This window comes from Pyxidicoccus caerfyrddinensis (genome assembly GCF_010894405.1).
Lineage (GTDB): Bacteria > Myxococcota > Myxococcia > Myxococcales > Myxococcaceae > Myxococcus > Myxococcus caerfyrddinensis.
On the sequence record NZ_JAAIYA010000003.1, the window covers coordinates 561244 to 618914 of the forward strand.

43 protein-coding genes (2 of these 43 only partly in view) are annotated in these 57671 nt (G+C 71.6%); 25 read left to right on the forward strand and 18 right to left on the reverse strand.

Annotation, left to right across the window (positions count from 1 at the left end; translation table 11 throughout):
- On the forward strand, positions 1–659 hold the final stretch of the coding sequence (locus G4D86_RS09460) for a PAS domain S-box protein (RefSeq protein WP_163991781.1). The gene continues 1789 nt to the left of window position 1, outside the view; 659 of the gene's 2448 nt are visible here — the last part of the coding sequence; its start codon lies beyond the left edge, outside the window; its stop codon occupies positions 657–659.
- A 24-nt stretch (positions 660–683) separates the two neighbouring features.
- Here the strand turns inward: G4D86_RS09460 and G4D86_RS09465 are convergent, their stop codons facing one another.
- Both G4D86_RS09465 and G4D86_RS09470 read right to left on the reverse strand, forming a co-directional pair.
- Positions 684–1052 (reverse strand): response regulator, encoded by a 369-nt coding sequence (locus tag G4D86_RS09465; RefSeq protein WP_163991783.1) that lies wholly within the window; start codon positions 1050–1052, stop codon positions 684–686.
- A gap of 109 nt (positions 1053–1161) precedes the next feature.
- Complete coding sequence (locus G4D86_RS09470) at positions 1162–2307, reverse strand: serine/threonine-protein kinase (protein ID WP_163991784.1); 1146 nt, start codon at positions 2305–2307, stop codon at positions 1162–1164.
- Between the two features lie 592 nt (positions 2308–2899).
- Here G4D86_RS09470 and G4D86_RS09475 point away from each other — a divergent pair.
- Positions 2900–3304, forward strand: coding sequence for a helix-turn-helix domain-containing protein (locus G4D86_RS09475; RefSeq protein ID WP_324289983.1), 405 nt, complete (start codon positions 2900–2902; stop codon positions 3302–3304).
- Between the two features lie 57 nt (positions 3305–3361).
- Here G4D86_RS09475 and G4D86_RS09480 read toward each other — a convergent pair whose 3' ends face one another.
- Complete coding sequence (locus G4D86_RS09480) at positions 3362–3976, reverse strand: TIGR02265 family protein (protein ID WP_163991789.1); 615 nt, start codon at positions 3974–3976, stop codon at positions 3362–3364.
- 456 nt (positions 3977–4432) lie between these two features.
- On the opposite strand from G4D86_RS09480, the gene G4D86_RS09485 reads away from it, so the two are divergent.
- Positions 4433–4822 carry a response regulator gene (locus G4D86_RS09485; protein WP_163991790.1) on the forward strand — a complete coding sequence of 130 codons (390 nt, stop codon included), beginning with the start codon at positions 4433–4435 and terminating at the stop codon, positions 4820–4822.
- 120 nt (positions 4823–4942) lie between these two features.
- Here G4D86_RS09485 and G4D86_RS09490 read toward each other — a convergent pair whose 3' ends face one another.
- Together G4D86_RS09490 and G4D86_RS09495 are read right to left on the reverse strand one after the other, a co-directional pair.
- Complete coding sequence (locus tag G4D86_RS09490; protein WP_163991792.1) at positions 4943–5836, reverse strand: hypothetical protein; 894 nt, start codon at positions 5834–5836, stop codon at positions 4943–4945.
- Positions 5833–7392: an OmpA family protein gene (locus tag G4D86_RS09495; RefSeq protein WP_163991795.1), complete on the reverse strand. Its 1560-nt coding sequence runs from the start codon at positions 7390–7392 to the stop codon at positions 5833–5835. The genes G4D86_RS09490 and G4D86_RS09495 overlap by 4 nt, the downstream gene beginning before the upstream one ends.
- 250 nt (positions 7393–7642) lie before the next feature.
- Here G4D86_RS09495 and G4D86_RS09500 point away from each other — a divergent pair, with 250 nt between their 5' ends.
- From G4D86_RS09500 to G4D86_RS09530, 7 genes are all read left to right on the forward strand, one after another.
- Complete coding sequence (locus G4D86_RS09500; RefSeq protein WP_163991797.1) at positions 7643–10576, forward strand: TonB family protein; 2934 nt, start codon at positions 7643–7645, stop codon at positions 10574–10576.
- A gap of 172 nt (positions 10577–10748) precedes the next feature.
- Positions 10749–13127 carry a hybrid sensor histidine kinase/response regulator gene (locus tag G4D86_RS09505; protein ID WP_240360140.1) on the forward strand — a complete coding sequence of 793 codons (2379 nt, stop codon included), beginning with the start codon at positions 10749–10751 and terminating at the stop codon, positions 13125–13127.
- Positions 13128–13460: 333 nt separating this feature from the next.
- Entirely contained in the window at positions 13461–14870 is a 1410-nt protein-coding gene (locus tag G4D86_RS09510; protein WP_420821850.1) for a DUF2380 domain-containing protein, read from the forward strand.
- Entirely contained in the window at positions 14867–15337 is a 471-nt protein-coding gene (locus G4D86_RS09515; RefSeq protein WP_163991799.1) for an NUDIX hydrolase, read from the forward strand. Before G4D86_RS09510 ends, G4D86_RS09515 begins: the two co-directional genes overlap by 4 nt.
- A 140-nt stretch (positions 15338–15477) precedes the next feature.
- Positions 15478–17700, forward strand: coding sequence for a S9 family peptidase (locus G4D86_RS09520; RefSeq protein WP_163991801.1), 2223 nt, complete (start codon positions 15478–15480; stop codon positions 17698–17700).
- A 228-nt stretch (positions 17701–17928) separates the two neighbouring features.
- Entirely contained in the window at positions 17929–19800 is a 1872-nt protein-coding gene (locus G4D86_RS52700) for a sensor histidine kinase (protein ID WP_240360141.1), read from the forward strand.
- A gap of 203 nt (positions 19801–20003) precedes the next feature.
- The gene (locus G4D86_RS09530; protein ID WP_163991803.1) at positions 20004–21002 is read left to right on the forward strand and encodes a hypothetical protein; all 999 of its coding nucleotides are present in this window, start codon (positions 20004–20006) and stop codon (positions 21000–21002) included.
- A 95-nt stretch (positions 21003–21097) separates the two neighbouring features.
- Here the strand turns inward: G4D86_RS09530 and G4D86_RS09535 are convergent, their stop codons facing one another.
- Positions 21098–21559 carry a hypothetical protein gene (locus tag G4D86_RS09535; protein WP_163991805.1) on the reverse strand — a complete coding sequence of 154 codons (462 nt, stop codon included), beginning with the start codon at positions 21557–21559 and terminating at the stop codon, positions 21098–21100.
- Positions 21560–21866: 307 nt separating this feature from the next.
- On the opposite strand from G4D86_RS09535, the gene G4D86_RS09540 reads away from it, so the two are divergent.
- The 5 genes from G4D86_RS09540 to G4D86_RS09560 all read left to right on the forward strand — a co-directional run bounded on the left by G4D86_RS09540 (position 21867) and on the right by G4D86_RS09560 (position 32341).
- The gene (locus tag G4D86_RS09540; RefSeq protein ID WP_163991808.1) at positions 21867–22715 is read left to right on the forward strand and encodes an MbnP family copper-binding protein; all 849 of its coding nucleotides are present in this window, start codon (positions 21867–21869) and stop codon (positions 22713–22715) included.
- An 18-nt stretch (positions 22716–22733) separates the two neighbouring features.
- Entirely contained in the window at positions 22734–23237 is a 504-nt protein-coding gene (locus G4D86_RS09545; protein WP_163991810.1) for a hypothetical protein, read from the forward strand.
- Positions 23238–23250: 13 nt separating this feature from the next.
- Positions 23251–24399, forward strand: a complete 1149-nt coding sequence (locus G4D86_RS09550) for a methanobactin export MATE transporter MbnM (protein ID WP_163991812.1) — start codon at positions 23251–23253, stop codon at positions 24397–24399.
- Positions 24400–24857: 458 nt separating this feature from the next.
- Positions 24858–28940 carry a M4 family metallopeptidase gene (locus G4D86_RS09555; RefSeq protein WP_163991814.1) on the forward strand — a complete coding sequence of 1361 codons (4083 nt, stop codon included), beginning with the start codon at positions 24858–24860 and terminating at the stop codon, positions 28938–28940.
- A 17-nt stretch (positions 28941–28957) separates the two neighbouring features.
- On the forward strand, positions 28958–32341 hold the full coding sequence (locus tag G4D86_RS09560; RefSeq protein ID WP_163991816.1) for a hypothetical protein: 3384 nt from the start codon (positions 28958–28960) through the stop codon (positions 32339–32341).
- A gap of 68 nt (positions 32342–32409) precedes the next feature.
- Here G4D86_RS09560 and G4D86_RS09565 read toward each other — a convergent pair whose 3' ends face one another.
- From G4D86_RS09565 to G4D86_RS09585, 5 genes are all read right to left on the reverse strand, one after another.
- The gene (locus G4D86_RS09565; RefSeq protein WP_163991818.1) at positions 32410–33033 is read right to left on the reverse strand and encodes an LURP-one-related family protein; all 624 of its coding nucleotides are present in this window, start codon (positions 33031–33033) and stop codon (positions 32410–32412) included.
- Positions 33034–33097: 64 nt separating this feature from the next.
- On the reverse strand, positions 33098–33652 hold the full coding sequence (locus G4D86_RS09570) for a response regulator transcription factor (RefSeq protein WP_163991820.1): 555 nt from the start codon (positions 33650–33652) through the stop codon (positions 33098–33100).
- A complete protein-coding gene (locus G4D86_RS09575) occupies positions 33649–34962 on the reverse strand; it encodes an ATP-binding protein (RefSeq protein ID WP_163991822.1) in 1314 nt (437 codons plus the stop codon). The genes G4D86_RS09570 and G4D86_RS09575 overlap by 4 nt, the downstream gene beginning before the upstream one ends.
- 486 nt (positions 34963–35448) lie before the next feature.
- A complete protein-coding gene (locus tag G4D86_RS09580) occupies positions 35449–36222 on the reverse strand; it encodes a hypothetical protein (RefSeq protein WP_163991824.1) in 774 nt (257 codons plus the stop codon).
- Complete coding sequence (locus tag G4D86_RS09585) at positions 36212–37111, reverse strand: transporter (RefSeq protein ID WP_338050597.1); 900 nt, start codon at positions 37109–37111, stop codon at positions 36212–36214. Before G4D86_RS09585 ends, G4D86_RS09580 begins: the two co-directional genes overlap by 11 nt.
- Before the next feature lie 207 nt (positions 37112–37318).
- Between G4D86_RS09585 and G4D86_RS09590 the strand changes: the two genes are divergently transcribed.
- Positions 37319–37759: a DoxX family protein gene (locus tag G4D86_RS09590; RefSeq protein ID WP_163991827.1), complete on the forward strand. Its 441-nt coding sequence runs from the start codon at positions 37319–37321 to the stop codon at positions 37757–37759.
- Positions 37760–37778: 19 nt separating this feature from the next.
- Here the strand turns inward: G4D86_RS09590 and G4D86_RS09595 are convergent, their stop codons facing one another.
- Both G4D86_RS09595 and G4D86_RS09600 read right to left on the reverse strand, forming a co-directional pair.
- The gene (locus G4D86_RS09595) at positions 37779–38087 is read right to left on the reverse strand and encodes a hypothetical protein (RefSeq protein WP_163991829.1); all 309 of its coding nucleotides are present in this window, start codon (positions 38085–38087) and stop codon (positions 37779–37781) included.
- A 41-nt stretch (positions 38088–38128) separates the two neighbouring features.
- Positions 38129–39034 (reverse strand): metallophosphoesterase, encoded by a 906-nt coding sequence (locus G4D86_RS09600; RefSeq protein ID WP_163991833.1) that lies wholly within the window; start codon positions 39032–39034, stop codon positions 38129–38131.
- A gap of 289 nt (positions 39035–39323) precedes the next feature.
- On the opposite strand from G4D86_RS09600, the gene G4D86_RS09605 reads away from it, so the two are divergent.
- Positions 39324–40544, forward strand: a complete 1221-nt coding sequence (locus G4D86_RS09605; RefSeq protein WP_240360142.1) for a sensor histidine kinase — start codon at positions 39324–39326, stop codon at positions 40542–40544.
- A gap of 71 nt (positions 40545–40615) precedes the next feature.
- Here G4D86_RS09605 and G4D86_RS09610 read toward each other — a convergent pair whose 3' ends face one another.
- The 3 genes from G4D86_RS09610 to G4D86_RS09620 form a co-directional block, all read right to left on the reverse strand.
- Complete coding sequence (locus tag G4D86_RS09610) at positions 40616–42220, reverse strand: ligand-binding sensor domain-containing protein (protein ID WP_240360143.1); 1605 nt, start codon at positions 42218–42220, stop codon at positions 40616–40618.
- A 205-nt stretch (positions 42221–42425) separates the two neighbouring features.
- Positions 42426–43055 carry a hypothetical protein gene (locus G4D86_RS09615; RefSeq protein ID WP_240360144.1) on the reverse strand — a complete coding sequence of 210 codons (630 nt, stop codon included), beginning with the start codon at positions 43053–43055 and terminating at the stop codon, positions 42426–42428.
- A 133-nt stretch (positions 43056–43188) separates the two neighbouring features.
- A complete protein-coding gene (locus G4D86_RS09620) occupies positions 43189–43566 on the reverse strand; it encodes a response regulator (RefSeq protein ID WP_163991837.1) in 378 nt (125 codons plus the stop codon).
- 345 nt (positions 43567–43911) lie between these two features.
- Here G4D86_RS09620 and G4D86_RS09625 point away from each other — a divergent pair, with 345 nt between their 5' ends.
- Positions 43912–45213: a trypsin-like serine peptidase gene (locus G4D86_RS09625; protein WP_163991839.1), complete on the forward strand. Its 1302-nt coding sequence runs from the start codon at positions 43912–43914 to the stop codon at positions 45211–45213.
- 193 nt (positions 45214–45406) lie between these two features.
- Here G4D86_RS09625 and G4D86_RS09630 read toward each other — a convergent pair whose 3' ends face one another.
- Positions 45407–45856 (reverse strand): Fur family transcriptional regulator, encoded by a 450-nt coding sequence (locus G4D86_RS09630; protein WP_163991841.1) that lies wholly within the window; start codon positions 45854–45856, stop codon positions 45407–45409.
- 573 nt (positions 45857–46429) lie between these two features.
- Between G4D86_RS09630 and G4D86_RS09635 the strand changes: the two genes are divergently transcribed.
- Positions 46430–48397: a sensor histidine kinase gene (locus G4D86_RS09635; protein WP_205519510.1), complete on the forward strand. Its 1968-nt coding sequence runs from the start codon at positions 46430–46432 to the stop codon at positions 48395–48397.
- Positions 48398–48474: 77 nt separating this feature from the next.
- Here G4D86_RS09635 and G4D86_RS09640 read toward each other — a convergent pair whose 3' ends face one another.
- Positions 48475–48975, reverse strand: a complete 501-nt coding sequence (locus tag G4D86_RS09640; RefSeq protein WP_163991845.1) for an Hsp20/alpha crystallin family protein — start codon at positions 48973–48975, stop codon at positions 48475–48477.
- Positions 48976–49326: 351 nt separating this feature from the next.
- Here G4D86_RS09640 and G4D86_RS09645 point away from each other — a divergent pair, with 351 nt between their 5' ends.
- The 6 genes in view from G4D86_RS09645 to G4D86_RS09670 are tightly spaced (at most 9 nt apart) and all read left to right on the forward strand, a layout consistent with a single transcriptional unit that may run on beyond the window.
- Positions 49327–49704 (forward strand): response regulator, encoded by a 378-nt coding sequence (locus G4D86_RS09645; protein ID WP_163991847.1) that lies wholly within the window; start codon positions 49327–49329, stop codon positions 49702–49704.
- The gene (locus G4D86_RS09650) at positions 49701–51752 is read left to right on the forward strand and encodes a chemotaxis protein CheA (RefSeq protein ID WP_163991849.1); all 2052 of its coding nucleotides are present in this window, start codon (positions 49701–49703) and stop codon (positions 51750–51752) included. Before G4D86_RS09645 ends, G4D86_RS09650 begins: the two co-directional genes overlap by 4 nt.
- On the forward strand, positions 51749–52195 hold the full coding sequence (locus tag G4D86_RS09655) for a chemotaxis protein CheW (protein WP_163991851.1): 447 nt from the start codon (positions 51749–51751) through the stop codon (positions 52193–52195). The genes G4D86_RS09650 and G4D86_RS09655 overlap by 4 nt, the downstream gene beginning before the upstream one ends.
- Positions 52176–54725, forward strand: a complete 2550-nt coding sequence (locus G4D86_RS09660; protein ID WP_163991853.1) for a methyl-accepting chemotaxis protein — start codon at positions 52176–52178, stop codon at positions 54723–54725. The genes G4D86_RS09655 and G4D86_RS09660 overlap by 20 nt, the downstream gene beginning before the upstream one ends.
- The gene (locus G4D86_RS09665; protein WP_163991855.1) at positions 54722–57091 is read left to right on the forward strand and encodes a HEAT repeat domain-containing protein; all 2370 of its coding nucleotides are present in this window, start codon (positions 54722–54724) and stop codon (positions 57089–57091) included. The genes G4D86_RS09660 and G4D86_RS09665 overlap by 4 nt, the downstream gene beginning before the upstream one ends.
- A 9-nt stretch (positions 57092–57100) precedes the next feature.
- Positions 57101–57671: the 5' portion of a CheR family methyltransferase gene (locus G4D86_RS09670; RefSeq protein WP_163991857.1), read on the forward strand. The gene runs 251 nt beyond the window's last position; the window shows 571 of its 822 coding nt (coding positions 1–571); it begins with the start codon at positions 57101–57103; its stop codon lies beyond the right edge, outside the window.

Here is a 57671-nt window from a genome sequence, read left to right on the forward strand (position 1 = left end):
GTCACGATTTGCGCAACCCTCTCAACGCGATTCAACTCTCCGCCACGCAGCTCTTGCACAGCGAGGTGCTGGCCGAGCGCGAGCGGCGGCTCGTCACCCGGCTGGCCCGCTCGGCGGACCGGATGCGGCGCATGATTTCGGAGCTGCTGGACTTCACCCGGGGGCGGCTGGGCGGCGGCATCCCGATTCAGCGCGTGGCCGGGGACGTGCGCGCGGTGGTGCGGCAGGGCGTGGAGGAATTGGAGGCGGCCTGGCCGGAGCGGAGCCTGCGCGTGCAGGTGGGGCCGGGCCGCTACGAGGGCCAGTGGGACGCGGACCGGCTGCTGCAGGTGGTGAGCAACCTGGGCGGCAACGCGCTCCAGTACGGCCCGCCCGAGCTCCCCGTCACCTTCCGCCTGTCGGACGCGGGCGACGCGGTGGTGCTGGAGGTCCACAACGGGGGCGAGCCCATTCCCCCGGAGATGCTGCCGCGCCTGTTCGACCCGTTCCGCCGCGGCACCTCCGCCGGCCACGCGGGCGGGGCGGGCGCCGGCCTGGGGCTGGGGCTCTACATCGTCGAGCAGGTGGTGAAGGGCCACGGCGGACGCATCGAGGCGCAGTCCGCCGCCGAGGCGGGCACCACCTTCCGCGTGACGCTGCCGCGCGCGCCGCCGGACTGAACTGACTGAACGGGCAGTCCTCCCTCAGTGCATGCCCACCACGCGCGTCAGCGTGTCGCGCAGCTCGCCCAGGTCCACCGGCTTGGGCACGGTGGCGCGCACGCCCTCGGGTAAGGGCTGCGCGTTGCCCGCGCCGGACACCACCACCACCGGCACGGCGCGCAGCCGCGAGTCCTCGCGCACGTGGCGCATCAGCTCCCAGCCGCTCATCACCGGCATCATCAGGTCGAGCAGCACCGCGTCCGGCATCGGCGGGCGGCGCAGGCGCTCCCACGCGGAGAGGCCATTGCCCGCGGTCTCCACCTGGAAGCCCTCCAGGGTGAGGAACTCCTCCAGCAGCTCACGGCTGTCGGCGTGGTCTTCCACCAGGAGGACGAGGTTGGGCGTGGACATGGGCCCCAGCGTCGTACCGAGGTCCAATGGCCGCCAGGGCCACACTGTGAAGGCGTCCTCCCGTCGACGCCCGGAGTGTCCGGGATGACACGCTGCGGGTGTGCGGGTGTCAGGAGGTGGCGTCGTCTTCCGGGAGGAGCCGGTCTTCCGTGGCTTCCTCCGGGGACTCGCCGCCCTGCACTCGCAGCGCGGCGTAGCGCAGGCCGGCCAGCTCGGCGAGGGCCTCGGCGCGGCCGAAGGGCTGGCTGGTGCGGCGCAGGTGCTCGCGCAGGGCGCGGGCCAGCTCCGCGCCGGTGGTGAAGCGCTCCGCGCGGTCCGGGGCGAGCGCCTTCTGGACGATGGGCACGAGGGCGGCGGGCACCGCGCGCGTGGCGTCCTCCAGGTCCGCGCGGGAGTAGGCGAGGATGCGGCCCTTCAGCTCGTTCGAGGCGGCGAGGCTGACGGCCTCGTGCATGGCGGCGTCCAGCGCCAGCTCGTGGGTGGCGGAGTCCTGCACGCGCACGCGCTCGCGGCGGCGGCGGGCCTCCGCGTCGAAGCGGTCCGCGCCCTCGAAGAGGTGGCGGCCGGTGAGCAGCTGGAGCAGGACGATGCCCAGGGCGAACAGGTCCGCGCGCGCGTCCAGGCCAATCTGGGCCACGTGCTCGGGGGCCGCGTAGGCGAGGCTGCCCGGCAGGTCCGGCCCGATGGTGGCCACGCGCCCCGGCAGCCGGGACCAGGCGGCGCCGAAGTCCAGCAGCTTCACCGCGCCGTGCTCGGTGATGAGGACGTTGTGGGGGCCCACGTCGCGGTGCACCACCTGGAGCGCGCGGCCGTGCTCGTCCGTGAGGCCGTGGGCGTGGTGGAGCGCGTCCGCGACTTCCGCGGTGACGTAGAGGGCGAAGCCCTCCGAGAAGGGGAGCTGCGCGCGGGTGGAGGCCTCCACCAGCGCGTCCAGGCGGTGGCCGGGCGTGTGCTCGAAGACGAGCACCGGCGCGTCGTCGGGGCCCTTGAGGTGGTGCACGGCGACGAGGTTGGGATGGTGGAGCTGCGCGCTGAGGCGCCCCTCCTCGATGAGCCGGCGCGGGGCCTCTTCCACCAGGCGCAGCGGACGCTTGAGGACGGCATAGCCGCCGAAGCCCCAGTCATACAGGCGCCGGGTGAGGACCAGCTCTCCGTGGTGGGCGGTGCCCAGCTTGCGGACAAACTCGTAGGTCGTGCGGCCGGAGCGCAGCAGCACCTGTGGCGGCGGGGGGACTTCGGACGGCAGGGACGACATGGCGGCTCTCCTGGGGCCGGCGGACCTCCCACGTCGGCCGGCTCACCTTCCGAGTATGGTCGTCCTGTTCCCGGAAGTCACCCTGTGGGTAGTGCTCCACCCGGCGTCGCGCGCGGGCTCCTTTCGGCCTCGCGCACAGAGGGGGATTCGGGAGCCAATCATTGTCAATCCAGACAGCCGGCGGGCGGGGCAGGGCGTGAATTCCTTTCGCTGTCCGTGTTGGCAATGGCTGCCTTTCCCCCACGCGGCCCGCCGCTACCGCCGCCGGCCACCGGACGGAGCGGGCAGGGCGCTTCGGGGCGAAATCGGACATGTGGTTGTGGGTGGGATACACGCCCTGTCCCAGGCCCGGGTGACGCGGTGGGTGGGGCGCGCGCGCCCGGGTTCCGGAGGGCTTCCCGGGGCGGATACACTACCCGCCATATCGGTATATCGCCTGCTGACTTGCTGGGTTATAAGTCGGGAAGCCCGCGACCGGGGGCGGCTTGTTCCTGCTCAGGCCGTGGCTCCGGTCCGAACTCAGAAGGTTGACGTGGTGAAGACCCACCCTGAAGGTTCCGCTACCCCCCGCAGGCGGCCCCGGCTCCGCAGTGTGACGGACCGCGCGAGGAAGTCGCGTCAGCAACTGGAGCGGCGCCTGGCGGCGAGTGTTGGCGAGGAGGCCCGGATTGCGCGGCTGCGCGCGGGGCTGACGCAGGCGGACGTCGCGGAGCGCATCGGCATCGCGGCGGAGGTGTACGGGCGGATGGAGCGCGGGAAGATGATGCCCAGCGTGCCCACCCTGTTCCGGCTGTGCCTCGCCCTGAGGCTGTCCGCGGATGTGGGGATGGGGCTCGTCACGGCGGCGTCGGTCGGCGCCGCGCTGTGGGAGGACGAGTCCCGGGACAAGGACCACCTGCCGGAGATGCGCCGGCTGCTGCGGACGCTGCGGCGCATGTCGCGCGGCCAGCTCAAGCTGATGAACCAGGTCGCCGCCGCCATCCTGCCCCAGCGGTGAGCCCGGCCCCAGCGGTGAGCCCGGCCCCGGCGGTGCGCTTCCCGCGCCTGGAGCCCTTCAGCGCCAGGACACCGCGTACTCCGCGCCGAGCACGCCGGTGTCGCGCCCGTGGACCTGGACGTCCCGCGCCCCCACCGCCTCCAGCACCGCGGCGAGGACACCCTCGTGGTAGGCGGGCGGCATGAAGTTGCGCTTCATGGTGAAGTGGCCGCTCGTCGGCCCCGTCCACGTCATGCCGCGCTCGCCGTAGCTCACCGCCAGGCGGAAGCCTGTCGGGAGCTGCTCGAGGAGCAGCCGGGGCTCGTCGCGGGCGAGCATCTGCAGCGTCTTCCCCGCGACGGACGTCAGGAAGTCGTGCGCGGCCTGCCGGCCCAGGCGGCGCTGGGCCTCGTCGAAGCCCCCGCACGCGTCCGCCAGCAGGTGCGCCGCCAGGAAGGACAGCTGCAGGAAGTGGGTGACGGGGTAGGAGTAGAAGTCGAGGTAGCGCTTCTCAGGCAGCAGCTTCCGGCACTCCGCCTCCAGCGCGGGGCCGCCCAGCCGCCGCACCGTCTCCAGGACGCCCCGGAAGAACATGCCGCGCGTGGTGTCCTCGGGGGTGGAGAGCGCGCACCGCTGCTTCAGGGACCGCTCCACCTCCGGCGCCATGGGGCTGCCCCGGAGGAGCGGGGTCATGACGTCGGGTTCCAGCTTCAATGAGAGGCGCGGTTGCATGGACGTTCGGGCGGACGGCTGGCGGAGGAGCCCCGGGGGGGAATGGACAGACAGGTGCCGCACGCGGGCTGCGCGTGTCTGCACTTGAGGTGGAGGGCCGAGTGGCTCCGCGTGTGACGGAGCGGCCTCGAATCGGGTTCCCGCGTAAGCTGCTCATCCGCGATTGAGGCGTTATCCAGGTAACAAATGATTTCCTGAAAGGCAAATGCGGTTTTGTGTGACGAGGCTGCATGCTTTTCGGATGGGGCTGGATGTAAGGGATTCCCACGAGGGAAGGCCGTCCGGCCTCCAGATTTCAGATCTGAAATCCAGACAGCGCCCGTGCCGTGCGCCTCTCCTCCAACGGCCGATGTGAGGAATTGCGGGCCCGACGCGAGGCGTTCACCCAGGGCACGTGACTTGCTCAGGTGTCCGGCCATGCGGAAGCGTGTGCTGATTGTCGATGACGAGCCGACCCTGCGCTGGGCGCTCAGCCGGTACTTCACGCTGCTCGGCTACGACGTCGCGTCCGCGGAGAACCTCCCGGAGGCCCTGGAGGCCGCCCGGGCCGCGCCCTTCCACGTGGTGATGACGGACCTGCTCTTCGGGCGCGGGCAGCGGGAGGACGGCCTGGAGGTGGTGGCCCGGCTCCGGCAGGTCATGCCCCGGGCGCGGTTCATCCTGCTGACGGCCTTCGCCAACGACGCCACCCGGGAGCGCGCGCACGAGGCTCGCGTGGACCTGGTCCTCGTCAAGCCGCAGCCCCTCTCCGTGCTGGGCCGCTACATCGCCGGCCTCGCCACGTTCGCCCGCCTCGAGCCGACCTGAGCCGTCGCCCCCGGGCTGTCGCACGAGGTGGCTTTTTTGCCCACGTACGTACCCGGAAGCCCCAGGCCTTCCCGGTGGAGGTGCGCACCGCGTGGCCACGCCCCACTCCCACCCGGGGCGTCAGCTCCCGCGCCGCCGGCGCAGCGCGAGCACCAACAGCAGCAGCCCCGCCACCGCGCCCGGAGCCGGCGCACCCGTGCAGCCCATGCCCGAGCCCAGGTAGTCCAGCGCCTCGTCGGTCGGCGTGTCGTCCGGCGGCACGGGGTCTGGTCGTCCCGCGTCGTCGCCCGTGCCGCCATCTTCGTCGGCCGTGCCCGCGTCCTCCGCTGGAGTGCCGCCGTCCCCGCCGCCACCCGGGGTCGTCCCCCCATCCCCGTTGCCGGAAGTGCCCCCGTCGCTGTCACCGGTGCCCGCGTCGCTCGGCGACGGGCCTCCATCCGCATGCGTCCCCGCGTCGCTTGACGACGGGCCCCCATCCGCATGCGTCCCCGCGTCCCCCGTTGGCGTGCCGCCGTCGGAGTCGCCCGTGCCCGCGTCGCCCTGCGATGGGCCCCCATCGGCGCCCGTCCCCGCGTCACCGCCGGGCACGCCGCCATCACCGTCCGGGCTGCCGGCGTCGAGCGGCGGAGGTAGCTCCTCCACCGTCCACTCCGAGCGGGCAGGCGACTCGTCCACCTTGCCCGTCCCCCGGTCGTACGCGTACACCCAGAAGGAGTGCGGACCCGGCGCGAGGCCCTCGCGGTGCCAGGTGCCGTCCTCGCAGGGCTCGTACGCCTGCTCTTCATCCAGCAGGCACCAGAACCCGGCATCGGCCACGTTGGAATCGAAGGTGAAGTCGGCCGTGGTGGACGTCGTGGTCGCTTCCGGGGCGCTGCGGATGTACGTCTCCACATCCCGCGAGTCACCGGCGAAGGCGGACGGCACGCACAGCAGCGTCAGTCCCAGCAGCACGAGCCAGCCGGCCACGCGCGCCATTCCGGCGCGCACCAGGTCGAACGTCGGCGGGGCAATCATGGCGTGGCCTCTTGGGCGTTGCCCGGCGTCGCGGTGGCGGGCGGGAGGATGTGGAACTCCACGCGGCGGTTGCGCTCGCGTCCGGCGGAGGTGTCGTTGGTGTCCGCGGGCTTGTCCGGGCCCTGGCCCACCGCGCGCAGCCGCTGCGCCTCCACGCCGCGCCGCTCCAGCTGCCGGCACACCGACTCCGCGCGAGCCTGCGACAAGCGCCGGTTGTACGAGGCCGGGCCGATGTTGTCCGTGTGCCCCTCCACCACCACGTGCTCCAATTCCGGGTGCTCGCGCAGCACCTTCGCCACCTGGTCCATCAGCGGGTAGGAGCGCGGCAGCACCTCCGCGCGGTCGAAGGCGAAGAAGATGCGCTCGGTAATCTCCAGCGTCTTCTCGGTGAGGTAGACCACCTGCCGCACCGACTCCGGGCAGCCCTGGTTGGACGGCGGGCCGGGCTCGCGCGGGCAGTTGTCCATGCCGTCCGCCACCGTGTCCGCGTCCATGTCCAACACCTCCGCGACGTCCGGCTCGGGCGGCGCCGCGCCGTCCTCCACCTCGGGCTCCACCATGGCCAGGGCGTCCTCACCGGGCAGCCCGTCGCGCACGCTGCCCTCCGGCTCGCGCGTCACCACGGGCAGCGGGACGGAAGGGGCTTCCTGCTTCAAGCGCAGCGGGTCGAAGCCCACGCCCATCAGCACGCGGAAGGCGGGTACGCCGGGCGCGACACCCAGGCCGGGGCCTCCCATGGCGAAGACCTCGAGGCGGTCGCTGAAGAGGTAGCGCGCGCCGGCCAGCACCTCGCCGGACCAGAGGGCACCGCCGGTGAGCGGCGCGGCGGCGCGCAGACTCAGCTCGCCTCGCAGCGAGCCGTCCACGTTCGTCACCCCCAGCGCGAAGGGCAGCTCCGAGCCCACCGCGTGCGTGCCCACCTGCACCCGCTCGCGCAGCCGTGTGCCCGCCTCCAGCGACACGCGCATCCGGTCGAACTTCCGGCCCACCGCGAGGCGCGGCGTCACGTTCCAGTGCCCGTCGCCCATCAGCGCCTCGCGACGCCCCAGCGGCAGGCCCGCGTCCACCTCCGCCGCCAGGTCCACCAGCGCGCCGTCCGCCTCGCGCAACAGGCCCACGCGCGCGCGCACCAGCGGCGTCCCGACGCCGGAGCGCCGCAGCTCACCCAGGCCCAGCCCCGCCAGCGACATGCCGCCCTGGCCCAACAGCACGGGCACCGCCGCGCCCAGCTCCAGCCGCGGGTGCGGCGCGACGGCCACCGACAGGTGCAGCAGTGCGCGCTCGCGCACCACCTCGCCCACGCGGCGCCCGTCTCGCACCATGACGAGCGGGTGGTGCTGGTAGTGCGTCACCACCGCCAGCCGCAGCGTGCCCGGCTCCAGCAGCAGGCCGTCCGAGCCCAGCAGCGCGCCGCGCGAGGTGGGCGCCACGATGAGGCGCTCGAGGTCGAAGGCGGGCAGCGGCGGAGGCTCGGCGGCCACGGCGGCCGTGCCCGAGAGGAGCCACAGCACGGTGCACGCCAGCCGGCTCCAGGTCGAAGGGGATGTGAGTCTCATGGAGGGGGGTTCTCCGGGGTGGAGAACAAGGTGGGGAGCGCCCCGGCCCGCGTCCTCCCGCCCCGGTGGTCGAGCCGCGTGTCCTTCCCCCGACGAGGCCCCCCACACCGTCCACCCGCTGACGGATGCGGGGAACTTCGGAGGCATGAGAGCAGTCAGGCGAGGGTCTTCGCCCGGGGGCGCTTGTCACCCTGGCCCGTCCCTGGCCTCATGGGGCCCAGGGGCCGACTCGAAAAACATCGTGAAGCACATGACTCGTGGACAGAGGCGGAGGGGGTGCCCCCGGACGTGGGCGCTCGCGCTGGCGCTCGGACTGCTCGTGCCGGTGCTGGTGGCCCGGGCCCAGGACGTGGGTACGCCCGACGGCGGGCTCCCCGACGCGGCCGTGGCCGGCCCGCGGGAGGTGGAGCGCGAGCTGGCGCGCACGGACGCGGGCTGGGCCGTGGACCCGGGCGCCGCCGCCGCTTCGGGGACGGAGTCCGCCGCGGACGCGGGCACGCCCCAGCAGGCCTTCGTGCCGCCGTCGCTGGTGGCGGACTCGCCCGCGCCGTACCCGCCGCAGCTCGCGGCGGAGGGCGTGGCGGGCGTGGTGAAGCTGGAGTTGCTCATCGACGAGGCGGGCGAGGTGGAGTCCGCCACGCTGGTGGAGGGCCTGCACCCGCAGCTGGACCGGGCCGCGCTGCACGCCGCGCCCTCGCTGCGCTTCAACCCGGCCACGCTGGACGGGCAGCCGGTGCGCGTGCGCCTGTTCTTCGAGTACCGCTTCGAGGCCCCCGTGCCCATGGCGGGCGTCGACGGCGGCGTGGCACCCGACGGGCCCGTCACGCTGCGCGGCCTGGTGCGCACCCGGGGCAACCGCCGCCCCATCGCCGGCGCCACGCTGCTGTCGGACGCGCTGCCGGACGCACCGGTGCAGACGGACGAGCACGGCCGCTTCGAGGCGCGCTGGCCCGCGGGCGCGCACAAGGTCCGCGTGTTGGCGCCCGGCCACAAGCCGTTCGTCTTCCGCGAGAAGCTCAACGCGAAGGAGGCGCTGGAAGTCGTCTACGGGTTGGAGCCGCTCGTCATCAACCCGTACGAGACGGTGGTGCGCGGAGACAGGGACCGCACCGAGGTGAGCCGCGTCACGCTGCACGACGCGGAGCTGCGCGAGGTGCCCGGCACCATGGGCGACCCGTTCCGCGTCGTCATGCTGATGCCGGGCGTGGGCAGCATGCTGTCCGGTGTGGCGTACCCGGTGGTGCGTGGCAGCCAGCCCGCGTCCACCGGCTACTTCCTCGACGGCATCCGCGTCCCCATCCTCTTCCACCTGTTCCTGGGCCCCGCCGTCATCCACCCGGACTTCATCGACGCCATCGACTTCTATCCGGGCACGCCGCCGCCGAAGTACGGGCGGCTGATGGGCGGCGCCATCGAAGGGCGCCTCAGCCGCCCGCGCGACGACGGCGTCCACGGCAGCGCCTACGCGGACCTCATCAACGCGGGCTTCTTCATCGAGACGCCCTTCGAGGACACCCGCACCAACGTCAGCCTCGCCGGCCGCTACTCGTACACGCCGTGGATCATCGCGCTCGCGGCCAACAGCCTCCAGGCCCCGCCCGCGCCGGGCCGGGAGAACCCAAAGGTGGTGCTGGACTTCTGGGACTACCAGGGCCGCATCGAGCAGGACGTCGGCAAGGGCAAGCTGCGGCTGTTCGCCTTCGGCTCCTCGGACACCTTCGGCAGCGAGGCGCAGGACGACTTCAGCACCACCGCGCTGCAGTCCATCATCTTCCACCGCGTGGACCTGCGCTTCCGTCACCCGGTGGGCCCCGGTGAGCTCGAGGTGGGCGCCACGTGGGGGCTGGACCGCTTCTCCATCATCAACGAGGACGTGGCCGACAACGCCAACGCCATCTACATCGACCAGGGCACCCTGTCCGCGCGTCTGGGCTACACGATGACGGTGTCCCCGACGCTCTCCTTGCGCGGCGGCGCGGACATCGACTCCAAGCGCGCCATCGTCGACATCCTCGACGAGACGCGGGACAGCTCCGAGGAGGTGGAGACGGCGCCCGTCGCGCTGGGCACCTTCATGGGCGCGTATGCGGAAGCGGTGTGGCAGCCCGACGACAAGTGGTCCGTGGTGCCCGGCCTGCGCGTGGACAACTACCACCTGTCTCCCGGCATCGACCACGGCGTGCTGGAGCCGCGAATCACCGTGCGCAGGAAGATGTCGGAAACGCTCACCCTCAAGGGCGGCGCGGGCCTCTTCCACCAGCCGCCCACCTCCCTCATCAGCCTGCCCGTGGTGGACGTGGGCAGCCTGCTGCTCGGGCTCCAGGAGGGCATCCAGGTCTCCGCGGGCGCGGAGTGGAAGGCGTGGCGGGACTTGGAAGTGGGCGTGGACGTCTACGTCAACCCCATGGTGCGCACCATCGAGCTGACGCCCTTCTCCGACGAGGGGCTGGTGGACGACGTGGACCCCGACCTGCCCGACGACGTGGAGGTGACGAAGGGCGCTCGCCAGTCACGCGCCCTGCGCCGCGCCTTCCAGGAGGAGGACGACGACGGCGACGGCGGCGGCCTCATCCCGGACCGGGGCGACATCGACTTCCCGGACTTCACCAGCAACGGCCTGGCGTACGGGTTGGAGGTGCTCATCCGCCACCCGCTGGGGAACAACTGGTTCGGATGGCTCTCGTACACGCTGCAGCGCAGCACCCGCTTCACGCGCTTCTACCGCTACGACGGTTCGGGCAACGTCATTGGCGAGGACGAGAAGGACCTGCCCTTCGTCTTCGACCAGACGCACATCGTCAACCTGGTGCTCAGCTACAAGTTCTCCAACAGCGTCACGGTGGGCGGCGTGGTGCACTTCAACTCCGGACGCCCGGAGTACGGCGCCCTGGGCACGCAGACGCACCGCGAGGGCGAGGACGAGGCGCGCCGGCCCGCGTGGGTGAAGTCGCAAAGGGACCGTGTGGACCGGCTGCCGGGCTTCCTCCGCTTCGACGTGCGGCTGTCCAAGGCGTGGGTCTACGACTCCTTCAACCTGGAGGCGTACCTGGACATGCTCAACGTCACCATCAGCCGGGAGACGGTGGGCTTCGAGTACAACGGCGGCGGCGGACGGCCGCTCACCAAGGAGGCGGTGGGCCTGCCCATCGTCCTGCCCATCCTCGGGGTGAAGGGGCGGTACTGAGCAGGAGGAGTGATGGATAGCGCACGCTTACCTGCCCGCCCCGCCGCCGTGCGGGGCACGCGTGTCTTCGCAGCGGTGTAATCCTAGGCTGACTCTTGTTCCCAGAGCCCCCACCCCCGGGGCCATGGGACCGGACGCACTCCGGACCGCTGAACACCCAGGTGACCTCTTCATGTTCCAGGACGGGATTCCGACGATGGCCGAGTGGTCCGAGCGACTGGGCGGTCCCGCTCGCCACCTCGCGGTGACAGCGCCGAGCCTCATGCTGGCGCCCCACCTGCTGCCGCCTCCCGACGAGGCCTCGCATCACGCCGTCCTGGCGGGAGGCGACGTGTCCGCGGTGCTGATGGTGGACGACAACCCCGCCAACCTGGTGTCGCTGGAAGCCATCCTCGAGCCGCTGGGGGTGCGGCTGGACAAGGCGTCCTCCGGTGAGCAGGCGCTGCGCTACCTGCTGCGCGAGGAGTACGCCGTCATCCTGCTCGACGTGCGCATGGCGGGGCTGAGCGGCTTCGAGACGGCGGCGCTCATCAAGCAGCGCGAGCGCACGCGCAACGTCCCCATCATCTTCCTCACCGCCTACGGCCGCGACGACGTGGAGCTCATCACCGGCTACTCCACCGGCGCGGTGGACTTCCTGCAGAAGCCCTTCCCGCCGGAGGTGCTGCGCTCGAAGGTGTCCGTCTTCGTGGACCTGTTCCGCGCGCAGCAGCAGGTGCGGCGCCAGTCGGAGCTCTTGAAGCAGAAGGAGGCCGAGGCGCGTGACGCCGCGCTGCGCGCGTCCGGCTATATCGACCGGCTGCGCGACTTCGCCGCCCGCCTGTCGGAGGCGGACACGGTGGCGGAGGTATGCCGCGCCCTCTTCGAGCACGGGCTGGTGGCGGCCGGGGCCCGGGCGGCGGCCGTCAACCTGCTGGACGCGTCCGGCGAGGCGCTCGAAATCGTGGACTCCACCGGCTACTCGGAAGCGGTGCTGGCCCAGTACCGCCGGGTGCCGCTGGCCGCGCCCATCCCCCTCACCCAGGCGGTGCGGGAGCAGCGGGCCATCTGGCTGTGCTCGCCGGAGGAGTGGCAGGCGAGCTTCCCGGACGTGGACACGCTGGGCGTGCATGAGGCGGCCGTCTCGCTGCCGCTGCTGGTGAAGGGCCGGGTGGTGGGCGCGATAGGGCTGTCCTTCGCCCGCATGCGCACCTTCACGGAGATGGACCGGGCCTTCTTCACCGCGCTGGCGCATGCGTGCGCGCAGGCCCTGGAGCGGGTGCGGCTGTCCACCGAGGAGCGCCGGGCCCACGAGCAGGCGCGCGCCTCGGCGGCGCGGCTGCGGCTGCTGGGAGAGGCGTCGGACGCGTTCAGCGTCACCAACCGTGACTTGGACGGGCTGCTGGACACCATCGCCCGGCACGTGTCGCGGCACCTCGCGGAGGCGTGCGCGCTCTACCTCCTGTCCGACGACGGCGAGCGGCTGGAGCTCCAGGCCTTCCACCACGTGAATCCGGAGGCGGAGGCGCTCTACCGCGCGGTGCTCCAGGAGCCGCTGCGCTCCGGCGAGGGCTTCAGCGGGCGCGTGCTGGAGGCCGGCCAGTCGCAGCTCCTCCCCGTCCTGACGCAGGACGCGCTGATGGCCCTGGTGCCGCCGGAGCGGCAGGAGGCCGGCCGGCGCTTCCCCATCCACAGCCTGGTGGGCGTCCCGCTGCGGATGCAGGGCCGCGTGGTGGGTGTGTTGACGCTGTGCCGCTTCGGCCCGGACCGGCCCTTCACGCGGGACGACCTGGGGCTGCTGGAGGAGCTGGCGGCGAAGGCGGCGGTCGCCATCGAGAACGCGCGCCTCTTCACCGAGCAGCGGCGCGCACAGGAGGAGCTGCGGCGCCGCACCGAGTTCGAGCAGCAACTGGTGGGCATCGTCTCGCATGACCTGCGCAACCCGCTGGCGGCCATCTCCATGTCCGCGGGGCTGATGGAGAAGAAGGGCGAGCTGTCCGAAGCGCAGCGGCGCATGGTGACGCGCATCAACCAGGCCACCGAGCGCGCGGCGCGGATGATTCGCGACCTGCTGGACTTCACCAAGGCGCGGCTGGGCGGTGGAATCGCGCTGCACCCGCAGCCCACGGACCTGAAGGACGTGGTGCAGCAGGTGGTGGACGAGGTGCTGGTGGCGCACTCCGGGCGGCACGTGGAGCTGGACGTGGAGCCCGAGCTGAAGGGCGAGTGGGACCCGGACCGCATCGCGCAGGTGCTGACGAACCTGCTGAGCAATGCGCTGACGTACAGCCCGTCCGGCGCGCCGGTGCGGGTGGCCGCGCGGCTGGACGGGGACAGCGCGCTGCTGACGGTCTTCAACGGTGGAGCCTTCATCCCCACGGAGCTGCTGCCCCGCCTGTTCGAGCCGATGACGCGCGGCACGCTGAAGGAGGGCCAGTCCAGCCGGAGCATCGGCCTGGGGCTCTACATCGTCCGCGACATCGTCCGCGGCCACGGTGGCAGCGTGGAAGTGATGTCCTCCGCCGAGGATGGCACCACCTTCACCGTGCGTCTGCCCCGGCACGGGGCCTGAGAGCCGCGCTCCCCGCGTTGATGGCCGGTTCCCGCGTTCCAAGGCGGGAGCCTCGCGAAGTAGCGGCCGCGGCTCCCTTGGACGACCGCGCCCGGAAGCCGCTGACCGCCTGGCTTCGTTCGGAAGTCCTGCCTGCTCCTTGCTACTGCCGGCCCGACGCGGCCACGCTGGATGTCAGAACGTGTGTCCTTTCTTCGCGGTCGAGGTACTCACGGGAGACGTGCATGCGCGCGAAGCGAAGATGGGTCGTCGTGTGGCTCTTGCTGTCACCGGGGGCCTTCGCGTCCGTGGGCCTGGGAATGGACGATGCGCGCTGAGGCTCTGCTGCTGAGCGTGGTCGTGCTCACCACAGGCTGTGCGTCGCTGCCGGCAGAGCCAGGCCGAAGGGAAGGCCTGAGCTATATGCCGCGCGGTGCCGGGGAGCCTGAGCGATTGAATCATCGTCGGGGCTCCGGTGAAGTCGTGACAGGGGTGGCCTCCGGTGGCGTGTCGGGTGGGCAGAGCGCCACGCCGACCCGTCAAGCGGTCCTCAATGCGGCCAACGAGGTGCGGACCTCCACTTCCGGCATCTCCAACGCGCTCGCGAAGCTCGCGGCTCGAAAGGCCGGCATCGGTGGCGCCAGCGGCGTCTTCACCCGCTACGTCGACCACGGCTCCGACCAGGTGCCATGGCTTCGGCGCGCACTCGGTAGTGCAACCGCGCTGGTGGATGCAGCCGAAGAGGTCGCTGACGCGGACATGGAGTTGGGGCTCCTGCGGATGACGGGCCCCCGTCTCCAGGCCGCCATGTTCGGCGACATGCTGCTCTCCGCATGGCTCGACTTCCTCAATCTCGCTGATGTCGTGCTCCAGCAGTGCCCGGCTTACAGCGCTGAGCGGCTGTTCATGGACATGGGGCGCGTGCAGCGAATGATGGAGCCCACCTTGGCGGCGCTCGCGTCACAGGACCCGGTGCGGGTCGAGGCAGCAGCTACGACGATGCCCGGGTTGATGGGGCAGCTCACGCACGAGTTCGGTTCCATCCGTGAGGGCGCGCGCACGGCCATGGAACGCAGCGGGCAGGCGATGGCGGCGGCGCAGTTCGTGGAAATGCTCACACTCGTTTCGACGCTGAAGCTGTCACTGCCCCGGTTGCCACCGGCCGCTCCCGCCACGGTCGGCGTGGGGCTCGTCGTGGGCTCGGGCGGAGTGATGGCGGGCTCGCGGCTTGTCGTCTCCGCGGAGTGGGTGGAGATGATTCGCCGCCTCGTGAAGGCGGGCGTCATCTCCGTGCCCGTCGTCAGCGCCGCCGTCCGCATTCATGCAGGTCAGGTGATGATGGCGCAGTCGAACGGGGACCTGCCGCAGGGCGTGCGTGAAGCGCTCGGTGATGGGCCCGAGGTTCGCGGCATGCGCGAGACCGGCAGGGCCGGAGCGGGCATGTCCGAGGCACCGAAGCACCACGTCCTGCCGCAGGAGCGCCGCGCGTGGTTCGAGCAGCGAGGTTTCACGGGTGACATGGACATCGACCATTTCTGCGTCAGGCTGGAGCAGGCACAACACGAGGCGATTCACGGTGGGGGTGACTGGCGCCTGGGACGCACGTGGCCCAAAGAATGGAACCAGATGATCATGAGCATACTGCGAGACGCAGAAACAGCGGCTGGCCGGATGCTGACTCGGGATGCGATTCTAAGGCTCGTTGCGAGGGAGATGAGGCGCTATGGCATCCCAATGAACTTCATCCCCGGGAGACGGCGATGAGCGACGGACGCTCCTGGCAAGGCAATTGGCCGGCCCGCATGTATGAGCGCGTCCGAGAGCGCGGCTTTACGTCGCTTACCGCCTTTGCCGACGCACATCCCACACTCCCGCTGGTTGAGTTGGCCGAGGAACTCGGCAAGGACAGCTTCAGCGCGGTACAGGTGTTTAGCGGGTTGGTTGATGAGGCGGAACGAAGCTGTCAGGTCACGCGCTTGACGCGCGGGCAGCTCGTACGTGAATTGTCCGAGAGCTTTCCCGATGGCTGGCCGGTCGTGTTCGACGACGAAGCCCGCTTGGAGGCCGCAATGACGCTCGCCTCCTGGATTGGCTTCACTCCAGAGACGCACAAGGAGCGCGCTAGACAAGTCACCGCGGCACTCCTGGCCAGGCCACCGCCCCCCGGTTGGCGCCCGCTCGGGCCCGACGACGAGCTGCTCCGCACGCTCCTACCCGACGAGGAAGCCTGACCCACAGCGGCGTGGTCGGGATGTCCTCCACGGAGCAAGCGTGCGGCTGTACCGCCACAGCGCCTGCGGTAGGGTGATTTCGCAGTGACCCCTCGCTGTCACGGAGCGGCGACCTCGGACACGGGGTGGCCGGCCCTCGCATGCGCTACCTCCTCGCGGCGCTCGCACTGCTGAGCGCTCCCGTCCTGGCCCAGCCGAAGTCCTCGCCGTCCTCCGTCTCCCCTGGAGACTCGTTCCTCCGGCAGTTGTCGGAGACGCGCAACTTCAACCTCGGGCGTCCCGGTCTCGGCACCATCACCCCCGACGAGAAAACCGTCTTCTTCCTCCGGGGTCAGCCTCCCTCCGGCGCGCAGACGCTCTTCGCCTTCGACGTGGCGACGGGCCAGACGCGCGAGGTGCTCACCCCGGAGTCGCTCCTCAAGGGCGCGGCGGAGACGCTCACCGCCGAGGAGAAGGCCCGCCGCGAGCGCATGCGCATGATGGCCTCCGGCTTCGCCTCCTTCGCGCTGTCCACGGACGGCGAGCGGCTCCGGCTGTCGCTGTCCGGCCGCCTCTACGTCGTCGAGCGCGCGTCCGGGAAGGTGACGGAGCTGAAGACGGGGCCGGGCACCATCGACCCCCAGTTCTCCCCGGACGGCCGCCAGGTGGCGTACGTGCGTGACAACGACGTGTACCGCGTCGACCTCGCCTCCAACACGGAGTCCCGCGTGACGCGCGGCGGGACGCCGGAGAAGACGCACGGCCTCGCCGAGTTCCTCGCCCAGGAGGAGATGGGCCGCTTCTCCGGCTTCTGGTGGAGCCCGGACTCGAAGCTCCTCGCCTACACCGAGTCCGACACCGCCGGCATGGAGCAGTTCACCATCGTCGACGTCATGCACCCGGAGGCCGGCGCCCAGCGCTTCCCCTACCCGCGCGCGGGCAAGGCCAACGCGAAGGTGCGCCTGGGCCTCACGCCCGTGACGGGGGGCAAGACGACGTGGGTGGACTGGGACGCCGCGAGGTATCCGTACCTCGCCTCCGTCGCGTGGCCGGCGAAGGGGCCGCTGACGCTGCTGGTGCAGAACCGCCTGCAGACCGAGGAGCAGGTGCTCGCGGTGGACGTGAAGACGGGCCGCACGCGCGTGCTGCTCACGGAGAAGGACGACGCGTGGCTGGACCTGCACCCGCCCTTCCCCGAGTGGCTCCCGGATGGCAGCGGCTTCCTCTGGCTCACCGAGCGTAACGGCGCCCCGGAAGTGGAGCTGCGCAACGCGGACGGCGGCCTCGTGCGCTCGCTGGTGAAGCCAGACGCCGGCTTTCGCGGCCTGGTGCGCTACCTGCCCGCGGAGGACACGCTGTACTTCGTCGGCGGCCCCAACCCCACCGAGCGCTACCTGTGGCGCGGGGTGAAGGGCGGGGCGCCCACGCGCGTGACGTCGGGCGGTCCGGCGCTGGAGTCCGCGCGCATGAGCGAGCAGGGCCACCTCACCGTGCTCCTCACGGAAGGGCCCACCAGCATGCGCCGCAGCTACGTATTGAAGGCAGACGGCACGCGCGTGGGGGAGCTGCCCTCCGTGGCGAAGGAGCCGCCCTTCCAGCCCCGGCTCGAGGTCCGTCAGGTGGGCAGGGAGCGCTTCTGGGCGTCCATCGTCCGGCCGCGTGATTTCAAGCCGGGCGTGAAGCTGCCCGTCCTCGTGGACGTGTACGGCGGCGCCATCGCCACCAGCGTCCACCAGAGCATGGCGCAGAGCCTGATGTCGCAGTGGATGGCGGACCAGGGCTTCCTCGTCGTGAAGTTCGACGGGCGCGGCACGCCGCTGCGGGGCAGCACGTGGCTGCACGCCGTGAAGTACAACCTCGGACTCGTGACGCTGGAGGACCAGGTCGCCGCGCTGAAGGCGCTCGCCGCGGAAGTGCCCGAGGTGGACCTCCAGCGCGCGGGCATCGTCGGCTGGAGCCACGGCGGCTACATCAGCGCGCTCGCCGCCATGGAGCGGCCGGACGTCTTCAAGGCCGCCGTCGCAGGCGCGCTGGTGGCGGACTGGCGCGACTACGACACCCACGTCTCCGAGCGCCTCCTCGGCCTGCCCGACGAGCACCCGGAGGCGTACGACAGGAGCTCGCTGCTCACCTACGCGAAGCAGGACAAGCCCATCGGCCGGCTGCTGCTCATCCACGGCACCGCGGACGACAACGTCTACTTCTTCCACACGCTGAAGCTGTCGGACGCGCTGTTCCGCGCGGGCCGGCCGCATGAGCTGCTGCCCCTCAGCGGCTACACGCACATGGTGGGGGACCCCCTCGTCAGCCAGCGCATGTGGGAGCGGGTGATGCGTCACTTCAAGGAAGCCCTGGCACCCCTACCCGGGACGGCGGCCCGCTGAGCCGCGAAGTGCTCACGGGTGAGCACTGGGCCGGGGGGCTGTACCCCGGGACAGGCTCGCGCCGGTGGGGACATGGCACTCTTTTCCTCCACCGCATGCTTCGTGCCGCGGGTGTGGCGGCGCGCGCTGGGGGAAAAGCCGATGGCGGGTCTGTCATCACTCCCAGGGTCCGCCCTGGCATGGACGCCCCATGCCGGGAGCCCGGCGCCCTGCCTCTTCTTCGAGCCGGTGCGAGCCCCCTCGGGCGAGGTGCTCGACTTCCAGTGGACGTCGTACAACGCGGCGGCCGGCGACGTGGTGCGCGACTGGGGGCTGGACGCCCACCTGTCGCACTGGCCCGCCGACGGGGTGAGCGGCCTGGAAGTCGAGGACTGCGTGCGCCTGGGCACCACCGGCGTGCCGCTGTCCGTCCCGCTGCGGGTGCGGTGCGAGGGCTTCGACGCGCGCTTCCAGGCGGTGGCGGTGAAGGAGGGGGAGGGCTTCTCGCTGTGGCTCCTGCCTCCGGTGGAGGAGGACGCGCGGGCCCTGCGCGAGACGCTGGAGCGCGAGCGCGAGGCGCGGCGCCGGGCGGAGGCCGCGCTCGAGGGCGCGAGCGCCCTGCGGGCCCGCGAGGAGTTGCTGCGGCTGGCGCTGACCACCGCGCGCATGGTGGCGTGGGAGTGGACGGAGGCGCGCCGCGCCGTCACCTGGTCTCAAGAGGCGGACGCCTTCTTCGGGCAGCTCCCCGGCACGCTGGGCAGCTCGCTGCCGGGCTTCCTCTCGTGCGTGGTGGTGGAGGACCGGCCCCGCGTGGCGCGCGCCATTGAACAGGCGCTGGCGGCGGACGGCCCGTACACCCTCAAGTTCCGCTGCCGGCACGCGGACGGCGCCACGCACTGGTACGAGGCGGTGGGGCAGGGCGTGCGCGACGGCGAGCGCGCGCACCGCATGGTGGGTGTCGTCACGGACTGCACCGAGCGCGAGCAGGCGGAGGCCACGCTGCGCGAGGCGGAGGAGCGCTACCGGCTGGCGGCGCGCGCCACCCATGACGTGCTGTGGGACTGGGAGCTCGGCGCCGGCACCGTGCGCTGGGAGGCCAGCCCGGGCGAGTGGTTCGGCTATGGCCAGGAGCCCGCCACCCACGGGCTGGACTGGTGGCAGGCCCGCGTGCACCCCGACGAGCGCGACGCGGTGGCCGCCGCGCTGCGCGCCTTCGTGGCCTCCACGGGCGCCACGTGGCAGGCGGAGTACCGCTTCCAGCGCGGCGACGGCACCTGGGCCCACGTGCTGGACAGGGGCGTGCTCGCGCGCGACGCGGCGGGCCGCCCGGTGCGGATGATTGGCTCCATGATGGACATCACCGAGCGCCACCGCGCCCTGGAGCGCCTGTCCGAGGAGGCCCGCTTCCGCGAGCGCTTCATCGGCATCCTCGGCCATGACTTGCGCAACCCGCTGAACGCCATCTCCCTGTCCGCGCGGGCCATGCGCCGTCGCACCCCGCACAATTCCAACCAGCAGCAGCTGGCCCAGCGCATCGAGACGAGCGCGGCGCGGATGGGGACGATGATTTCAGATATCCTCGACCTCACCCGCGCGCGGCTGTCCGGCGGCATTCCGCTCAACCTCGCGCAAGCCAACCTCGCCACCCTGTGCCGACAGGTGGTGGAGGAACTGTCCGCCGCATGGCCGGACCGCCACATCGCCTTCGACGTGGACGGCCGCGCGGACGGCGTCTGGGACGCGGACCGGCTGGCGCAGGTGGTGAGCAACCTCGTCGGCAACGCGCTGGAGCACGGCGCGCAGGACGCCCCGGTGATGCTGCGCTGCGAGGAGCAGGACACCTGGCTCGTCCTGGAGGTCCACAACCCCGGCTCCCCCATCCCCGCCCCGCAGCTCGCCACCCTGTTCGACCCCTTCCGCCAGGCCGGCACCGCGCGCGAGAAGGGCCGCCGCCGGGGTGGTTTGGGACTCGGCCTGTTCATCGTCCGAGAGATTGTCCAGGCCCATGGCGGCAGCGTGCACGTGAGCTCGTCCGAGCGCGACGGCACCACCTTCACCGTGTCACTGCCGCGTGACGCGCGGCTGGCTCGCGCACCGGTAAATACGACGCGCGATACATGAATCAAACCTGAGTCATTCCATACGCAATCGTTCTCCGTGCGTCTGTCTTCTGACGGAGCGTCAGGCGGCGCACGGAGTACGTGTTTGCCGTAGGACCGAGTTGTTCGATCTGCACGCGGGGACACCTGTCAGTCCGCGCGGGAAGCCTTACCCGTTGTCGTGACCGCACGAATCGCGGTCACCCCCAACGCGGAGGCAGACCCATGCGCCACCTCATCCCGCAGACCTCACCCCACTCCGAGGTCACCCGCAGCTGGAGCCGCCATCCGCGTGGATGGGGTTGGGTGCCCGTGCTGCTGTGCGTCGCGGCCATCGGCTGCGGTCCCGCGGAGCAGGGGATGGACGTGGAGGGCGAGTCCCTCGGCACCCACGCCGACGGGCTGGTGTCGCAGAACGGGCTCTCCACCAACGGGCTCTCCACGAATGGCCTTTCCACCAATGGCCTGTCGACCAACGGGCTGTCGACGAATGGGCTCTCCACCAACGGCCTTTCCACCAACGGCCTGTCGACGAACGGCTTCAGCACCTGGTTCGGGACGAACCCGGCGAAGGCGGACGAGGTGATGCGGTACATCGCGCGGTGCGCGCTCGGCTCGACGCAGTCCCTCACGTACACGTACTCGGGCACCACGTACACGTGGACGGGCGTGCTGGGCCTGGCGCCGGGCTGGGCGGGCGGCTCGCCGGCGACGCTGGCGGAGCAGCAGGTGGTGTCCGGCTGCCTGGCCGCGCACGTGAACAAGTACGGCGTGCACCTCGAAATCTCCGTGCAGGGGCGGGACGCGACGGGCGTGGCCATCCCCCTGGGCACCAACGAGCTCACCACCTTCAACCAGCCGGAGGCGGTGTTCTTCGGCAACCTCTTCAACGGAGAGGGGCTCTTCGTGGGCAACGACGCGGACTACCTCTCGTACAGCCAGAGCACGGTGCGCGCGTGCGGCCTGTCCCAGTGGGCCGGCGACCCGGACTGCGCCGTGGTCATCAGCCACGTGGGCTCCGCCGGCACGTACTGCCAGCTGGACACGTCGCGCAACTACTACAAGACGTGCACGTACAACGGGAAGGTCTACCGCCCCATCACCACCCGCATCCGCACCCAGGACATCTACACGTGCGGCGACGGCACCTGCCAGCTCTCCGAGCACTGCGGCACCAGCAACACCGCCGCGAGCTGCCAGTCCGACTGCGGCGTCTGCCCGTGAGTCGAACCGTCGTCCTCGCCGCACCCCGCGTGCGAGAGGCCGGCCGAGCAGGTCCGTGGGGAAGTGCGGGCGTGGCGCCCCGGTGAGCGCGCCGCTCATGGTGCACCGCACGCGAGCCACTGACCCAGCTTCACGCGCTCGTCCAGGGAGGGAGCGGGGCGGGAAGACGGTGGCATCTGTGAATTGACCGAGGAGGGCCCCGCGGCCGAGTGCGCGTCGATGGCCTCCGCCCACTGGCGCACCGCCTCGGGAGTGTCGAAGTCCACGTCCGTGGGAGCGCCCTCGCGGGCCGCGCCCGTCACGCTGGCGCTGTGGCACGACAGGCAGTGCGCCTGCAGGAAGGCCTGCCCGAAGTCCGAGGCCGTGGGGCCTCCTCCGGATGGGCAGACCGCGCCGGACGCCGCCAGGTGCTCCTCCTCATGATGGTGCGCGTCGGAGTCGGAGTCCCCGCCGCCGCAACCTCCTCCTCCGCCTTCGCCGTTGCTTCCCCCGTGGCCCAGGCTCAGTCCCGCCAGGACGAGCAGGGGCAGGACGTGGGACAGCGGGCGAGCGGGCACGGGCAGCCTCCAGGGTTTTGAGAGAACGGCATGGGTAGGGCCGAGCGCCCGCGGGGGCCAGTGCACCGGAGGGCCGGGCCGCGTTCGCTTCCACACGCCAGGGCTGGCGATATGTCCCGGGCGCCCCCGCGTTCCCGACCCCAGACGCAGAGGGGTGTCCCGCGGTGGGCGCCAGGCCGGGACTCGCCGTGCCGGGCCCGACACGGCGGGCGCCGCGACAACATGCCACAGCGGCCGGGCCGGGCCCCTCTGCTACCCATCCCGCCGTCAGGGTGGCCCCCGCCCACCCTTCGTGGAGGTCCTTGGAATGAACGCCGTCCGGAAGTCCGCAGGCCTGTGGCTGTTGCCGTCCCTGTTGCTGATGCAGGGCTGTGCCGAGAGCGAGAAGACGTATCAGGTGCGCTTCAGCCCGCAGGTCCGCGAAGAGTCCCTGGCGTGCGGCACCCGCTACACCGATATCGGCACCTCGCGCGGCGCCATCGAGCTGCTCGACTTCAAGATGTACGTGCGGGACGTCACCCTGGTGCGCGCCAACGGCGAGCGGCACGCGCTGGCGCTGGAGCAGGACGGCACCTGGCAGCGCGACACCATGGCCCTGCTGGACTTCGAGGACGGCACCGGCACCTGTGACACCGGCAGCCCGCTGACGCACCGGGAAGTCGTGGGCACCGCGCCCGAGCACGACGACTACACGGGCCTGGAGTTCAAGGTGGGCCTGCCCCCGGAGATGAACCACCTGGACGGTGCCACCGCGCCCGCGCCGCTCAACGCGCCCGGCATGTGGTGGAGCTGGCAGGGCGGCTACAAGTTCCTGCGCCTGGACGTGCGCACCGCCGCCAATGACAGCTACTACTTCCACCTGGGCGCGGCCGGCTGCAAGGGCTCGGTGGGCGAGGGCTTCACCTGCACCTCCGACAACCAGGCCACGGTGACGCTGGGCGGCTTCGACCCGGACACGAACCTCGTGGTGCTGGACGCGGCCGGTCTGTACTCGGAGCTGGACGTGGAGCGCGTGCCGGACGGCACCTCGGACGGGATGCCCGGCTGCATGTCCAGCGCGGGGGACCCGGAGTGCGCGGCCTTCTTCAAGCAGGTCGGCCTGGCGGTGGACGGCAGCGCGCTGTCGCGGCCCGACACCTTCTTCCGCGTCCGCTAAAAGGGCCTGGGCTCCACCATGTCTGTCTTTGCCTTCCGCTTCCCCGCCGCGCTGCTGCTGGCGCTGGCCGCCGGCTGCGGCGCCGGTGACGATGAGGGGACGTCCCCTCCGCCCACGGTGCAGCGCGCGCCGGAATTGGATGCCGTGTCGCTGAAGAGCCAGCGCGGCGGCACCAGCCACGAGGCGGGGAACAACTGCATGGCCTGTCACGGGCCCAACGGCACCGCGCCCGGGCGCTTCACCGTGGCGGGCACCGCCGTCACCTCGAGGCGCGAGCCCAACCCGGACGCCACGATTACCCTCTCCACCGCGCCCAACGGCGCGGGCACCGTGGTGCTGACGCTGGAGGCGGACGCGAGCGGCAACTTCTATACGACGGAGGCCGCGCCCTTCCCGAGCCAGTCGCTCTTCCCCCGCGTGACGAGCCAGGCCACGGCGTCCTTCAACTTCATGCCGTTCCCCACCATGTCGGGCGCCTGCAACGTCTGCCACGTGGGGAGCAACCCCGTTGACCTGGACTGAAGGAGCCACCCGGATGTTCCGCGCATGGAAGACAGGCGCAGTGCTGGGCGCGCTGCTGGCGGCGGGCTGCGGCGGGGAGGCCCCACCGCCGGCGCCCACACCCGGGCCCACGTACGCCTGGCAGTTGCCGGCCGGCTTCCCCGAGCCCTTCGTCCCCGAGGACAACCCCATGTCCGAGGAGAAGGTGCAGCTGGGCCGCCACCTCTTCTATGACACGCGCCTGTCCGGCAACGGCACGCTGGCCTGCGCGAGCTGCCACGAGCAGCAGCGCGCCTTCACCGACGGCAAGGCCACGCCGGTGGGCTCCACCGGGGACCACGTCCCCCGCAATGCGCCGGGGCTGGCCAACGTGGTGTACCTGGCCACGTACACCTGGGCGAATCCCCAGTTGGAGTCGCTGGAGTCGCAGGCCCTGGTGCCCCTCTTCAACGAGGTGCCCACGGAGCTGGGCCTGGCGCCCCGGTTGGACGAGGTGCTCGGGCGGCTGCGCGGCGACGCGCGCTACATCGAGCTGTTCCGCGCCGCCTTCCCCAACGAGGCCGAGCCGGTGGGCAAGGACGCCATCGTGAAGGCGCTGGCATCCTTCCAGCGCACGCTGCTGTCGGGCAGCTCGCCGTATGACCGCTATCTGCAAGGCGACGACACGGCGATGACGCGGTCGGCGAAGCGGGGCATGGAGCTGTTCTTCGGCGAGCGGGCGGAGTGCTACCACTGCCACAGCGGTACGAACCTGACCCTCTCGTTCCGCGCGAAGGACTCGCGGCTGCCGGAGCGGCAGTTCTTCAACACCGGCCTCTACGACGTGGACGGCAACGGCGCCTACCCGCCGGACAACCCGGGCCTCTTCGAGTTCACCCACAACGCCAGGGACCAGGGCCGCTTCCGCGTGCCGCCGCTGCGCAACGTGGCGCTGACGGCGCCGTACATGCACGACGGCAGCATCCCCACGCTGGAGGCCGTCATCGACCACTACACCTCCGGCGGGCGCAACGTGACAGAAGGGCCCTTCGCCGGGGACGGCCGCGCCAATCCCAACAAGGACCCGCTGGTGCGCCCCTTCACGCTCACCGCCGACGAGCGCGCGGACCTGCTGGCCTTCCTCGAAAGCCTCACGGACACCGCCTTCACCCAGGACGCGCGCTTCTCCAATCCCTGGCGGTAGTCCGGGGCATGACGCTGGCCCCGCCTTTGGGGCTGGGGCCGCGTCCACCCACTGGGACACACAGGACACTCCGCGAATATTCAGTACTCCGCGTCTTTCCTGTGGCCGATTCGCGGACCTAAGGGTCCGCCCCCATTTCATCTGCTTTTTGACTGTGTATACTCGTCAAAAGTTACGCTGATGATGGAACGTTCGAGGGCGAAGGAGTGCCCTGGGGTTGTCCGGACTCCCCCCACTGTCAGCGTGGCCCTCCCGCGGAAGGCACTCCCCCAGGATGCCGTCAGCGGGGGTTCCCCCTGACGTAGTACGGCGGAGTCAAATCCATGTCCAAGCCGTGGCCTCGGTGGCCTCTGCTCCTCGCCGGTCTGTTCACGGCGAGCTCATCCCTTGCGGCTGAGAAACTCACTCCCGCTGCCCAGCCCATGCTGGCGCAGCTCAAGGCCCAGGAGCCGGCCCGTGTGGCGCAATCCCTGGCAAACCTCAAGGCCCAGAGCCTGAAGCTCGGGCTGGGCTCGCGGGACGACTTCACGCTGTCCAGCTCCAGCACGGACAGCTTTGGTCAGACGCACGCGCGCTTTGCGCAGACGTACCAGGGCGTACCCGTGTGGGGCGCCATGGCCATCACCCACCAGGGTGTGTCCGCCGGGGACATCAGCATCACCTCCGACGGCCTGCGCAAGGGCATCCGCCTGGACGTGACGCCCACGCTGGACGCGAAGTCCGCGCTGACGAAGGCCACCCAGGAGCTGGCGCCCAAGGGCGAGTTCGCCGTCACTCCGGATAGCGAGCTCATCGTCTATCCCCAGACGCGGCTGGTGAACCGCTACCCCGGCAAGCCCGTCGCCAAGCAGAACGCGGCGGACTTCACCACGGAAGTCGTCGGCTACAAGCTCGCGTACCACGTGCACACCGAGCTGGAGAACCCGAAGGACGGCGTCAAGCACACGGACTTCATCGTCGACGCGCACTCGGGTGAGGTGCTGAAGAAGTGGAACTCGCTCCAGACGGCCGCCGCCAAGGGCCTCGGCCACTCGCAGTACAGCGGTGACGTCCAGCTGGACGTCTTCCAGAACGCCCAGGGCGCCTTCGAGCTGCGCGACGTCACGCGCACCGGCGGCGAGGGCATCCGTACCTATGACGTCAACCACGCCAACGTGCAGAGCGGCGTGATTCCCACGCTGACCCTCTACACGGACCCCGACAACGTCTGGGGCGACGGGCAGAACTACATCGTCGGCGCCAACAACACGCTGAGCGCCAACGGCCAGACGGCCGCCGTCAACGCGCACTACGGCCTGCTGGCGACGTGGGACTTCTACAAGAAGATTTTCGGCCGCGACGGCGTCGACGGCCTCGGCTCGCCCACCTACAACCGGGTGCACGCCAGCAACCTCTACGACAACGCCTTCTGGAGCGACGGCTGCTTCTGCATGAGCTACGGCGACGGCTCGTATCCGGCCGCTGGCGGCTTCAAGTCCATGGGCGTGCTCGACGTGACGGGCCACGAGATGAGCCACGGCGTCACCTCGCACACTGCCGGCCTCATCTACGAGGGCGAGTCCGGCGGCCTCAACGAGTCCAACTCGGACATCTTCGGCACCATGACGGAGTTCTGGGTGGCCAACGGCCGCGGCAGCACCATTGGTGACACCGGTGGCAACTGGCTCATGGCCGAGGACCTCAGCGAGTTCCCGCTGCGCGTCATGTTCCGCCCGTCGCTGGATGGCCTGAGCGTGGATTCCTGGTTCCCCGGCCTCGGCAACATCGACGTGCACTTCAGCAGCGGCCCGATGAACCGCGCCTTCTACTTCCTGTCCCAGGGCGCGCAGCCGCTGGTGGTCGGCACCGACTACTCCAGCACCTACCTGCCCGAGGGCATGAGGGGCATCGGCAACGACAAGGCGGCGGCCATCTGGTACCGCGCGCTCTCCGTCTACCTGTTCCCGTCGTCCAACTACCTGTCGGCCCGCACCAGCAGCCTCCAGGCCGCGGCGGACCTCTTCGGCGCCCAGTCCAACGAGTACCGCGCGGTGCAGAACGCCTTCGCGGCCATCAACGTGGGCTACACCGCCGAGACGTACGATGACCGTACGGCCCCCACCGTCGTCGCGAGCGTCTCCGGCAGCTCTCCCAACCTCCAGCTGCGCGCGCAGGCCGACGACAACGTCGGCGTGGCCCGCGTGGAGCTCTACGTCGACGGCGCCCTGGCGGGGGACATCTCCGCCCAGCCGTACCAGTTCCCGCTGGACGCCACCTCGCTGTCCAACGGCGCGCACCAGCTGGTGGCGGTGGCCTACGACGCGGCCGGCAACTACGCCGCGTCCGCCCCGGCGAGCTTCACCGTCGCCAACAGCTTCGAGCAGCTGCTCACCGACCCGGGCTTCGAGCTGGCCGGTCAGGGTTGGACGGCGGACCCGCCGGAGAACATCAACTTCCCCGCGGCGGGCGGACACTCCGGCCAGGGCTACGTGTGGCTCAACGGCTGGGGCACGACCCACGTCGACAGGCTGTGGCAGGACGTCACCATTCCCGCCGGCGTCACCAAGGCCTCGCTGACCTTCTTCCTCAACCTCACCACCGCCGAGACGACGACCACCGCCGTCCGCGACACGCTGACGCTGCAGGTGCGCAACACCTCGGGCACCGTGCTGGGGACGGTGGCGACGTGGTCCAACCTGGACGCGACGCTGGGCTGGGTGCAGCAGAGCGTGGACCTGACGGCCTACGCGGGCCAGACGGTGCGCATCTTCGTGGAGGGCAACGAGAATGCCTCGCTTGCCACCAACTTCCAGCTGGATGACTTCTCGCTGCGCGTCACCCACGCCGCGGACGCCGAGACGCCCCGGGTGGCGGCCAACGTGGTCTTCTCCGGCACGCGCGTGGGCTACCTCGCGGAGGTGTCCGACAACGGCTTCGTCAACGCGGTGGAGTTCCTCGTCGACGGCGTGTCCCTGGGCAACTCGGTCAGGTCGTTCTCCCGGGTCGTCAACCTCTCCACGCTGACGGGAGGCGCGCACACGCTCGTCGCCCGGGCCACGGACGCGGGCGGCAACGTGGGCGATTCTCCCGCGGTGACGTTCTACGTGGACACCACCGCCGCCCAGCGCGTGCTCAACCCCAGCTTCGAGACCTCCACGAGCTGGACGAGTGCGACGACGGTGTCGGGCTCGACGGGCATCTTCAGCAGCGCGTCCTTCGCGCACACGGGCAGCCGCTTCTACATCTTCTGGACCTCGGGTCCGGTGCGGCACTCCGTCCGTCAGTCCGTCGCCATTCCGGCGACCGCGACCTCGGCCATCTTCAGCTTCTGGCTGCGCATCTACAACGGCGGGTTCACCGACGCCCTGCCCCACCACACCTTCAGCGCGAAGGTGCGGGACTCCGCCGGCACCGAGCTGGGGACGCTGAAGACGCTCTCCCAGGCGGATGACACCAACGCGCAGTACTTCCAGCACCGCTTCGACCTGACGCAGTACAAGGGCCAGACGGTGCAGTTGTTCTTCGACGTGGACCAGACGGCGGCCATGGATGACCCGGACGGCGACGTCCAGTTCTTCCTGGACGACGTCAACCTGGTCACCTCGACCCAGGCGGACGTCCAGAGCCCCACGCTCTCCGCGGCGGTCGAGGGCAGCTACGGGACGGTGCAGCTGACGGCCTCCGTGAGCGACAACGTCTGGACGAACTCCCTCGAGTTCCTGGTGGATGACGCCCCGGTGACCTCGTTCACGAACGTCCAGGGCATCTACGCGGCGCCGCTCGACACGAGGAGCCTGTCCAACGGCCCGCACCAGTTCAAGGCGAGGGCCACGGACAAGGCGGGCAACGTGACGGAGCGCGTGGTGAGCTTCGAGGTGCACAACTCCACCGTCGAGGACACGGGCGCGCCGCACATCACGGCCAGCCTGGAGGGCATGTTCGAGAACTACACGCTGCGGGCCGAGGCCACCGACGACACGGGCGTTGCGTACGTGGAGTTCTACGTGGACGGCGCTCTCAAGGGGAAGACGTCGTTCGAGCCGTACACGCTGCCGCTGTTCCCGATTCCGCTGGCGGCGGGTGAGCACGTCCTGGAGGCGGTGGCGTACGACGCGTACGGCAAGTCCTCCAAGGCGACCACCACCTTCACGCTCCAGCCGGTGACGGTGGAGCTGGCGGTGGCGTCCATCGTGACGCCGGTGGGCGGCTCCGTCGCCCTGCAGGCGAGCGTGGCGAACGCGGTGAACACGGCGGTGACCTGGTCCGTGGCGGAGGGCCGCATCTGCGGCACCGTCAGCGCGACCGGCGTCTACGCCGCGCCGGTGGTCCGTGGCCTCTGCCACGTGTCCGCGGCGAGCGTCGTGGTACCGACGGCGAAGGCCGTGGCGGCCATCCAGGTCTACACGGGCGACATCAACGGCGACAGCGTCGTGGACGGAGAGGACATGGGCCTGCTCGCGCAGGACTACGGCACCAACGGTTCCGAGGAGACGAACCTCGACGGTGCCGGCTCCGTGAACGACAACGACATCACCCTCTTCGTCAGCCAGTTCGGACGGTAATCCCCATGAAAACGTGGATGAAGCTCATTGTTCCGCTCCTGATTGGAGCGCTGGCTGCCTGCACCGACCCCGACTCGGGGCCAGTGACGGTGACCCCGAAGAACGTGACGGTGAAGGCCGGCGAGAAGACGACCTTCAGCGCCTCGGTACAGGATGCGGAGGACCCGCGCGTCCTCTGGTCCGTGGAGGGAGGCGACTCCCACGGCACCATCACCAGCACGGGCGTCTACACCGCGCCCGCGGCGGCCGGCACGTACACCGTGGTGGCCACCAACGCGGTGGACACCTCGAAGACGGACACGGCCTCCGTCAAGGTGGAGGCCGTCCAGACTCCGACGGTCGTCGTGAAGGTCACCCCGGATGCGGCGTCCATCGGCCAGGGCACCACCACCCAGCTCACGGCGGAAGTGTCCGGCTCCTCCATCACGGCCGTGCAGTGGTCCGTGGAGGGCGGTGACGCCAACGGTCTCGTCAGCAGCACGGGCGTGTACCTGGCGCCGCACAAGTCCGGCACGTTCACCGTGACGGCCACCAGCGTGGCGGACCCGACGAAGAAGGCCTCCGCCGCCGTGACGGTGGAGCCGGTCGTCGTCGAGGACGTGGTGGTGGCGGTCACCCCCGCGACGGCCACCACGACCTGGGGCGGCTCCGTCTCCCTGACGGCCGGAGTCACTGGCACCAACAACCTCACGGTGCTGTGGTCCGTGGAGGGTGGTGACGCCAACGGCTTCGTGAGCAGCACGGGCGTGTACCGTGCTCCGAACAAGTCCGGCACGTTCACCGTGACGGCCACCAGCGTGGCGGACCCGTCGAAGAAGGCCTCTGCCGCGGTGACGGTGAACCCCGTCGTCGTCGACGAGGTGGTGGTGGCGGTCTCCCCGAAGACGGCCACCGTGGCTCAGGATGGCTCCGTCCACCTGTCCGCCGAAGTCACCGGCACCAACCTCACCGCGGTGCAGTGGGCGGTGGAGGGCGGCGACGAGAACGGCACCGTCAGCAGCACGGGCACGTACCGGGCGCCGCGCCGCGCGGGCACGTTCACCGTGACGGCCACCAGCGTGGCGGACGCGTCCAAGTCGGACTCGGCCACCATCACCGTGGACCCCATCATCGTTCCGGACGTCGTCGTGACTGTCTCTCCGAAGACGGCCACCGTGTCCGTGAACGGCTCCGTCAGCCTGTCTGCCGAGGTTACCGGCGCCAGCGTCACGGCAGTGCAGTGGGCGGTGGTGGGCGGTGACGCCAACGGCACCGTCAGCAGCACGGGCACGTACCGCGCGCCGCAGCAGGCGGGTACGTACACCGTGACGGCCACCAGCGTGGCGGACGCGTCCAAGTCGGACTCGGCCACCATCACCGTGAACCCGATTGTCGTCCCGGACGTCGTCGTGACTGTCTCTCCGAAGACGGCCACGGTGTCCGCGAACGGCTCCGTCTTCCTGTCCGCCGAGGTCACCGGCACCAGCAACACCTCGGTGCTGTGGACCGTGCAGGGTGGCGACGCCAACGGCTACGTCAGCACCACCGGTCTGTACCTGGCCCCGAACAAGTCCGGCACGTTCACCGTGACGGCCACCAGCGTGGCGGACCCGACGAAGTCCGACTCGGCCACCATCCGGGTGGACCCCATCATCGTTCCGGACGTCGTCGTGGCTGTCTCTCCGAAGACGGCCACGGTGTCCGTGAACGGCTCCGTCAGCCTGTCCGCCGAGGTCACCGGCGCCAGCATCACGGCGGTGCAGTGGGCGGTGGTGGGCGGTGACGCCAACGGCACCGTCAGCAGCACGGGCGTGTACCGCGCGCCGAACCAGGCGGGTACGTACACCGTGACGGCCACCAGCGTGGCGGACGCGTCCAAGTCGGACTCGGCCACCATCACCGTGAACCCGATTGTCGTCCCGACCGTCGTCGTGGCTGTCTCTCCGAAGACGGCCACGGTGTCCGTGAACGGCTCCGTCAGCCTGTCCGCACAGGTCACCGGCAGCAGCAACACCTCGGTGCTGTGGACGGTGGTGGGTGGCGACGCCAACGGCTTCGTCAGCACCACGGGCACGTACCGCGCGCCGAACCAGGCGGGTACGTACACCGTGACGGCCACCAGCGTGGCGGACGCGTCCAAGTCGGACTCGACCACCATCACCGTGGAGCCGATTGTCGTCCCGAACGTCGTTGTGTCCGTCACTCCGAAGACGGCCACGCTGTCCCAGAACGGCTCCGTCAAGCTGTCCGCACAGGTCACCGGCACCAGCAACACCGCGGTGCAGTGGACGGTGGCGGGTGGCGACGCCAACGGCTACGTCAGCACCACGGGCACGTACCTGGCTCCGAACAAGGCCGGCACGTTCACCGTGACGGCCACCAGCGTGGCGGACCCGACGAAGTCCGACTCGGCCACCATCACCGTGGACCCGATTGTCGTCCCGAACGTCGTTGTGTCCGTCACTCCGAAGACGGCCACGGTGGCCCAGGACGGCTCCGTCAAGCTGTCCGCCGCAGTCACCGGCACCAGCAACACCGCGGTGCAGTGGACCGTGGTGGGTGGTGACGCCAACGGCTTCGTCAGCACCACGGGCACGTACCGCGCGCCGAGCAACCCCGGTACGTTCACCGTGACGGCCACCAGCGTGGCGGACCCGACGAAGTCCGACTCGGCCACCATCACCGTGGACCCGGTCGTCACCCCGACCATCGTGGTGACGGTCACCCCCGGGACGGCCACCGTCAACCCGGGCGCCGTCGTCAACCTCACGGCCCAAGTCACGGGCACCTCCGTCGTCGCGGTGACCTGGGCCGTGGAGGGCGGTGCGGCCAACGGCGCCGTCACCAGCTCCGGCGTGTACACGGCGCCGACGCACCCGGGCACGTTCACCGTGACGGCCACCAGCGTGGCGGACCCGTCGAAGAAGGCCTCCGCCACCATCACCGTGCCCGTCGCCGGCACGGTGAGCTACGTGGACCCCACGGGCACGGGCTGGCGCCTGGTTCGCAACGCCAGCCAGTCCTCGGGCAACACGCTGGTGCTGGACCTGGTGGGCCCCTCGGGCCAGTCCGGCCGTGGCGCGGACCTGACGCTGGCGCTGGACCCGGTCACCGCCGACTGGTCCACGGTGGACGGCTCCGAGTACGTGGCCAACCGCGGCTACGACGTGGGCGCCGCTCCCCACCTGCTCAAGTCGAGCGTGAAGGGCAGCACGCTGAGCGTGGGCGTGTACCAGAAGGGCGCTCCGGCGCACGGCTACACCGGCGCGCTGCTGTCCGTGGCGCTGACGGTGAAGACCACCGCCCAGACGCCGGCCGGCACCCTCGTGCCGCTGAACGTCCTCAGGGCGCACGCGCTGCCGGCCTCCGGCTCGCTGCAGGCCATCGACGTGGCGGTGGGTACCATCACCACCGCGCCGTAGTCCGGAGTCCGAAGCAGTGAGAGCGGCGGCCTTCCTCAGGGAAGGCCGCCGTTTTCATTTCCGGAGCCTCAGCCCCCGGACTGGCGGCCTTCAATCGCGCACAGGAGCACCGCGGCGGCGATGCCCAGGCGGCGGTCCAGCCGGCCTTCCCTGTCCATGGAGTAGTCCAAATCAATCTTCTGGATGAAGGGGTTGAAGCGCTGGGTGAAGGTGAGGACCGGCGCGCCGCCCACGTTGCCGCTGAACGTCTGCGGGATGAGGTTGGTGAGCAGGCGGCGCACGAGTGCCATCACCATGCTGTCCTCCTCAATCTTCCCCCGCTCCTGGTCGTTCGCGTCGAGGATGAGCCACTCGTCGCGGAGGATGGAGCGCAGGCCCTTGCGGCGCAGCGCGCCCACGCGCTCGCCGGTGGCCGCGTCGGTGACGTCGTACGTGGCGCCGAAGTCCAGGATGCTGCGCGCCTTGATGGTGAGCAGCTCGTCCTGCATGTCCTCGCTGCCGTAGATGCGCAGGTCCTCCTTCAGCTTGAAGGCCTTCATCTTCGAGTAGAAGGCGACGTTGCCCGCCTCGTCGTAGATGTGGAACGCGCCGCCGAACAGCTTGAAGAACTGACGGCGAATCATGTAGCGGCTCTGGCCGAAGCGGCCGCGAGCCAGGTCACTGCGAGAGCGGGGCGTGAGTGCGGTGGACATGGGGCTTCACCTACCGCGAAAGGGGCCTGCACGAACAGGGTGTCTCCCTACCCGGTCCCGGGAGTTAGCGGGAAGGCGGGTATTTCTGCAGCTTCCGCTGCAGGGAGCGCCGGTGGATGCCGAGCTTCCGCGCCGCCTCGGAGATGTTGCCGCCGGAGTCGGCGAGCACGCGGTTGATGTGCTCCCACTCGGCGCGCGCGAGGGAGGGCGCCTCGAAGCTCTCCGAGGCCGCGACGGCGGGCTCACCCGAGGCACGGGCGAAGGCCGCGAGGAGGTCGTCCACGTCCGCGGGCTTGGGGAGGTAGTTCACCGCGCCCAGGCGGATGGCGTCCACCGTGGTGGCGATGCTGCCGTAGCCCGTGAGGACGACGACGCGCGTGGAGGCGTCCACGGCGAGCAAATCCCTCACCAGCTCCAGGCCGCTGCGGCCGGGCATGCGCAGGTCCACGATGGCGTACTCGGGTGACTCGCGGCGCGCGGCGGCGAGGGCCGCGTCGTAGTCCCCAGCGGTGGTGACGTCCCAGCCCCGCTCACGGAAGGCGCGGGCCAGCCGCTCGCGCAGCGTCGCGTCGTCGTCCACGAGGAGGAGGCTGGGGTGCTGTGCTCCGGCCGTGCTCATGGCGCCGCCTCCGCTCCGCCCACCGGTAGCGCCAGGCTCGCGGTGGTGCCCTGGCCCGGTGAGGAGCGCAGCTCCAGCGAGCCTCCGAGCTGCTCCGCCAGCGTGCGCGCGAGGAAGAGCCCCAGGCCCATGCCCTCGCCCGGGGCCTTGGTGGTGAAGAACGGCTCGCCCGCCCGCGCGAGCACCTCCGCCGGCATGCCCGGGCCGCCGTCGCGTACCTCCAGCTTCGCGCGGGCCTGCTCCGCCCGCACGCGCAGCTCCACGGGCTTCGAGTCCGGCGTGGCCTGCAGCGCGTTCTTCACCAGCCCGCGCAGCACCCGGGCCAGCGCGCGCGGCGGGCCGTGCACCTGCCAGGCGCGCAGCTCGGCGGGAACCTCCACGCGCACCCTCGCGGCGCCGGGCAGCTCCGCGAGCGTGTCCTCCACCAGCCGTCCCAGCGCAATCGCGTGGAAGGGCTCTCCGGTGGTCTGCCCCGCGTCCGCGGACATCTGCACCAGCACGTCCCGGCAGCGGTCCACCTGCTGGCGGATGAGGCGCAAATCTTCGCGCACGGACTCGGAGGTGCCCGAGGCCGCCAGCGCGCGCTCCACCTCCTTCGCCACCACCGCGATGGTGGACAGCGGCGTGGACAGCTCGTGCGCCGCGCCCGCTGCCAACGTCGCCAGCGACGCCACCTTCTCCCGCCGCGCGTGCAGCGCTCGTGCCTGGGCCAGCTCCTGCTCGCGCGCGCCCAGCGCCCGGGTGACGCGCTGGACGAAGTAGACGATGAAGCCCGCGGCCACCGCGAAGGCCACCCACATGCCATTGATGTGCAGCCGCATCAGCTCCGCATGGTCCGGCCGGGACAGCCCGTGCGGCAGCTCCACGTCCTGAATCACGAAGAGCGAGCCGAACGCCGCCAGCGTGAAGCCCAGCAGTCCCCACGTCCACCGCGCGGGCAGCAGCACCGTGCCCAGCGCCACATTCACCAGGTACAGCGTGGTGAAGGGGTTGTGCGTGCCGCCGCTGAGGGCCAGCAGGCCGGTGAGCACCAGCGTGTCCCACAGCATCAGCTTGCCGATGGTACCTTCCGTCACCCGCCGCGCCCCGTGCAGCCACGCGCGCACGGAGAGGTTGGTGAGCGCTTCCAGCCCCAGCAGCGCCGCGAGCACCGGCACGGGCAGCGCCAACTCCAACCCATACGCCGCCACGGCGATGACCACCGCCTGGCCGAGCAGCAGGCCCCACCGCAGCCGCAGCAGCCACTCCAGGTTGATGCGCGCCCGCGAGGCAGGCTCGGGGAGTGTGGGGGCGTCAGGCTCGGGCTTCATGGCACGGTGGAGGGGTACGCTCGGGTTGATGCGCGCCCGCGATGGAGACTCGCATGGACATCTGGTGTGATGTACTCGCGCGCCGCCCGCTCGCAAGAGGCACGGACTGAATCGGACGCGGATTCGAAGTGCATGGAGCTCCTTCGAAACCTCGCGGTGGGACCCCCGAACAGGACGGTGCCGGGAGCCGTCCGGACCGCTCATGCCGCCAGTGAGTACCGCCTGGCTGCGCTCGACCAGGCGCCGGTCTTCTATCGAGCGGAAGGTCCCCTCCAACTCCGCCCACGCCTCCTCGCCCGGTGTCAGCCCCGCCATGCGTGGGCAACACCCACGCACCGCGGGCCCCATCCGCGCCATGCATGAGGCGCGACCGTGAGGCGGGCAGGCGGGAGGACGCACCTCCGTGAGGAGGCCGTGGAGTCGGCGGGAATGTGGATGCGCGTCCGCGATACGGCCTCGGGCCCGGCCAGAGGGCGGACGCGGGTGTCATGGCGCGGCAGCCGGCCGGGCCGAGGCGGAGCGGGCCACGTTGCCCAGCAGGTCGACGCGTGCGGGAGGCTCCTGGGGACCCACTCCGTCCAGCCACGTGTCCCACGCCAGCGTGACGACGAGCGTGGCCCGGGGCTGCTCCTCCGACAGCGTCAGCCCGTCGAGCACCACGTCCACGGACGAGTGCCCGGCGCTGGTGGCGTCGAACGCCTGTGCCACGCCGCCATCCGTCGGGGAAAGCGTGCCGCGCACGTGGAGGCTGCGGCCCTCCATGTCCACGGGCTCGGGGCCCGCGGTCGCGGAGGCCAGCCCCTGCGCGTCCGAGTCCGCCGGCTCGAAGGTGAGCCGCGCGCGGCAGTACCGGCCCGGTGGCGGACGCAGCACGCCCAATTCCGTGACGTCCCCATCCGCGCCATCCAGGCCGAGGACATGCGGCGTGCCCAGCCGCCGGGGGCTGGAGCTCGAGTGCGCCCACGCGGTGCTCACGGGCGACAGCCCTCGCAGCAGGCGCAGCCAGCCGGCTTCTTCACACGGCAACAACTCCACGCTGCCCAGCGTCACGAGCGCGCGGGTGAAGGACGCGCGCGTGCCCTGCGCATTGAGGAGGGTGCGCGGGCCCCCAGCCTCCAGGGCGGGGCGGGCGCGCGCGGTGGTGATGCCAAGGGTCAGCTCCATCCCCTCCACGCGGTCTCCACCACCACAGGCGGCGAGACAGAGGAGGGCGGCGGCGCCGAGGACGGAGGGCTTCATGTGCTCGAGCTCAGAGGTCATACGCGACGGACATCATCGCGATGGGAGTGGGGGCCACGCGGCCATTCAGCCGGTTGAAGAAGGGCACGCGCACGCCGGCCGACAGGACGATGTCCGTCACCGGGCTGAAGAGGACGTCGGGCGAGGCGTAGCCGATGACACCGCCGCCGTCCTCCTCCTTCTCGCCGTTGATATCCGCGGCCTTCTCCACCCGCCCATCCAATCCCAGACGCACCGCCCAGCGCGGGGCCGGCTGGTACTGCGCGGCGAGCGTGGTGCGCACGGACGCGCCGGCGCGAAAGCCCTGGATGCCGCGCGTGGGCAGGAAGCCGGTGGCGCTGGCGACGAAGGACCACGCGCCCCGGAAGTGCTGGTACGCCACGCCGAACAGCGGGTCCACCGAGCCGCTCCCCAGCTGCGTGTCCAAATCGAGCTCCGTCCCATCCTCCGTGTGCAGCACGGGCGCGGTGGGCAGCTTCACGCCGGCCAGCACGCTGAAGAGGTGGTCCGGCGAGAAGTCCTTGTCCTGGTACACGAAGGCCTTGGCGCTGACCTCCACGTCCCCCACACCCCAGCCGCGCTCGCGCGCGAGGCTCACGTCGCGCACCTCGCGGGCCTGCAAGGGGAGGGTGGCCGCGAGGAACAGCCACGGCAGCGGCGCGTACGCGGCGGACACGTCCATGCGCGCCTCGCGCAGGCGCAGCGCGTTCACGTTGTCCTGGCCCACGGTGTGGCCCCACGCGCGCAGCGTGGTGGACAGGCGCAGGCGGCCGGAGAACGGCTGCTCCGTGCCCATGGAGGTGAGCGTCGGGTCTCCACAGGCACAGGTGGCGCAGGCCCAGGCGCGGGCGCCGGGCACCAGCACCATGGCGCTGGCGAGGAGGAGGGTGGCGGCGAGGGGCTTTCTCACGGCGCCGGCTACCATACGTACCCCGTGGCGGAGGGGCGTGCGGCGAGTTGTCGCAGCGGGGACAACCCGACGGGGACCCTGTCCTCCCGTCGGAGGGCAGACGGGCGGGCGGGCCCTCGCTGTCCCGCCGGAATCAATGGCCACCTTGTGAATGACTTCCGCCCGCTGGCGTTGAGGGGGTGGGAGGCGGGATACAGGGAGGACGTCATGGGCGTGCTTGCGCCGCTGGGCCGGCTGCTCTTCTCGGCCATCTTCATCACCAGTGGCTTGAACCACTTCTTCCAGCTCCAGGCGCTGACGGCCTATGCCCAGTCCTCGGGCGTGCCGGAGCCGCGCCTGGCGGTGCTGGCGTCCGGCGTGGCGCTGGTGCTGGGCGGCCTCATGGTGCTGCTGGGCGTGTTCGCCCGCCTGGGGGCGGCGGCCATCGCCGTCTTCCTCGTGGCCGCGGCCTTCATGGTGCACAAGTTCTGGCTCGTCGCCGACCCGGTGCAGGCACAGGACCAGCTCGTCCACTTCATGAAGAACCTCTCCATGGCGGGAGGCGCCCTCTTCATCGTCTACTTCGGCTCGGGGCCCTTCAGCCTGCGCAGCCGCAAGCGCGAAGAGGGGCTCGGCGGCGGACGGCTGGGCGTGCCGCTGCGGCACTGAGGGCCGCGCGCGCGAGTGGCTAGGGCGTGGCGCTGGCCGTGCCCGCCGGTTGCGCGTCGGGCACCCAGGGGATGTGCGCGGCCGCCTCGGGGAGGTTGTGCTTCAGCTTGTCGCAGGGCACCGCCACGAGCGCGAAGGTGAACTCCGCGCCCGGCTGGCGCAGGAAGCACGTCTCCGTGCGCGGGTCGATGAGGTAGCTGTAGCCACCCCCCAGGTCGATGATGGAGAAGCGGCCCTGGGCCTGGAGGTCGGCCCGGGCCACCTGCGCGTGGGGGAAGGTACAGCCCGTCACGGCGAGAGCGGCGGCGAGGAGGAGCAGGGTGCGCATGAGCGCCCATGCTACCCACTTCGCCGCTGGCGGGGCACCGCTCAGCTCGCGACGGCCGCCGCTTCGCCGCGCAGCGTGAAGAAGGCCACCTCGGGCTCGGCGCCGCGGCGCAGGTACGGGCCGCCGAAGCCGAAGCCCAGCCCGCGATTCACGTAGAGCTGGTTGCCATTCACGCGGTAGTGGCCGCTGATGTACGGCTGGCCCGCGCGGCGGAAGATGGCCTCGGTGAGGCCGCGCACCACGAACTGGCCGCCGTGCGTGTGCCCGGAGAACTGCACCAGCCCGGCGTGCGCGGGCAGCTTCTCCACCGTCGGCGGCGCGTGCGTCAGCACCAGCCGCGTGCCGCCCTCCGGCGCGCCGCGGAACGTCGCCTCCACGTCGTCACGGCCCGTGCGCCCGTCGTCGATGCCCAGCACCGTCACCGGCGCGCCCTTCACGTGCACCCGGCGGTGCTCGTTCTGCAGCACCGTGTAGCCCAGCCGCTCGAAGCCCTCGCGGATGTAGGGCCCGTTCACCCAGTGGTCATGGTTGCCCAGCACCACGTAGACGGGGCCCTCGAGGCCCGCCAGCAGCTCGCGCACACGCGGCAGCGGCTTGGGGCTGTGCGTCACGTAGTCGCCGGTGAGGAAGACCAGGTCCGGCTTCGCGTCGTTGACCGCCTCCACCGCGCGGCGGATGCGGATGGCCGAGGTCGCCTGCCCCACGTGCACGTCGGAGAGCTGGGCGATCCTCAGCCCGTCGTGCTCGGCGTGCAGGTGCGGCACGAAGAGGACGTTCTCCGACAGGGAGAAGTGGTCCCTCCAGCGCAGCCGCCGCTCCTCTCGCAGCGGGTCCACTCCGCTCCGGGCCACCAGCTCGTTGCGTCCACCGTGGTGGGTCTCCTGGTACGCATGAGCGGCCGAGGAGGCATGGGGCATGGTGCGACGGGCGAGGCGTCTCAGGCGCATTCGGTTCGGTTCCTCCGTGCCGGGGGCTGCATGAGCGGCTCCAGTCTACGGGAGCCAGTGGGGGTGGGATGAAGCAGGTGCCCCGCGCACGCCTGCCCTCCATGCGGCCGGCGGCGGGGGTGACGGAGAAACGCCCGCGATTTCAGGAAGATTCCGGGTGGGACTCGGGCATCCTTCCACCATTGGACACACGCCCAGAGGCCGCGCGGTGACGTCATCGGGCGGGGTTGCTACACACGCGGGGACGATGACCCCGAGGCTCGGGTCGGCCCAGGACATGGGACCGGACGTGACAACGCCAGCAGGTGGTGGAGGTGACGGGCGCCAGCGTCCCGCCGAGGACTCGCGGCCGGTGGCCCTGGCGGAGCTGATGTCCACCGTGCCGCTGGGCATGGCCCTCATCGACCCCGAGCTGCGCTTCATGGAGGTGAGCGAGGCGATGGCCGCCATGAACGGCGTGCCGCGCGAGGCCCACCTCGGCCGCTCCATGACGGAGGTGCTGAGGGGCACGCCTTCCGGCGCCGACGTCATCCGCCGCGTCCGCCGCGTGTTGGAGACGGGCGAGCCGCTGGAGGGCGTGGAAATCGTCCACCGCGAGCACGGCGGCGGCGTGGAGCGCGTGCGCGTGTACCGCGCCAGCTACCACCCGGTGCGCCGCGACGGCGCCGTCGTGGCCGCGTGCATCTACGTGGAGGACATGACCGAGCGCCGCCGCGTGGAGGCCCAGCGCGACGCGGGCGCCGCGCGCGAGCGGGCGGTGCGCGAGCAGGCCCTGCGCGAGACGCAGGAGGCGGTGCGCGCGCGCGACGAGTTCCTCAGCGTGGCCGCGCACGAGCTGCGCACGCCGCTCACCAGCATGCGGCTGCACCTGCAGTTGCTGCAGCGCCAGGTGGGCACCGCGCAGCCCGGGCTGTCGGAAGAAATCGCCCCGCGCACGCAGGTGCTGGAGCGGCAGCTGTTGCGGCTGGGCAGCCTGGTCAACACGCTGCTGGACGTGTCGCGGCTGGCCGCGGGCAAGCTGAGCCTGGAGCCGCGCGAGCTGGACCTGGCGCAGCTGGTGCGGCAGATGGCGGACGCGTTCGCGGAGGAGTTCAAGAAGGCGGGCAGCGTGCTGACGGTGCACCTGGACGGGCCGCTACAAGGCGAGTGGGACCCGCTGCGCGTGGAGCAGGTGCTCGTCAACCTCCTGTCCAACGCGGCGAAGTACGGCGCCGGCCAGCCGGTGGAGGTGTCGCTGGTGGGCGAGGGCCACACGGCGGTGCTGGCCGTGAAGGACCACGGCATCGGCATCTCCGAGGACGGCATGGCCCGCCTCTTCGGCAAGTTCGAGCGCGCCGTGTCCGAGCGCCACTACGGCGGCCTGGGCCTGGGGCTCTACATCACCCGGCAAATCGTCGAGGCCATGGGCGGCAGCATCACCGTGCGCTCGGCGCAGGGGCAGGGCTCCACCTTCATCCTCCGGCTGCCCACCCAGCCCCAGCCGCCCGTGCAGGTGCGGGCCGCGCGGTAGACGCGACGAAGCCCCGAGGCGCCTGAAGGCACCCCGGGGCTCCCGTGCCGGCTTCGACGGCCGGCGCGTCGTCAGTAGTCGCGCAGGACGGTCAGCCCGTCGTTGGTCAGCACGTAGAGCATGGCCGGCTTCACGCGCGGGTCATACACGAGCTGCAGCACCTGCGAGCCCTTCACGCCCGCCACCTTCTCCAGTGTCTTCTGCGGCGTGAGGCGCCACAGGCCGGACTTCTCGGTGCCGATGAAGAGCGAGCCGTCGCTCGTCGCCGCCAGCGCGTTGATGTTCTGCAGCGCGTCGGCCTGCTCGGCGCTGGTGCCCTTCACCGGGGTGCCCTCCTGGGCCTGGTCGGCCGCCCTGCCCACGGTCAGCTTCCACAGGCCGTACTGCTTGCTGCCCAGGTAGTACGTCCCGTCCGTCGTCTGCTGGAAGCCGCGCCAGTAGTCGAACTCGCTCAGGCCGTTGAGCGCCGGCAGGTAGGCGGACTCCACCTTCATCTTGTTCACCGTCTTGCTGGTGTTGTCCCAGTCGCCGATGCCGGGCGTCGGCGTGACGATGCCGAACATCCACTCGTTGCCGATGAGCACGTCCCCGTCCTGGGCGATGCCGAGCCCATAGGTGTAGCCGGCCATCTGGCTGCCGTCCTTGAGCCACACCGGGTGACGGTGGGCGTTGTACTCCAGCCCGCGGATGCGGGTGACGCCGTGGTTGGAGCCCACGTAGACGTCGCCCTTGTTCGCCCCCTGCATCACCGTCACGCAGCTGTAGATGGCGCGGTCCTCGTCGTAGTGGTGGTCGTTGCTGTTGCGGATGCCGAGGTTGTCCAGGTCGTCAATCTTGCGCGGACCCGTCTGCACCCGCGTGTTGCCCTGGTCGTCCTTCGTGTTGCGGATGGACTGGTGCAGGTGCTCCTCGAGGACAATCTGCCCGCTCGTGTCCAGGCGGACCGCGTCCACGTCGCCGTCCCGGTAGATCTGCAGGCGGCGGTGGCTGTACTCGTAGCACTCGGGCGCGCCCTGGTACGGGTAGTAGCAGGGGTCGCCCTTGCTGATGATGTAGTTGGTGTGCAGCAGCGGGTACTCGGGGTCCTGGCGCAGGTCGTCCGCGAAGTAGCCCACGTAGGCGCGGCCCTGGCTGCCACCGCAGATGACGGTGGAGCTGTAGCCCGCGCTGGCCTGGCCGACAGGCGACGTCGTCCAGGTGACGCGCTTCGTGTCCGCGCGCAGCACGCCGATGGTGGCGCCGTTCAGCAGCCAGATGTTGTGCGCGGCGTCCACGCCGACCGCCTTCACCTTCGAGAGCCCGTACGTCTTCGTGTAGTCCACCACGCTGTCCGTGGGCCACGGGCCCGTGGTGGGCCCCGGGTCCGTGCCACCGTCCGTGCCGCCGTCCGTGCCGGCATCGGTGCCACCGTCGGTGCCCGCATCCGTACCCGCGTCGGTGTCCGTGCCCGCGTCCGTGCCCGCGTCCGTGTCCGTGCCGGCGTCCGAGCCCGCATCGGTGTCGGTGCCAGCGTCCGTGCCCGCGTCGGCGCCCGCGTCCGGACCCGCGTCGGTGCCCGGACGCTCGTCGATGTCATCCCCCGGCTGAGGCGTGGGGACGGGATTGTCCGAACCACCGCATGCCCACGCCGTCACCACCACCACCCCGATACACGCGCCCAGCAGTCGTCGAATCACCGAATCCTCCATGGGGCCCGGCACAGAGCAAGCCGCGTACCGGGCCCGCGACGCCTGTCTGGCCAGGAGGAGCGCCCTCGGTGGTGAATGTTCTTCCCACCATGGCGCCCGCGAGGGCACGGCCTGGGCGGAAGAAACGACCGGGCCCGCCTCCCTGGAGGGAAGCGGGCCCGGTCTGGACGCATTCGGTGTGCGAGCGCGCGAGCTACTTGTTCAGCGTCTCGTCCGCCTCGTTGTGGACGTCCTCGCCGGCCTTCTTGGCGTCCTGCTTGACCTCATTGCCCTTCTGCTCGGCCTTGTCCTCGGCCTTCTGGGCGTCGTCCTTCATCTCCTGCGTGCCGGAGCCGCCGGTGCCCGGCTGCTTCTTCACGTCCTTCTTCGGGGGGCTCTTGGGGCTGGTGGCGCGCAGCTCCAGGGCGACGGCCTCCTGGCCCTCGAGCTGGAACTTGGCGCGAATCGAGGCGCCCTCGGGAATCTGGTCGGTCTTCGCCACCTTCTTGCCGTCCAGCAGCAGCACCGTCTTGTCACGCACGTCCAGGTCCGCGTCGGGCAGGCCCGTCCGGGCGATGCTCACGCCGTCCGCGGTGGCATCCTTCATGGTGCCCGACAGGCTCATGGCCTTGTCCATCTTGAAGGTGCCCTCGTCCTCCGTCTGGGCGCCGACGGCCTTCTTGGCCGTGTCGCCGATGGCCGGGCCGACCTCGGTGGCGTCGACGCCGGTGTCCATCTTCTTCTCGGCCTCGGGGCCGGGCACCTGCTTCTGGGACGGCGGTGCCTGCTGCGCGAAAGCGGCGGTCCCGATGCACAGGGCCAGCGTGGTGATGAGCTTCTTCATGGTTCCCTCTCCCTTCGGTCAGTTGTTCTGACTTCTGGGAGCAAGGGTGGGGAGGCTCTCTCCCCGCGCCAACCTGCTCACCCCCGCGCCCAACCCTCCCGACTGGAGAGCAGGCAGGCGGGGGCGGCAGTCCTCAGGCCGCCTGGCTGAGGCGCTTCACGGCGGACAGCAGCTCGGACAGGTCCAGCGGCTTGCGCAGCCAGCCGGCCACGTCCAGCTCCTCGGCCGCGCCCTTGATGTCCAGGTCCGCGCTGGCCACCAGCACGGGGATGTCGGAGAGGGCCGCGTCGTGGCGCAACGCCTCGCGGAAGGCGAAGCCGTCCATGCGCGGCATCATCAGGTCCAGGAGGATGAGCCCCGGCGGCGTCTCCACCTGCCGCAGTTGGGCCAGCGCTTCCAGGCCGTCCGCGGCGAGCAGGACGGCGTAGCCCTCCAGCTCGAAGACGTCCTGGAGCGCATCTCGGATATCCAGGTCGTCGTCCACGACCAGCAGTGTCTGAAGCGGTTGCACCCAAACCTCCGGCGGCGGTCGGGAAGAGAGGGCCCGCTCCACACCGCGACTAGATGCGTCCGCTCCCACCCCAGCGGAAGCGGAGGCCGGAAGACGGCCGGGTGGAGTGCTCAGCAGCCAACGAAACGGCCCGCGCCCCACGCCCGGCCTGTAGCGGGGTGGATCATCCCGCCGCCCGGGTACATCCGGTAGTAGTTGTAGTCAAGTTGCAATAATGCTCAGAGCCGGGCCTTCTGTCACTTCTTGAATTAGTTGAGTTGCGGATAATCCCGGGTGGGAACAGCATGGGGTCGGCCTCCAGCCCGAGGGGCGGACGGCCTTCACCCCCAAAGGAGTGTTCAGCTCATGCAATTCCCCCGGCTCTCCACCCGCAGGACGCTGCTCGGCACGCTGCTGTGTTCCCTCTCGCTCGCGGCGTGTGGCCCGGCCCCGGAGGCCGGCACGGCCGACGGCGCGCCCACGGGCACGGAGAAGCAGCCCGTCGTCTACGGCACGGACAACCGCACGGACGTGTACGCGCACGCGAATGCCACCCTGCGCGCCCGCGCCCAGCAGGCCACCGTGGCGCTGATGAACCCGTCGGACTTCAACGCGACCAACCCCAACAACGTCACCTTCAACGCGGCCACGCTGCAGAGCGCGTACGGCCTGTGCAGCACCGAGCGCTTCCTGACGGACCTGACGCCGGCGTTCTGCTCGGGCACCCTCATCGACGATGACCTGGTGCTCACCGCGGGCCACTGTGTCACCAGCGCCTCGGCCTGCACCAGCACGCGGCTGGTCTTCAACTTCTACCGCACGGCCGCCAACGCGATGCAGACGGTGACGACGGCGGACATCTTCTCCTGTACGTCCATCGTCGCGCGCCAGCAGGCCACGGTGAACGGGCGCAACCTGGACTACGCCATCCTCAAGCTGGACCGCGTGGCCACGCCGCGCTTCACGCCGGCCCCCATCCGCGCGGGCAACAGCGCGCTGGCGGTGGGCAGCAACGTGACGGTGATTGGCTCGGGCAGCGGCATCCCCTTCAAGATTGACTCGGGCGGCTCCGTGCGCGACGCGCGCGCGGCCACGCTGGACTACTTCGTCGCCAGCACGGACACGTTCGGCGGAAACTCCGGCTCGGGCGTCTACGAGAACACCGGCTACACGGTGGCCGGCATCCTGGTGCGCGGCGAGACGGACTACGTCGCCAACGGCAGCTGCAGCATCGTCAACGTGTGCACGGAGACGGGCTGCCGCGGCGAGGACATCACCTACGTGCGGCCCGCCATCGACGCGTACTGCGGCGTGGCCACCAGCACGCGCCTGTGCGCCGGCTACCCGCCGCCGCCCACGCCGGTGACGTTCACCTTCACCGCCACCAACACCAACAGCGCGCAGCAGAACACCACCAACCGCAACGTCACCCTGGCCGCCGGGCAGACCCTCAACTTCGGCACCTGCACGGTGCCCGGCGCCTCGGGCACCGGTGACACGTACCTGCGCCTGTACAACGGCACCACGCAGGTGGTCTCCAACGACGACTCGTGCGGCGTGCTGTCGTTCGCCAGCTTCAAGGCCACCACGGCGGGCACGTACCAGATTCGCGCCGGCTGCTACTCCAGCGGGAGCTGCAGCGGCACGGTGGCGTATACCATCCAGTAGCGCCTGGACGGCTTGCAGTAGCGCCTGGACGGCTTGCGCGGTAACACCCGGAGGGCTCGCGCCGGCGGTGGCTCCACCGTCCGCGCGCTTTCCGGCCCGGCGCGAGCGGCCCCGGTGGGGCCAGCGTCACGCGAGCCGGGAGAAGGCGGGCCCGCTCACCCCGCGAGGGGACGAAGCGGGCCTCCGCCATCCGTCACACGCAGCGGTCACACAGGCCGCGCAGCTGCACTTCCACCGCGCGCTGGGACACCGCGCGGGGCACGCCCTTGGACGAGGCGATGCGGACCGACTCTTCCGGCAGGCACGCCACGGTGCCGCAGTCGGTGCAGGTGAAGTGCGGATGGCTGCTGCCATGCTCCTCACCCTCGCGCTTCAGCTCGAAGCGCCAGACGTGGTCTCCCAGGTCCGCCCGCACCACCAGCCCGGCCTCGGTCAGGTCCGTCAGGTTGCGGTAGATGGTCACCCGGTCGTAGCCCTCGTCACCGAGCGAGTCCACCAGGTCGGCATGGCTCATCGGCGAGGAGGCGCTCTCCAGCTCCCTCAGCACCGCCACGCGGGGCGCGGTGCTGCGCAGGCCCGCGGCGCGGATGCGGTCCTGGAACTCGGTGAGCTTCGGCTGCGCGGCAAGTCTCTTGGCTCCCATGATGTCCTTTCAATTAACGCAACTGCCATGCACTTTCACCTGTGTCACGAAACAACCCGGAGGGTCCGTCCCGACTCTCCGAGGCGTGGGGGCGAACGGGCGCTCGCGACTCAGATGCAACTGTTTTGCACAAGAACTTCTGTTGCCCTCGTAGGTGAGTAGAGGCCGAGTCGTGAGGCACCCGGGTGGGTTTTCCGTGCTCCCGGTGAGTGCGGCTTTCTTCCGGAGGCCGCGAGCCGCTCCCCGGGGACTGACCCCGTGGGTCTCCAGGTGGCCACGGGTTTGTGGACGCTCGGACGGTAGGAGGGGACGACCCACGCTGCCCGTGTTGACGGGGCTACTGCTGAAACCGTGGATGCATCCGTCATGCAGATGCGTTGTCGCAAGACTGCCTCGCCCCGGCTCGGGCGGGGAGGCGCCGGGGGTCGGGCATCTGGCCGATTTGTACCGGAGAACACTTGCGCCCTGACTGCTTGACTCGGGAGCCCCGCTGCACAGACTGCGACTCTTTCTTCATCTTCAGGGCGGAAGCCGCGTCCTGCCTGCCCGCCCGTCCTCGTCGAATCCGCCGTGATGAAGCCCACCCTCCTGCTCGTCGAAGAACCCGGCCCCGTACGGGAACTGCAGGTGCTGGCGCTGGAGAGTCAGGGGTGGCTGGTGACGGCCCTTGCGGACCTTCCGGCGGCCATCACCCTGCTGCACGCCGAGCCGGCGCACGTGCTGGTGGTGTCGGCGGGCCTGCTGAAGGCGGGCCCGGTGGGGCAGGAGGCGCTGGGGCAGGCCCTGGCGCTGTCGGGCGCGGTGCCGCGCGTCATGGCCTTCCCCGCCGAGCAGGAGGGGCTGCGGAACCTGACGTTGCCGGGGCTCGGCTTCCTCGACAGGCCGCTGTCGCTGGGCTCGCTGGTGGAGGGCGTGCGGCAGGCGTTGCCCCCGGAGGTCCGCGACGCCGAGGTCGCGGTGCAACCCACGGTGCTGGTGGCGGACGACGACCCGGTGTCCCGCAAGCTGCTGCAGCTGCACCTGGTGCCGCTGCGCTTCGAGGTCCTCATGGCCGGCGACGGCATGACGGCGCTGGCGCTGGCGAAGCGCCGGAGCCCCGACGTGGTGCTGGCGGATGCGCTGATGCCGGGGATGGACGGCTTCCGGCTGTGCCTGGCGCTGCGACAGGACCCGCGGCTCTCTCGCGTGCCCGTCATCCTCACGCACACCGTGGTGCCCGACGAGCTGGATTTGCGCATGGCCCACAATGTGGGGGCCAACGGCTTCGTGCGGCGCACGCAGGAGGGTGACGAGCTGGTGGGCGTGCTGCTGCACGAGCTGCGCGCGGGCGCCCCCGCGCACGTGGCGCCGCTCATGGACCTGGGCACCGAGGACCACCTGTACCGGATGGTGCGGCAGCTCGAGCGGCGAGTGGGCCTGCTGGAGCAGGCCGAGCGCACCGCGCGCGAGGGCGAGGCGCGCTTCCGGCTGGTGGTGAACGGCTCGTATGACGGCGTCTGGGACTGGGACCTCCGCCGCCAGACGCTCTACTGGAGCCCGCGCCTGCTGGAGATGCTGGGCCTGCGGCCGGAGGACTTCGCGGGCACCTATGAGGCCTTCAAGGAGCTGATTCACCCGGAGGACCGGCCGGATGTGCTCGCCGCGCTGGCCGCCCACCTGGAGCGGGGCGCGCCGTACGACGTGTCCTACCGGCTGCGGCATGTCACCGGGGGCTACCGCTCGTGCGTGAGCCGGGGCAAGGCGATGCGCGACGCGCAGGGCCGGGCGGTGCGCATGGCTGGCATCATCGGCGACGTGACGGAGCAGCTGCGCATGTACCGCGAGACGCAGGAGGCGGTGCGCGCGCGCGACGAGTTCCTCAGCGTGGCCGCGCACGAGCTGCGCACGCCCCTGGCGGCCCTGCGCCTGCGCGTGCAGGGCGCCCAGGGCGTGCTGCGCGCGGGCGTGGCGTCCGCGCCGGAGCGGCTGGAGCGGGCGCTGGAGGCGGCGGACCGGCAGGTGCAGCGGCTGGCGGACCTGGTGGAGTCGCTGCTGGACGTGTCGCAGCTCCAGGGCGGCGCGCCGCGGCTGCACCTGGAAGAGGTGGACCTGGCGTCGGTGGTGCGTGACGTGGTGGCGCGCTCCGAGGACGCGGCCGCGCGCGTGGGCTGCCGGCTGGTGGTGCAGCCGCTGGTGCCCACGTCGGGCCGGTGGGACATGGCGAGGCTGTCCCAGGTGGTGACGCACCTGCTGTCCAACGCGATGAAGTTCGGGCCCGGCAAGCCGGTGGAGGTGGCGCTGGAGTCCGGGCCGGACTCGGCGACGCTGGTGGTGACGGACCACGGCATCGGCATCTCCCCGGGGCGGGTGGACGGCCTCTTCCGCCGCTTCGAGCGCGCGGTGCCGGTGCGCCACTACGGTGGGCTGGGGCTGGGGCTGTACCGGCTGCGCCGAATCGTGGAGGCGCACGGCGGCGAGGTGTCGGTGAACAGCACCCCCGGCGAGGGCGCCACCTTCCGCGTCCGCCTGCCGCGCGCGGGCCCGCCCGCCGCACGGGCCTGAGGGTGCGCGGGGCGCCAGGCCCCGCGCGTGTCTCCAGGGGGCTACGCGGTGCTACGCCCTGGGGTGCTTCGGGAGTGCTACGCCTTCGGCTTGTCGGTGCCGGGGGCCTTGCCGCCGCCCACGCCCACCTTGATGCGCTTGGGCTGCACCTCGGGCTTCTTGGGCAGCGTCAGGTTGAGCACGCCGTCCTTCAGGTCCGCGGCGATGTGCTCCGAGTCCACGCCCTCCGGCAGGGTGAAGGCGCGGCTGAACGAGCCGAAGCTGCGCTCGAAGGCGAAGTAGCGCTCGTTCTCCTCGCGCTTCTCGAACTCGCGCTTGCCGCTGACGACCAGGCGGTCTCCGGTCAGCGAGATTTCCAGGTCCTTCTCCTGCACACCGGGCAGGTCCGCCTTGAAGATGAACGCGTCCTTCGTCTCCTTCACCTCGAAGGCGGGGATGAACGAGGGGCCCTCGCCCCGCCCGCCCAGCAACTGCGTCATCGCCTCGAGCGGGTCCCAGTTCATCAGCTCCTGCATCTGGGAGAACGGGTCGCGCTCACGACGGGGAATGCTGCCTTCGCGACGGGTGATGTCGGCCATGGGAAGTCCCTCCTCTTTCCTGTTGAAAGGGCCGTCAGCGGCGTCACCCTGGCGCCACCCGGGCCCTGAATGGACCGTAAAGCAGCGCGAGGACGCCGCAAGTCGGGGCACGGGAGGGCGCTGCGCGGAACGCCTCCCCAGAGGGACTCGCGCCTCCCCACCCGGAGGGGGAGCCGCCAGGCGGGTCCGGCCTGCACATCGGGAGCGGCTCCAGAGGCACTTTCCGTCCGGGAGCGCAGGTGTCCCTTCGTACAAATGTCAGCCATTGGGCGCTTGAAGGCCGTATGTAAGTCGTTCTCTTTCATCTTCACGGAATCGCTCTAGGGTCGGCCGCAGTTGCCAGGGGAAGCCATGCCAGAGGTGCTCGTCGTCGATGACAGCAAGGTGATGCGCGACATGGTCGTCGCTTGCCTGCGCCCCTATCCGGGTCTCACCTTCACCCATGCCTCGAGCGGACTGGAAGCCATCGAGCGCCTGTCGCTCCAGCCATATGACCTGCTCGTGCTCGACCTGAACATGCCGGACATCGGTGGCATCGAGGTGGTCGAGTTCGTGCGGAGCCAGGACCGGCTGCGCAACCTGCCCATCATCATCGTCACCACGCGTGGGGACGAGGCGTCGCGGGCGCGGGCGCTGGCGGTGGGCGCCAACCGCTTCATGACCAAGCCCTTCACTCCAGACGCCATCCTCGCCGAGGCGCGAGCCCTGCTGGAGGAGAAGCGCGGGTGACCGGCTCCGTGGACCTCGCGGACTTCCTGCCAGCGTACCTGGCGGAGGCCGAGGAACTGCTGGGCGCGGCCCAGCGGCACCTGCTCGCCGTGGAGGCCAGCGTGCGTCGGGGGCTCGCCCACCCGCGCGCGGTGCGCGAGCTGTTCCGCGCGCTGCACACCATCAAGGGCCTGTCGGCCATGGTGGACGTGGAGTCCATCGTCTCCATCGCCCACTGGATGGAGACGTCCCTGCGCCACTCGGACCGCGCCGGGGGCCGGCTGCCCGAGTCCAGCGTGGAGCCCCTCATGGAGGGGCTGCGCGAAATCGAGCAGCGCGTGCGGCAGCTCGCCGCTGGCAAGCCTGTCACGCCCGTGCCCGCGGGGCTTCTGGAGCGCCTGGAGGCGCTGGAGGCGGCCGCGCTGGGGACGGACCCCGCGAAGCCCGCGCCCGTTGCCCTGGAGCTGGACGCGACGGTCTCCGCCCGCCTCTCCGCCGCGGAGCGTGAGCAGCTCACCGTTGGCGCCGCCGGCAAGCGCGCGGTGCGGCTGGACTTCATCCCGGGCGCCGAGCGCGCCTCCAGCGGCATCACCATCAACAGCGTGCGCGAGCGCGTGGCGAAGCTGGCGGAGGCGGTGAAGGTCCTGCCCCTGTCCGGCCCCGCCGCGGGTGGCGGCTCGCTCACCTTCGTGCTGCTGCTGCTCACCGACGCGACGGATGACGCGCTGCTGGAGGCCGCCGGAGGCCCGCCCGCCTCGGTGCGCGCGCTGACCGCCGCGCCCGCCGTGCCCGCCGCGCCCATCGTCACGACCGAGCCCGAGCTGGAGGCGGTGGTGGCGCGGGTGGAGGAGGAGCCCGAGGAGCAGCGCCGGGGCGGGGGCACGCTGCGGGTGGAGGTGTCCCGCCTGGACGAGGCGCTGGAGCGGCTGGCGGCGCTCGTCGTCAACCGCTCGCGGCTCACCCGCGCGGTGGCGGCGCTGACGGCCGCGGGGGCGCCCACGCGCGAGCTCACCGCCATCCTCCAGGAGAACGGCCGCCAGCTGCGCGACATGCGCGCGGCCATCATCCGCCTGCGCATGGTGAAGGTGGCGGACGTGCTGGAGCGGCTGCCGCTCCTGGTGCGCGGCCTGCGCCGCAGCACGGGCAAGGCGGTGCGGCTGGAGCTGGAGGTGGGCGACGCGGAGCTGGACAAGGCCGTGGCGGACCGGCTGCTGCCCGCGCTGGTGCACCTGGTGCGCAACGCGGTGGACCACGCGCTGGAATTGCCGGAGGAGCGCCGCGCGGCCGGCAAGCCCGAGGAGGGGCTGGTGCGCCTGGCCTGCCACGGCGGCGCCAGCGGGCTGCTCGAGCTGTCCGTCACCGACGACGGGCGCGGCGTGGACGCCGAGGCGGTGGCGCGGCGTGCGGGCGTGCCCGTCCCCGCCACGTCGGACGGGCTCTTGGACGTGCTCTGCCGCCCCGGCTTCTCCACCCGTGACGCCGCCACGTCGACGAGCGGCCGCGGCATGGGCATGGACATCGTCCGCCGCATCACCGTGGACCAGCTCGGCGGCGAGCTGCGGCTGGAGACGCGGCCCGGCCAGGGCACCACCTTCCGCCTGCGCGTGCCGCTGACGATTACGCTGCTGGACGCGCTCATCTTCGAGTGCGCCGGCCTGCGCTACGCGGTGGCGGTGGGCTCCGTGGAGGAGCTCATCGACGTGGACGCGGCGAGGCTGACGCGGCCCGCGGGCGCCAGCGGCGTGGTGCTGGTGGAGCGGCGGGGCAGCGCGGTGCCGCTCTTGTCGCTGGAGCGGCTGCTGGAGCGCGGGAGCCCGGACGGCCAGCGCGGCGGCACCGGGGCCAAGGCGCTCATCGTGCGCCAGCGCGGCGAGCCGGTGGCCTTCGCGGTCGACCGGCTGCTCGGCCAGCAGGAAATCGTCCTCCGTCCGCTGGAGGACCCGCTGGTACGCGTGCCCGGGGTGGCCGGGGCCACGGACCTGGGCGACGGCCAGCCCACGCTGGTGCTGGACCTGGCGGCGCTCGGCGCGGCCCGGAGTGGCAACGGCAGAAGGGAGCGCGCGACATGAGCGTGCTGCACGTGGTGTTCAAGGTGGACGGGGCCGAGTACGCGTTGCCGGCGTCGGACGTGCTGCAGATGGAGACCTTCACCGGCGCCACGCCGGTGCCGGGCGCTCCTTCGCACGTGGCCGGGCTGGTGCAGGTGCGCGGCCGTGTCATCCCCGTGGTGGACGCGCGGGTGCGCTTCGGGCTGCCGCCCGTGCAGCGCTCGCTGGACACGCGGGTGGTGGTGGGCCAGCTCGGCAACCGGACGGTGGGGTTGCTGGTGGATAGCGCCCGCGAGGTGTTGAAGCTGGACCCGGCGCAGGTCAAGCCGCCCCCTCCGCTGGTCGTGGAGGGAGCGCGCGGGTTCGTGAAGGCCGTGGCCCAGGTGGGGCCGCGGTTGGTGATGCTCATTGATTTCCCCCGGGTCATCGGGGAGGAGGCGCCGGATGGCGACGGACAACGGTAACGGGGCGGTTGCGCTGGAGGACGCGCGCAACCTCGCCGAGAGCGCGGCGCGCGGCGTGCAGGAGACCACCAGCCTGGTGCAGGCGGCGGAGGCCCTGGCGACGCGACTGGCGGCGAGCGGCAACGAGCAGGCCGCCGCCTCCGAACAGGTGCGCTCCGCGATGGAGAACGTCGCCGCCCACGTGGAGGAGACGGGCCTGTCGGTGCACGAGCTGGTGCGGGCCCAGCGCACGGTGAGCGACACCGCGCGCGGCCTGCAGCAGGAGGCCGAGGCCACCGCGGGCGCGCTGCAGGAGGTGAATGCCTCCGTGGCCGGCGTGCGCAAGGACGCCGCGCACCTGGCCGCGTCGTCGGACACCACCGCGGCCACGCTGGAGCAGGCGACGCGCTCGGTGAAGGGCGTGAGCGCCAACTCGGAGGAGCTGGCCGCCTCCAGCGAGGAGCTGTTGGCCTCGATGACGGAGATGAACGCCACGGTGGCGGACCTCGTCGCCCGCAACCAGTCCAGCGCCGCCGCCACCGAGCAGGTGGCCGCCACCGCGGAGGAGATGGCCAAGGGCATCTCCCGTCTGGCCACGGACTCGCAGGCGGTGGGCGAGCGCGTGGCGCAGGTGTCCACCACGGTGGTGAACATCGGCCGGGTGCTGGGCGAGGTGGCCCGCGACGCCACCAGCATGGCCGCCAGCGTGGAGGAGACGGCCTCCACGTCGGAGGAGCTGGCGCGCAGCGTGCGCGGCGTGGCCGAGCATGCGCGCACGCTGGAGGCGAGCGCCGCCTCCACCGCGTCCACCGTGGAGGAGGTGGCCGCCAGCGTGGAGGAGGTGGCCGCCACCGCGGAGAAGAACGCCGCCGTGGTGGACGCGAACGCCGCCACGATTGAGCAGCTCGCCCGCTCCGCCCAGTCCGTGGCGAAGGCCGCGGAGAGCATCAACACCCTGGCCGCCAGCAGCGCCACCGCCTCCACGCAGCTGGAGACGTCCACGCGCCGGGTGGCGCAGATGACGGAGGAGGCCCGCGCCAACGCCGAGCGCGTGGGCACCACCGCGCGCGACGGCGGCGCCACGGTGACGCGCTCCATCGCCGGCTTCACCCGCATCCGCCAGTCCATCGTCGAGTCCTCCGGCGTCATGAAGGAGATGGGCAAGCGGGCGGAGGAGATTGGCGACATCGTCCAGACCATCAACCTCATCGCGGACCGCACGAATCTGCTGTCCCTCAACGCCAGCATCGAGGCGGCGCGCGCGGGTGAGCACGGCCGCGGCTTCGCGGTGGTGGCGGAGGAGATTCGCGCCCTGGCGGACCGCGCGGCGGCGGCCAGTGCGGACGTGGCGAAAATCGTCCGGGGCCTCCAGACGACGGCGCGCGAGGCGGCCACCGCCACCGGCGAGGGCGTGCGCGCGGCGGACGAGAGCGCGGCGCTGGCGTCCGACGCGGAGCGGGCGCTGTCCACCATCCTCAAGGGCGTGGAGGACCTGGGGCAGAACGTGCGGGAGGTGTCGCGCGCGTCCGGCGAGCAGGTGCAGGCGGTGCAGGCCCTCACCCAGGCCACGGCGAAGGTGAGCGAGCAGGGACGCGTCATCACCACCTCCGCGGTGGAGCAGGCGCAGGCGGCGCAGTCGCTGGCCCAGGGCGGCACGGAGATGCGGCGCATGGCCCGCCAGACGACGCAGGCCACGGCGGACCAGGCGCGCGCGCTGCGCGACGCGGTACGCTCCAACGGCCAGCTGGCGGAGGTGGCCCAGAAGGTGTCGCGGGCCGTGCAGGAGCAGGCCGCGGCGTCCGCGGAGCTGGCCAAGGCCTCCGCGCAGATGCGGCAGCTGGTGCAGACGGTGAGCGGAGCGGTGGCGGCGCAGAGCAAGGAGGTGGCCGCCGTGGGCACGCTGTCGCAGGAGTCGTCCACCGCCACCCAGCGCACGCTGCTGGGGCTGTCCGAGCAGGCCAAGGCCGCCACCGAGGTGACGAAGGCCATGGAGGAGACGCGCAAGCAGGTGGCCCAGTCCGCGCGCGGCATGGCGGAACAGGCCCGCGCCCTCAAGCAGGGCGAGGTGGCCAGCCGCCAGGTGGCGAAGCTGGCGGCGGAGGTGACGCGCGCCACCGACGAGCAGGCGCAGGCACTCACCGCGCTGGTGAAGGGCGCGGACGAGGTGCGGCGGGTGGCGAAGACGACGTCGCGGGCGCTGGACGAGCAGACGGAGGCGCTGGCCGCCCTCGCGACCTCCGCCAGCCGCCAGGCCACCGGCGTGGCCTCGATGGCGCGCGCCAGCGGTGAGTCCACCACGGTGACGGAGGGGCTGGCCAAGAGCGTGGAGGAGATGCGCGCCCGCGCCCGGGAGGTGCTCACCACCACCGCGCAGCAGACGCGCACGGCCACCACCACCGCGGCGGAGGTGCGCGAGGTGGCTGGGCGGTTGGCCCAGCTCACGCGGCTCCAGGGTGAGCAGGCGGAGAGCCTGGCGAGGCTGAGCGTCGCGCTCGGCGGCGCGCGCAACCCCGAAGCAGGGGCCGCGCGGGCCCGGGAGAAGCAGGCGTGACGGCGTCTTCTTCGGCACCCAGCCACCCGCTCGCCCTGTCCGCGGACGACCGCGCGCAGGTGGAGGCGGTGGAGCAACTGGCGCGGCGCGGCACGGGCAGCCTGGAGCTGCTGGTGGCCGGCCTGGACGCACCGAGCTGGGCGGTGCGCCGCGCGGTGGTGGGCGCCCTGGCGCGGCTGGGCACTCCGGCCGTGGCCCCGCTGCGCGACGTGCTCAGCCACCGCCGCGACAGCGAGGCGCGCCTGGCCGCCGCGGTGGAGGCGCTGGTGGCCTCGTCGGGCGACGTGGAGGGGCTCCTGGAGCCGCTCGCGGAGGACCCCAACCCGGCCGTCGTCTGCGACATCGCCCAGGTGCTGGGCCGCCGCCGCGGCCGCCGCTCGGTGCCGCTGCTGGCCCGGCTCACCGTCCACGCGGACGACAACGTGGCGGTGGCTTCCATCGAGGCGCTGGGCCGCATTGGCGGCGGGGCCGCGGTGGACACGCTGCTGGCGGCGCTGGGCAGCGGCAACTTCTTCCGCATCTTCCCGGCCATCGACGTGCTGGGGCGGTGCGGGGACCCCATCGTCGTGCCGGCGCTGCTGGGCCTGCTGTCGGACCCCTTCTACGCGCTGGAGGCCACGCGCGCGCTGGGCCGCACCGGCCAGGAGGCCGCGGTGCCCGCGCTGGTGGGGCTCTTGCGCCGGGGCAACGACGCGCTGGTGCGCGGGGCCGCGGTGGCGCTGGTGGACATCCACGAGGCGCAGGTGCAGCGCTTCGGCGGCGCGCGCGCGGTGCAGGGCGCGCTGCGCTCCGACGCGGACGTGACGGTGCTGGGCCGGCGGCTGTCCCAGGCGATTTCGGGCGCGGACTCGGCGGAGAAGGCCGCCCTGTCGCGGCTGCTCGGCTGGGTGGGCGGGCCGGACGCCGCGGGGGGCCTGCTGAAGCTGTTGGACGGGCCGGACCCGACGGTGGCGCGCGCGGCGGCCAGCGCCCTGGCGGACCTGGGCTCGGACGCGGACGCGCAGATTCTGGCGGCGCTGCGCGACGGCGACAGCGCCCGGCGCCGCGTGCTGCTGCCGCTGGTGGGCCGCAAGGCGGTGTCGGTGCCGGACGTCATGGCGTGCCTGGACGACCGGGACGCCTCGGTGCGCGCGCTGGCGGCGGACACGCTGTCGCGCATCGGTGACGCCACCGCGGTGCCCGCCCTCTTCACCCGCCTGGTGGACGAGGACCCGCGCGTGGTGCAGGCCACCGTGGGGGCCATCCAGTCGCTGGGCAGCGAGCAGACAGAGGCGCTGGCGTTGCAGGCGGCGCGCTCGCCGGACGCGCGCCTGCGCCGCGCGGCGCTGCGCATCATCGCCTACTTCGGCTACCCGCGCGGGCTGGACGTGCTCCTGCAGGCCATGCGGGACTCGGACGAGCGGCTGCGCGACGCGGCCATCTACGGCCTGCCCTACATCGAGGACCCGCGCGCGGTGGACGCGCTGCTGTCGGCCGCGGCCCACGAGTCCGAGCGCACGCGCGCGGCGGCCATGCGTGCGCTGGGGCAAACGGAGAAGGAGGCCCGCATCACCTCCACGCTGCTGGGCGGCCTCAACGACAGGGACCCGTGGGTGCGCTACTACGCGTGCCAGTCGCTGGGGAAGCTGAACGAGGAGGCGGCGGCGGACGCGATTGTCGCGCTGGCGGACGACGACGCGGGCCAGGTGCGCGTGGCGGTGGTGGACGCGCTGGCGCACATGCACACGGAAGGGGCCATGGCGGCGCTGCGGCGCGCGGCCACCAGCCAGGACGCGGACGTGCGCCGCGCGGCGCTGCTGGGCCTGGGCGTGGCCCGCCGCCCGGACGCGCTGCCGGTGCTGCTGGAGGCGGTGGGCTCCGAGGACGCGGCCACGCGGCTCGTCGCCCTGTCCGCGGTGGCCGAGTACGACACCCCGGAGACGCTGCCCGCGCTGCTGCGCGCCGCCAGCGACAGGGACGACAGCGTCCGCAACGCGGCGGTGGGCTTCCTCGCCACGCGCCCCGGCGTGCCCGCCACCCAGGCGCTGGTGACGCTGCTGGGTGACGTGACGCTGCGCGAGCGGGTGGTGAGCGCGCTGGCGCTGCCCATGGAGGGCCGGCTGCCGGGGCTGCTCACCGCGCTGGAGGTGTCGGACGAGGTGACGTCTCCGCTGCTGGTGGCGGCGCTGGCCCGCATGCGCCGGGCGGATGCGCGCGCCGCGCTGCTGCAGGCGTTGGTGTCCGCCAGCCCCGCGGGCCGCCGCGCCGCGGCCCCGGCCGTGGCGGCGCTGAGCACCGTGGAGGCCCGCGAGGCGCTGGAGCACGGCTCCACGCACGATGAGGACGCCGACGTGCGGCGCGCCTGCGTCCAGGCGCTGGGACGGTAGTGGGGAGCCATGTCTTCGCTTCCCATGTCCCCGCAGGTGTTCGCGATTCTGTCCGCGCTGATTGAGCAGCGCGCGGGCCTGCACTACGCGCCGGAGGACCGCGACCTCTTGCAGGAGAAGGTGTCCGCGCGCGCGCTGGACGCCGGCTTCGACTCGCTGCTCGACTACTACTACTTCCTCCGCTACGACCCGGCGGGCCCGGAGACGCTGGACGCGCTGGTGGACTCGCTGCTGGTGCACGAGACGTACTTCTTCCGCGAGGCGCTGCCGCTGACGGTGCTGGTGGAGGACGTGCTGGCGCCCGCGGTGCGCGAGGGCCGGAAGCTCCGGGTGTGGTGCGCCGCGTGTGCCACCGGCGAGGAGCCCCTCACGCTGGCGATGATGCTGGCGGAGCGGGATCTGCTCTCCGGCGTGGAGCTGGTGGCCAGTGACTTGAGCACCCGCGCGCTGGAGCGGGCCCGCACCGGCGAGCACAACCTGCGCTCGCTGCGCGCGATGCCGCCGGGCGCGGAGGGGCGCTGGCTGGAGGTGCGCGGCGGGCGGCCGTACGTGAAGCCGGAGTTGGTGGCGGCGGTGGACT

What these genes read in the sequence shown, in the direction of transcription:
- G4D86_RS09465 (WP_163991783.1), bottom strand. Translation starts at nt 1,052, where the DNA reads ATGTCCACGCCCAACCTCGTCCTCCTGGTGGAAGACCACGCCGACAGC.
- G4D86_RS09470 (WP_163991784.1), bottom strand. Translation starts at nt 2,307, where the DNA reads ATGTCGTCCCTGCCGTCCGAAGTCCCCCCGCCGCCACAGGTGCTGCTG.
- G4D86_RS09480 (WP_163991789.1), bottom strand. Translation starts at nt 3,976, where the DNA reads ATGACCCCGCTCCTCCGGGGCAGCCCCATGGCGCCGGAGGTGGAGCGG.
- G4D86_RS09485 (WP_163991790.1), top strand. Translation starts at nt 4,433, where the DNA reads ATGCGGAAGCGTGTGCTGATTGTCGATGACGAGCCGACCCTGCGCTGG.
- G4D86_RS09490 (WP_163991792.1), bottom strand. Translation starts at nt 5,836, where the DNA reads ATGATTGCCCCGCCGACGTTCGACCTGGTGCGCGCCGGAATGGCGCGC.
- G4D86_RS09495 (WP_163991795.1), bottom strand. Translation starts at nt 7,392, where the DNA reads ATGAGACTCACATCCCCTTCGACCTGGAGCCGGCTGGCGTGCACCGTG.
- G4D86_RS09500 (WP_163991797.1), top strand. Translation starts at nt 7,643, where the DNA reads ATGACTCGTGGACAGAGGCGGAGGGGGTGCCCCCGGACGTGGGCGCTC.
- G4D86_RS09505 (WP_240360140.1), top strand. Translation starts at nt 10,749, where the DNA reads ATGTTCCAGGACGGGATTCCGACGATGGCCGAGTGGTCCGAGCGACTG.
- G4D86_RS09515 (WP_163991799.1), top strand. Translation starts at nt 14,867, where the DNA reads ATGAGCGACGGACGCTCCTGGCAAGGCAATTGGCCGGCCCGCATGTAT.
- G4D86_RS09520 (WP_163991801.1), top strand. Translation starts at nt 15,478, where the DNA reads ATGCGCTACCTCCTCGCGGCGCTCGCACTGCTGAGCGCTCCCGTCCTG.
- G4D86_RS09530 (WP_163991803.1), top strand. Translation starts at nt 20,004, where the DNA reads ATGCGCCACCTCATCCCGCAGACCTCACCCCACTCCGAGGTCACCCGC.
- G4D86_RS09540 (WP_163991808.1), top strand. Translation starts at nt 21,867, where the DNA reads ATGAACGCCGTCCGGAAGTCCGCAGGCCTGTGGCTGTTGCCGTCCCTG.
- G4D86_RS09545 (WP_163991810.1), top strand. Translation starts at nt 22,734, where the DNA reads ATGTCTGTCTTTGCCTTCCGCTTCCCCGCCGCGCTGCTGCTGGCGCTG.
- G4D86_RS09550 (WP_163991812.1), top strand. Translation starts at nt 23,251, where the DNA reads ATGTTCCGCGCATGGAAGACAGGCGCAGTGCTGGGCGCGCTGCTGGCG.
- G4D86_RS09560 (WP_163991816.1), top strand. Translation starts at nt 28,958, where the DNA reads ATGAAGCTCATTGTTCCGCTCCTGATTGGAGCGCTGGCTGCCTGCACC.
- G4D86_RS09565 (WP_163991818.1), bottom strand. Translation starts at nt 33,033, where the DNA reads ATGTCCACCGCACTCACGCCCCGCTCTCGCAGTGACCTGGCTCGCGGC.
- G4D86_RS09570 (WP_163991820.1), bottom strand. Translation starts at nt 33,652, where the DNA reads ATGAGCACGGCCGGAGCACAGCACCCCAGCCTCCTCCTCGTGGACGAC.
- G4D86_RS09575 (WP_163991822.1), bottom strand. Translation starts at nt 34,962, where the DNA reads ATGAAGCCCGAGCCTGACGCCCCCACACTCCCCGAGCCTGCCTCGCGG.
- G4D86_RS09580 (WP_163991824.1), bottom strand. Translation starts at nt 36,222, where the DNA reads ATGACCTCTGAGCTCGAGCACATGAAGCCCTCCGTCCTCGGCGCCGCC.
- G4D86_RS09590 (WP_163991827.1), top strand. Translation starts at nt 37,319, where the DNA reads ATGGGCGTGCTTGCGCCGCTGGGCCGGCTGCTCTTCTCGGCCATCTTC.
- G4D86_RS09595 (WP_163991829.1), bottom strand. Translation starts at nt 38,087, where the DNA reads ATGCGCACCCTGCTCCTCCTCGCCGCCGCTCTCGCCGTGACGGGCTGT.
- G4D86_RS09600 (WP_163991833.1), bottom strand. Translation starts at nt 39,034, where the DNA reads ATGCGCCTGAGACGCCTCGCCCGTCGCACCATGCCCCATGCCTCCTCG.
- G4D86_RS09615 (WP_240360144.1), bottom strand. Translation starts at nt 43,055, where the DNA reads ATGAAGAAGCTCATCACCACGCTGGCCCTGTGCATCGGGACCGCCGCT.
- G4D86_RS09625 (WP_163991839.1), top strand. Translation starts at nt 43,912, where the DNA reads ATGCAATTCCCCCGGCTCTCCACCCGCAGGACGCTGCTCGGCACGCTG.
- G4D86_RS09630 (WP_163991841.1), bottom strand. Translation starts at nt 45,856, where the DNA reads ATGGGAGCCAAGAGACTTGCCGCGCAGCCGAAGCTCACCGAGTTCCAG.
- G4D86_RS09635 (WP_205519510.1), top strand. Translation starts at nt 46,430, where the DNA reads ATGAAGCCCACCCTCCTGCTCGTCGAAGAACCCGGCCCCGTACGGGAA.
- G4D86_RS09640 (WP_163991845.1), bottom strand. Translation starts at nt 48,975, where the DNA reads ATGGCCGACATCACCCGTCGCGAAGGCAGCATTCCCCGTCGTGAGCGC.
- G4D86_RS09645 (WP_163991847.1), top strand. Translation starts at nt 49,327, where the DNA reads ATGCCAGAGGTGCTCGTCGTCGATGACAGCAAGGTGATGCGCGACATG.
- G4D86_RS09655 (WP_163991851.1), top strand. Translation starts at nt 51,749, where the DNA reads ATGAGCGTGCTGCACGTGGTGTTCAAGGTGGACGGGGCCGAGTACGCG.
- G4D86_RS09660 (WP_163991853.1), top strand. Translation starts at nt 52,176, where the DNA reads ATGGCGACGGACAACGGTAACGGGGCGGTTGCGCTGGAGGACGCGCGC.